Below are 41,531 nucleotides of genomic sequence, written 5' to 3'. Positions count from 1 at the left end.
AGCTCACGCACCGCCTGCTGGCGTAGCTCACGCACCGCCTGCTGGCGTAGCTCACGCACCGCCTAGCTCACGCATCGTCTGCTGACGTGCTGGCGTGCTAGCGAGGCTCAGGATGTCATTTGACCCGTTCGCACACTTCGATCGCTCCCTTCGGTCGCACTCAGTATGCAGACTGCGTAACTCCAGTAATTATTCTCCCAGCCGATTCTCCAACACCTGCTCCGCCCCAAAACCGTCCAACTGCAGGTACCACTGGGCGGCATCGAGCAAGGCCTGCTGGGGCAACATGCCGATCAACTCGCTATGGGTTACCAGAACCCCGTAGCGCGCCGCTTCGCGGCGGATCATCTCCACCACCGTGTGAATGGCAGTCCTGCGGAAATCGGTCAGGTTCATGGAAACCTGGGCCTGCCCCTCTACCAACATGCCCAGTGCCTTGACATATCTCAGTCCCCCACCGGAATGACGAATCCGTTTGGCAATCCTGTTGGCAATCTCCACATCATCGGTGTTCAGGTAGACATTGAAGGCTATCAAAAAGGGCCGGGCGCCTACCGCCGTCGCCCCGGCCGGCCCCAAACGACGGGGGCCATAGTCAGGCTCGCGGGCCGGATCGCTGCCGATCGACTCCCGGATTCCCTCGTACTCCCCCTTGCGCACATTGGCCAGGTTCCTGCGCGCCGGACGGGTGGCCGCCGCTTCGTAGAGATAGACAGGGATATCCAGTTTCTCCCCCATCCGCTGGCCAAGCCGTTTTGCCAGATCGACGCAGTCCGCCATGGAAACTCCCTGTACCGGGATGAAGGGGATCACGTCGGAGGCACCCATGCGGGGATGTTCTCCCTGGTGCTCGTCGAGATCGATCAAGCGGGCGGCCTGCCGGGCAGCCTGGAACGCGCCCTCCAACACCGCCTCCGGTCCACCGACAAAGGTCACCACCGTGCGATTGTGGTCGGCGTCGCTCTGGACATCCAGGACCGACGCGCCATCCACGTCAGCGACCGCGGCCACGATGGCGTCGATCACCTCCTGCCGGCGGCCCTCACTGAAGTTTGGAACACATTCCACGATTTTTCGCATCGCTTTTTTCTCCTGGGTTCGTCTTGGTTAGTGATGGGGAGGTAGATAAGTAGACAGGTAGATAGGTAGATAAGTAGATAAGTAGATAAGTAGACAAGTAGACAGGTAGACAGGTAGACAGGTAGACAAGTAAATAAGTAGACAGGTAGACAAGTAGGCAAGGTAACAGGTGCGGAACTATGTCAAACGTTGGAAAGAAAGCATCCGAATCCGCTGTGGAGACGACCCAGATCATCCTGCCATCCCATGCCAATCCGCTGGGCACGGTGTTTGGTGGACAGGTGGCAGCCTGGATCGATCTCTGTGCCGGCGTGGCAGCCATGCGACATGCACGCCAGGTCGCCGTGACCGCCTCCATGGACGACCTGCATTTCCTGGCGCCTGCCTATGTGGGAGAGGTGCTCGTCCTGCAGGCCCAGGTCAATCGGGCGTTCGGCTCTTCGATGGAGGTGGGCGTCAAGGTTGAATCGGAGAACCCACTTACTGGCGAACGGCGGCACACGGCGACCGCCTATCTGACCTTCGTTGCCCTGGATAAGCACGGGAACAAGGTGCCGGTGCCACCTCTGGAACCGGAAACCGACGCCCAACAACGCCGCTATCTCGAGGCGGAACAACGTCGAAAATGGCGCCTGGAGCGCCGTCAACGGCGCATCGATTGCTGCGACGACTGACTGCAAACGACAGGAGCGCTGCAACTGGGGCAGTGACGGAAACGGTTTGTTCAGTCGCTGTTCTCAACAGGCCCATCATATTTCTGCAGTGCGACGCCCGCCTGGGCCAGAAATGCCACCGAGTTCTCATCCGGGTAGTGTCCAGCGTAGACCACCCGTACCAGCCCTGCATTGATGATCATCTTGGCACAGGTGAGGCAGGGTTGGTGGGTAACGTAGAGAGTGCCGCCCCGCAGCGTGACCCCATGCTGAGCTCCCTGAATGATGGCATTTTGCTCGGCATGCAGTGTTCGTACACAGTGCCCATCCACTATCAAATGACCGATGTCGTCGCAATGGGGTAAACCGGCCGGCGATCCGTTGTAGCCCGTGGTGAGTATCCGACGGTCCTTGACGACGATCGCTCCTACCCGCGCTCGATCGCAGGTACTGCGCCTGGCGACCTGAAAGGTAATGCCCATGAAATAGTCGTTCCATGGGGGACGTTTGTGACTTATCTCAGCCATTTGACTTCTCGAAGCATCGCGCGGAGTCAATCACCCGGTCCCGAACTGCCGGTCGCCAGCATCGCCCAGGCCAGGCACGATGTAGCCGATCTCGTTAAGCCGGTCGTCGACCGCTGCCAGATGAATCGGCACATCCGGATGGGCGCCGGACAGCCTTTCAATGCCCTCGGGAGCAGCAATGATGCCCACAAACTTTATCCGCTGAGCGCCCCATTTCTTGAGGATATCGACCGTCGCGGAAGCCGATCCGCCGGTCGCCAGCATCGGGTCCAGGATCAGGCAAACCTGAACGGTGGGCGCGACCGGCAGCTTGTTGTAGTACTCGACGGGACGCAATGTGCGTTCATCGCGATAGAGTCCGATGTGCCAGACCTCCGCGGAGGGCATCATCTCCCAGATTCCCTCGACCATACCGAGACCGGCCCGCAGCACCGGTACAAGACCGATGTTTTCGGTCAGTACATGCCCATCTGCCAGGCCCATGGGAGTCTCAACGGTGGCGGAGGATACCCCCAGGTCCTGCGTAGCTTCATATGCCAGTAGAATGGCCAACTCCCGCACCAGCTCGCGAAATTTCTTCGGCTCGGTGCGTTTATCGCGCAACAAGGTGAGCTTGTGTCTGATCAATGGATGGTTGGAAACGTGAACGTCAGCCACTTTACTCTCTCCGATCCCAGGGTGTGATGTCAACGGCTGTATTGGTGGGATGAACGTTTGGCAATGCGCTCAATCTCGCGCTGGCAATCCAGGCACATGATTGCATCGGGTCGAACTTCCAACCGGGCGGGATCGATCTGTTGGCCGCATCGTTCGCAGATGCCGTAGCGGCCTTTTTCGATGGCTCGCAGGGCAGTATTGATGGACTCGAGCCGCCGTTCCATGGCCACGAGCAGCGCAAGATTTTTCTCCCGTTCCGCCAGGTCAGGATCGCCCTCGTCAACATCTGCATCCACTTCACCCTGCAACCACTCGCGAATGTGTTCAATGTCGTCGAGTACTTCCAGCTTTTCCTTTTCCAGCTGTTCACGCTCGGCACTGGTATCAATCTGTCGCATCTTGTCGCCCCGGTTCCTTTCTCAAAACGAGTGTCAGTCTCAAGCCTGAACACCCGGCTGCGCCGCACGCTCCACACAACCCAAAGCAGGCAGGAACGCCTGGCACGCGGATCAACCATTGTTTTAGATGGTGCTAATTTATACCACGAGTTGGCGGCAGAGTCAATGATCATATCATACCCACGTTGCCCGTTTTTGCGACGTAGGCTATAATCTGTCCATACACTGGCGAAATGCCATCCGGACCTGATGCAATCCATGAAACTACAAGAAAAACAATGGAACCTTCCCGACCCGGTTCCCGAAGAAGTCCTGGCCCGTTTGCCCCATGTGCCTCCTTTGATCCTGCAGCTGCTCGTCAACAGGGGGATAACCGATTCTGATAGAGTCGATGCCTTCCTGGACGGCGAGGCACGTGCGGAAAACCCCTTTCAAATGGCGGGCATGAGCCAAGCTGTGACGCGCATACGCGACGCCATTCGCCGCGGCGAACGTTGCGTTATCTATGGCGACTTCGACGCCGATGGCGTCACGGCTACCGCTCTGATGGTGCAAACGCTCAACGCGCTGGGAGCCAGGGTAGAACCCTACATTCCCCATCGGGTGGACGAGGGATACGGGCTTAACAAGGACACCCTGACCCAACTGGCCGGCGAAGGATGCGATCTTCTCATCACGGTTGACTGCGGTATCCGGGCGGTAGACGAAGTCGCCTACGCCAACAGCCTGGGCATGGATGTGATCATCACCGATCATCACTCGGTGGGTCCAGCGTTGCCACCCGCTCTGGCTGCCCTTGATCCGAAGCAACCTGTCTGCCGCTACGAGTTCAAGGGGCTGGCCGGCGTTGGCATTGCTTTCAGGCTTGCCCAGGCGCTGCTGCGCTCCCACCACCAGGTTCCGATTCGGGATGACCTGACGGTGACATTGGACGAGGGGGACCTGCTGGATCTGGTGGCTATTGGCACGGTAGCCGATCTGGCGCCCTTGCTCGACGAAAATCGTTGGCTGGTTCGTCGTGGCCTGGAACGCATCAATCAAGCGCCCCGGCCAGGCCTGCAGGCGATCATGTCGTTGGCCGGCATCGCGCCCGGCCAGGTCACCTCCGGCACGATCGGCTACGTGATAGGACCCCGTCTGAATGCGGCTGGCAGGATCGATAGCGCTATGCTTAGCTATGAGTTGCTCAGCACAGACGACGTGCTCAGGGCAACGGAACTGGCACTGCAACTGGACGGACTCAACCGGCAGCGCCAGGATTTAACCGCGGCGGCTCTGAAAGAGGCTCAAGAGCAGATCGAGGCCAGGGATTCGGACGCTTATCTTTACATGGTGGCTGAGAAGAATTTCAAGTCAGGCGTCGTCGGCCTGGTGGCGGGCCGCCTGGCAGAGGCCTACTACCGGCCAGCCCTTGTGTTGGAACTGGGCGATGAATGCAGCCGGGGCAGCGCGCGCAGCATCCCCGAATTCAATATCACCAAAGCGCTAGATCGCTGCGCCGAAGCGGGCCTGCTGGTCCGCCATGGCGGCCACGCTGCCGCGGCCGGCTTTACCGTCGAGAACTGCAACCTGGACGCTTTCCGTGCCATGTTGCAGGATATCGCGGCCGAAGAACTGGCGGACAGGGACCTGAAACCGAGTCTCGTTATCGACAAAGAGGTCCTCCTGGGCGACCTCGATTGGGCCACCTGGGGATTATTACAGCAACTGGAGCCAACGGGAATCCTCAATCCTCAGCCATTGCTGCTAAGCCGGGGGTTGCAGGTGCGCGGGGCGCGCCAGGTAGGCAGCGAAGGCGCCCACCTCAAGCTGTCGGTCAGTGATCCGGAGGCCGGGCCGCGTAGCCAAAAAATCTGGGACGCCATCGCATTTCGCCAGGGCCATTGGTTCGGACACCTGAAAAGCCGCGTGGACCTGGTCTACTCGCTGGATGAAAACATCTGGAATAACCAACGACGGCTTCAATTGGTCGTACACGATCTAAGGCCGGATTCCTGACGCCTGCAATGTACAACGGAGGCAAAAAATGCGCATACGTGTAGCGAAAGTCGGTACCCGCAACCGGATCGTCCTGCCCCCCGAGGTCATGGATGTGTTAGGTGTCAATTCCGGCGATGCTGTCTTTTTCGTGATACGTGGGCCCGGCGTGCAACTGAGTCGGAGTCCGGAGAACTACGAGGAATACCTCCTGTTGCACAGTGAGACGCTGCCTGCTCCCGAGGATTTCGACCTGGACGAGGTCGATTCTTGCCAGATCCGCTTCCCATGGGCAGAACGTGGCGACCCCGACGCCTCCATTGACAATTGACAATCGGTTATTGACTATTAGACAGGTCTTCAATGAGCACAGCAAACAGTTCGAACAGGTCATCCCTTGGGCGTTTCTCAGGCCCGGTCAAAATCGGCCTGGCCGCCGCAACGTTGGCCCTGGTCCTGGCCCTTGTGGGAATCGCGCGAGGCAATGTTCCCCTCAATCCATTGAGCATTCTTCTGGCACTGGGGATTTCCGCCGGCAGTTGGGGATTGGTAGCCTGGGCCGTAGCGACCGCTGCCTGCGACGTCGAAGCTGATCTGGCAGAGGTTCAGCAGGCCGCCGAGGCGGAAGATTCGTCCAACGCCACCTCCGATTAGCCAGGCCCTTTTTTGACTCATATCCAGTCGTTTCATCTTGCAGTACCTGAATGGCCCTGTGATGCTGCAAGCCAAACTCAAGCATTCTCGAAAGCCAGTGGAATCCATCAAAAATGACTTCTAACCTTTTGAATTCACTTGTAAACCGAGACTCTTTTTCCGCAGAAGCCTTCCTGCTGGACGGCGATGGCGTTCTATACCGCGGCGCGCAACCCTTGCCCGGCGCTCAAGAGTTTCTCACCCTCCTGGCAGATAGCAACACTCCCTATCTCCTGCTGACCAACAACGCCACTCGCACACCCCGGAACATGGCCGAAAAGCTGACCGCGCTGGGCTTTGCCATAGCGCCGGAGCATATCTTCACATCGGCGCAGGCCACTGCCCAATGGCTCGGCGACCGCTATCCGGCCGGGAGTCGAATCCTGATCGTGGGAATGGAAGGCCTGGCGGTTGCCCTGCAGGACGCTGGCTATGAAATCGTCGATGATTACCGGGAGACCGATCTGGTGGTAGCTTCGATGGACCTGGCGATCAACTATCCGAAGCTGGCAGAGGCTGCCCTGGCAATTCGGCGCGGCTGCCCCTTCATCGGTACCAATCCCGACCGTTCCTATCCCGAGGAGAGGGGAATCGTGCCGGGTGCCGGGTCGATCATCGCTCTGCTGGAAACGGCCACCGACGTCAGCCCCGTTTTCATCGGTAAACCGCAGCCGGAGATGTTCCTTCAGGCGTTGGAGCGCATCGGCCGGCATCCCGGGGAGACTGTCATGGTGGGCGATCGCTATGAGACCGACATTCTGGGAGGGCATCAAGCGGGTCTTCGCACAGCAGCGGTTTTGACTGGCATCACGACGGCGGAGGAATTCGCCGCGGCCAACCCGCCGCCAACCCATGTTTTCCCGGGATTGCCAGATCTCATGGTTGCGTGGCAAAACGCTGGTTGATCACTGGTTCTTCAAAGCTTGTCCCAGCCCGTAGGCGCGGCTATAATGAAGGCTTGCGAGGGAGGCATATTCGTGTCGCCTCCGTTTGTCTGGAATTCGGGCCTGTTTATCCTGGCAGGGAGGCCATGCCGCCGGTTGGGCCTTTTTCCAGATTGCGGGAAAACCATCTATGTCATCTGGACCAAGACTCCTTATCATCGGCCTGGACGGGGCCACCTTCGACTTGATCACTCCGTGGATATCGGAGGGCAAACTGCCAAACATCGCCCGGTTGATCGAAACCGGGTCGAGCGCGCGCCTTCGCTCGGTTCCCAATCAGAACAGCGCCCCCGCCTGGAGCAGTTTTGCCACTGGCAAAAATCCTGGAAAACACGGGATCTATTATTTCGACGAGCGGATCGAGGGCACCTACAACAAACGTTATCTCAACGGTGGCTTTCGCCAGGGGGAGAGTTGGTGGCGCCTCGCCAGCCAGGCAGGCAAGACAGTTGGCGTGGTAAATGTGCCCATGAGCTATCCCGCCGAAACGGTCCAGGGAGTAATATTGGCAGGCCTGGACGCTCCTGGCCTTGACAGCCCGAATTTCAGTTACCCACCAGAGTTGATCCAGGAACTTCAGGCCAACGTTGGCGATTATATCATAGAGCCTGGTATTCCCAGCTACATGAAAATGGGGCGACGCGATCTGGCCGAACAGGCCATCTTCGAGGCGGCTGAAAAACGCCTGGCTTACGTAAGCTACCTGATGAACAGCCGTTCCTGGGATGTCTTCCACGTCACCTTCACCGCCACCGACGCCGCTCACCACTTCTTCTGGAAGGACATGGATCCAACCCACCCGGAACACGATCCCGTCGAGGCCGTTCGCTTCGGAGACACGATCGAGCGGGTGTACCGGCGCATGGACGGAATCGTGGGAGAACTGTCATCGCTGGCGCCCGACGCTGCCATCATGCTGATGAGCGACCACGGCGGGGGGTTCAACCAACGGGGTGCAGAATACCTCAACGATTGGCTTGCCAGCATCGGCCTGTTGCACTACGTGGATGAAGCGGGACTTGAAACAGGCCTGGTGCAAAAGATCGAACAGCTCGCCATGATGCCACTCAGGTGGGGATATGATTTAGTGGACCGCAATCTTTCCCGGGATGCCAAGCTCAAGCTGGTGAAACTGTTGCCAGGCGTCCGTGAGCGGATGGAAATGGCCATGACCTTTGGCAACATCGACTGGAGCCGAACCCGGGCCTATGCCTATGGCGCCAGAGATGATCTGTGGATAAACCTGGAAGGGCGCGAGCCGGGTGGCATCGTGCCGCCATCGCAGTACCAGGCACTGCGCGACGAGATCATCGAAAAACTCCATGCCAGCCGCGACCTGCAGGATCATGAGCCGGTGTTGAAGCAGGCAATCAGAAGGGAAGCTGTTTATCACGGGCCGAACCTGCACAAATCGCCCGATATCCTTATCCGCTGGCAAGAAACGCGCGTCATCCGGGGCATCTATTTGCCACAGGCAGGTCAGGCGCCGCCACCGGTCCGGCCACTGAGCCCCAACCTTAACAACGGTGGCCATCGACTTCACGGTATTTTCGTATTGTCAGGGCCCGGCATCCACCCCGATTCCCAGTTCCAGGAGGGCATCCTGTGGGATCTGGCACCGACGATACTTCACTACCTTGGGCTGCAGGTGCCCGATGATATGGATGGTCGGGTATTGGCAGAAGCGTTCCAGGAGGACTGGCTGGCTGAGCATCCGGTACACTTTGCCCAGGGAACAGGTGAGACCGGGTCGGGCACCGACTATGACAGCGGGCAGCAACTGTTGATCGACGAGCGCCTGCGCGGCCTTGGTTACGTACAATAGCGACGAACAATGACCTCGCAAACCTCTGCCGGACAACAATCACCCAGGGCGCTACTCTGGCCGACGATTCTGCTGTTGGGCCTGGCGATCCTCGCGGTTCTGATATTTCTCAATCCCATGTGGGCGGTGCTGGTCCTGGTGGCGCTGGCCAGCCTTGTAATCACATGGCGCTACCCCTTTGGGAGTCTTGGCGCACTGGTGGTGCTACTGCCATTCCACGAGGGCATTCAGCGAATCCTCACCTGGCAATGGGGATGGGCGGCCAGCCGGATTACCCTGTTCTCCCTGTGGAAAGAGGGTCTGATCCTCTTGCTGTTCGCCGTCATGATTCTGCAGCATCTCACCAAACCGGAGCGTCGCATTCGCTACAAGGTTTACCATTTTGACCTCTGGTTAGTGGCGTTGGCGCTGCTTTCGGCGGCCTATATCGTTGTGGCTGCCACCGGTGAGATCGGTGTTTTCGGCTTCCGCAACTACTTTGAACCCATCGCTCTGCTTTTCCTGGCTCGCCTCATGCCTTATTCGAGACGGGACCTTCGACGCCTGTTGATCGTGCTGGCATTGGTGGCAGCTCTTGTGGCGGCTTACGGCATTTACCAGGCTCTGTTTATCGATTTTGCCACCATGGTACAGCTCGGCTACGTGGATGAGTTCGGCAACCTGCCGTTTGCCTTCAAAACAGCCCTGCGGGATGCCCAGCCCCGCCCCCGGGCGATCTCCACCGTTACCGGTCCTAACCAGCTGGCAATCTATCTCAATCTGTTCATCCTGCTGTGTGGCTATGCCCTGCTCTACATGGGGCAGCAGGGCCAGGTGGCGGGGGATAACCAGTCGCTGCGGTCCCGCTACCGGTTGGGCAGCACCCTGCCGTTGCTTGCCTTGATCCTGCTGTATGGCGCCTGTCTGCTCTTGACCTATAGCCGTGGCGGACTCGTGGCCCTTGGCGCCTCGATCCTGGCCGGCGCAGCCATCTATCTTTACGATCGAGGGTTGAAACGTACCTGGCGCGAGATCACCTCCAATAAGTTGGTCATGGCCGGCCTGGTGGCACTGATCATCCTCGCCCTGGTCGGTGTCGTGGTCTCAGGATTTGGGCAACGGGTCTGGCGCGGTCTCACGGGCCAGGATCCTGCCGCACTCGGACATGTGGACTCCCTGGTATATGCCGTAAATTTCGTGACAGAGAACCCCGTTGGCACCGGTATGGGCATGGCAGGGCCGCGAGCGCTGCGTTTTCAGAGAGAATCAGAGATACCGCTGGAGATCGAGCACACGGAAAGCACCTATCTGCAATTCGGTATGGAGATGGGCATCTTCGGCATGTTGCTCCTGATGCTCTTTTTTCTGTCTCTGATTGCAACACTCTGGCGCCTTCGAAAACGACAAAAGCAACGCGGCGATCTGGAAGCCCAGATGCTGACCGAGGTGGCGCTGGTTGCATGGATCGGCATGTTGGCTGTTTTCACTGTCACACCCTTGATGCAGAATTTCCTGGTTGCCAGTTACCTTTGGCTGATGGCCGGTTTCGCCTTCCACCTGGACGCCTACGCCAGACCGGCCAGCGTTGAACCGAAGAGAGCAGAAGGCTGACTCAAGCTATGATACCAGGCGAGGTGACAGAAGGTGCCGATCCCGATTTTTCGATCATCATCGTCAATTGGAACACCCGGGATCTGCTGAGAGCATGTTTGAGCTCGATTTTCTCCCAGCCAGACGTGACGATCGTCGATCCCGATGGCACCCTGTCGGATTCGAGGCCCTGCTCCGGCGGACAACCGCATGGCAGCTCTGCCAGATTGTCGGTGGAGGTCATCGTCGTCGATAATGCTTCGTCCGATGGCAGCATCGCCATGTTAGAGGACGAGTTTCCCCAGGTTCGACTGCTCGCGAACCAACGAAACCTGGGGTTCGCAGCCGCCAACAATCAGGCCATCACCCGGTCAAACGGCCACAATCTCTTTCTGCTCAATCCGGATGCCTATTTATTACCCGGCGCCCTCAACGGCCTTGCAACCTTTCTGCGGAATAAGCCGCAGGCTGCGGCTGTTGGTCCCAATGTACTGAATCCGGATGGCTCCTGGCAAGCGGCCTCGTTTCGCTTTCCCACCCTATGGGATCTTTTCTGTGAGGCGGCCTTCCTCAGCGTGATTTGGCCTCGAAGTCCCTTATTCGCGCGTCGGGAATTGGGCGGTTTCAACCGGGACACAGAGCTGGAGGTGGATTGGGTCCAGGGTTGCGCGCTGGCAATCCGTCGCGAGGTCTGGAATGAGGTAGGCTCCTTCGACGAGGCCTACTGGATGTACGTCGAGGAATTGGATTGGTGTCGGCGCGCCAGGGAACGGGGCTATCGCATCTTTTTCACGCCCGATGCCCAGGTCGTTCACCACGGCAAACAGGCCGTTGCTCAAGCCCGGGGCGACCTGTTGCCCCTGGGATTCCGTTCCCATTTTCGCTATTTTGGCAAATTCGAGGGACGAACCACCGAGCTTGCCGTGCGGGCGATTACGATTGTCGGTATGGGATTTCGTGCCTCCGTCAGTGCGGGCATGATTGTTTTGACCAGTGGCGCCCAACGGAATCGCTGGAAGGAAAACTGGCGCGCTTATACAGGAGTGATTCGGCAAGCCTTGAAGCCGCGGTCTGAGCCAACACCTCCGGTCAACCCGGTTTCCCTGCTATGATTCAAAAGAAACTCATCGGGCCTTTAGCGCCGCTGCAGCGATTCAATTTCTGAGCAGGTGCCCATCCCTAACATGCATGTCGCGATTGATGCCCACATGGTGGGCGAAAACGAAACGGGAAACGAGACCTATACGCTGAACCTGGTGCGTGGATTGCTTCGAATCACTCAGGAAGCAGGCTCGCGCGACCTGGATCCAGTACGGCTCTCCCTGCTCAGTCCCCATCCTGAACGGCTTCGCACCCGTCTGGCCAGCCTTCCTTCCCATGCCGAGATCAGAACCTTGCGTCCCGGCAATGCTCTTCTGCGTATCCCCTTGAGCCTGCCGTTGACAGCACGGCGCCACCGGTTCGATCTGCTTCATGTGACCTACAATGCCCCTCCAATCACCCCCTGCCCTACGGTGGTTACCGTTCACGATATTGCATTCGAGCGCTATCCCCAATTCTTCTCGCCGAGAGATCAGGCCATCCTGAGAACCCTGGTACCTCCCAGTATTCGCCGGGCAGCCCGCGTCATCACTGTCAGCCAACACGCCAAACGGGAGATCATGGACCGCTACGGGATACCGGCTGAGAAGATCGCCGTCACCTACGAGGCAGCCGCCGATCACTTCAAGCCGGTGGTCGACAGGTCGGCCCTGGATGCTGTCCGCGAAAGGTATGGAACAGGTCCCTCACCCTTTGTGCTGGCTCTGGGCAATCTTCAGCCCCGAAAAAATATGGCGCGATTGGTCGAGGCGTTCTCAGCCGTGGCACACCTGCCCCAGTTCGATCAGGTCAAACTGGTGGTCGCCGGCAAAGCCCAGTGGCGGGAGAGTGACATCTTCGAGGCTGTCGAGGGGCGCGGGCTAACCGACCGGGTAATCTTTCCCGGTTATGTGGACGACAACGATGTTCCGGCCCTCTACAGCGCGGCTTCACTCTTTGTGTTTCCGACGCTCTACGAGGGATTCGGCCTGCCTCCCCTGGAAGCCATGGCCTGCGGCACTCCGGTCGTCTGCTCCAACGCAGCATCGCTGCCGGAGGTGGTAGGCGACGCTGCTGTTCAGGTTGATCCTACCGACACGGACGCGCTAGCAAAAGCGATGGCCGATGTCCTGGGGGATCCCAACCAGGCAAACGAGCTTAGAGAAAGAGGCCTGGAACGAGCAGCCCGATTCTCCTGGGATCGCTGCGCAGCCGAAACCCTGGCAGTCTACCGGGAAGTGATGCAGGAGAGAGAAGCCAATGGCTAGCCTGGTGCCTCCCTCCGGCGAAACAATACAAGCCAGTCCTGATTCCAGCGCGGCCACATCGTCTGGCGCGCCCTGGCTGCGCCTGTTGCTTCAGGCACTTCCATGGCTCATGCTGCTGATCCTCACCCTGCTCAATCTGGCCTACATCAAGCGATTGGGCCTGGTCGACGATGCCTACATCACCTACCGGGTGGCCCGCAATCTGGCCAGCGGCCATGGTTTTGTCTTCAACCCGGGCGAAGCAGTCTTGAGCATCACGACCCCTGGTTATGCGCTGGTATTAGCTGCACTTTCATTTTTGAGCCAGGATTTTGTCGCTCTCGGTCTGATCCTGAGCGGCGTCGGTGTTTTTCTCGCCGGTGCCTGTCTGATCGATCTCAGCAGGGTGGATCGTTACCCCAAACTGGGCGATCGCTGGGGCCTTACAGGTCGAACTGCCCTATCTGCCCTTGGAGCGCTGATTGCCGTCTCACTGACCCTCACCTTTCCACCGCTCACCAGTGCCCTCGGCATGGAGACCCCCCTTTATGTGGCTGCGATCCTGGCTGCCTTTGCGGCCTACCGGCGCGCCCTGCAACAGGATAGGAGGGGGACCGGTGACTCGTGGTTGCTGGTAACAGCCGTTGCGGCCGCCCTCGCCTTTCTCTTTCGACCTGACGGCATCCTTGTGGGACTCAGTATCGGACTGCACTGGATCGCCACCCGCCGGCGAGTGCCATGGCGCGCCCTGGCCGTCGGTTTGATCCTGACCGTGCCCTGGGTGATCTTTTCATGGCTGTATTACGGATCTCCCATCCCCAACACCCTGGCGGCCAAGACAACCCAGGGATTGGGCGGTGGGGTTCCTCGTTGGGGAGCTCGGCTGCTCGACATGGCCTCTCTCTGGCTCGATATTCAGTCGCTGGCCGCGATCGCGGCCCTGCTCGGTTTGGCAACCGCTCTCTGGTGGCGCAGAGAGGACCGCCTGCCTCTGCTGTTATGGACGTTGCTCTATATCGTCGCGCACACCTGGCTCGACGTGCGCAGCTATTTCTGGTACTACGTGCCCCTGGCATCTGTACCAGCCCTGCTGGCGGCTGACGGCGTGGTTGCCCTGATCGCCTGGTCAGGTCAGCGCTTAGGCCGCAGCCGCTGGGCAACCGCGACTGTTTGGGTGGGCGCGCTGGTCCTGCTGGCCCTGGTTCTTCGCCCGATCCCGCTCGCCATGCGCTACTTGATCCGGGGGCCCGGGCCCGATTTACGCGTTCGGGAACATGTTTATCGACAGACGGGCGAGGCACTTCGGGCGATGTGCAACGAGGCCGGCGGCGGTCCTCTGGTGGGCATGGCCGAGATAGGCCTGATGGGCTACATCAGCGATTGCAGAATCGCCGATTTTTCAGGCCTGATGCAGCCCGATATCGCCCACCTCGAGATTGCGCCCTACAACAAGATGGTCTGGTCGATCCAGCGTTACGCGCCCGACCTGATCGTGCTCGCGGCCGATGACGACGCCGTTCCTTACAACCTGGTCGAAGCCCCCTGGTTTCGCCAACGGTATGAGCCGACAGCGATCCTGAAAGAAGACGAATTTCGTGCTTTCGTCTTCCAGCGAGGACTCGGACCCTCCCAGGCACGCGAGACGCGTGAGGCGGTTTGGTGGAAAACTGGCGATCAGCCCACAGTATTCTCCCAGCAACTCATCTTCGAGCCCGGCAGTGATCCCGAAGCTTCTCTGCACGCGTTCCTGCCTCCGGACAGCGCCCTGGACGTTCTGGTGAATGGACAACTCGTTTCCCAGTTGCAGGGCGAGCTGGCAGATTGGCAGGATATCCCTTTACAACTGACACCTGACGAGTCGGGCCTGGTACTGCTCGAACTGCAGGGAACAGCCGGCGAACAACCTGCAACCGTTGCCTGGATCATCAGCAACGCCCTGCCGGCAGTCCATTACTTTGTGCCCATGGCAGATGCCAGCACCCGTCCCCGTCCCACTGTGCGCCTGGATCCCGGCGTAGCAGAGAGGGTGCGGCTGGCACCCTCTGGTGAAGGCCCGTTAGCAATCGAGTTGTTGCACCGCGACTGGCCAGGCGTCGAACTGGCGGTATCGGTCGACGGAGAACTCGTGGATGTGGTGGGAGGATCTGACGGCTGGCAGACTGTGCAGGTGCCCCTTTCGAACGATGCCCGCTCAGGAGTGGAGATCGAACTGCTCAGCCAGGGCGAACACTTCGCCCGTCCGGCCTACCTGGCCCTGGTGCCCTGGACCGATCAGGTGGCGAGCCCGTGATGATCGAACAGGCAATCCTTCGCGCCAGCGCAACGGAAAGCCGGGAGGAGTTTGCCGCGGCCGAAACACCAGGAGAAGCCGGCTGGTTTTCCAGATACGGACCCTACCTCTTGCTCGCCGTTGCTGTCGCAGTCCATCTGCTGTTCTGGATCTCCATTTTCACAGGATCTCTCAACATCTTCTTCAACGATGCCCTGCACCGGCGAGGCCAGGGCGCTGATTTCTACGCCATTTACCTGGCAGGCACCCATGCGCTCCAGGGGACAAGTATCTACGATGCCACCGGCTGGCAGGAAGTAGTGCCCTATCTATATCCCTACCGCTACATCCCCTTCGCTGCCTACACCCTTGGCCCCGTCGTTGCCCAGTTTCGACCAACCGATGCCTACTGGCTGTGGCTTATTGTCGTCGAGGCGCTGTTGCTGTTCAACCTGTGGCTGAGCTGGCGACTGGCCGGGACTTCCCGTCAGTTCGCCATCGTGGCGGCTGGCTGGCTGGCCTTTACTCCCTTCTACATGGAACTCTTCATGGGGCAGTTCAGCATGGTTATGGTAACCCTTTTCTATATCATGGGTGCCAGCCTGTTTCGTACAGCGCAGGACCACAGATCCGATCAGGGAGACGGCACCGCGATCTATCAGAAGCAGGGCTGGGAGTCTCTGTCATTTTCAGGTGCATGGATCCTCTCGCTGGTTTGGAAGAGCAATTCGGCCCTGTTTACACCCCTCGTCGTTCGACTGAGGGCCTGGCGAACTCTGCTGATCGGGCTCATGGTGCTGTTGTTGACCACCCTGCCCTACTTTCTGCAGCGCCCTGATGATTGGCAGGTTTTCTCACGAAATTTTCAGGCACCCACCTATCTGGGTGCCCATGCAGGCAACTTCGGGTTACACGCGTTCCTGATGGCTGTGCTTCGCCGCTTCCTCCTCTTGCGAGAGCCGCTGCCAGGATTGCCGCCAACGCTTCCGGCCGGTGTATGGATCGTTCAATTGTTGGTAGGGACGATAGCGCTGATCAGTCTGCTGGTGACCTTCGCGCCGGTCGAGATCGTCATTCCCAGACTGTTTCGTCGCTCTGCTGCCGCCATCGACGGCTGGAGAGATCGCTTCGATCCGGTGGAAGGCCTGGCTCTGTGGATCGCGGCCTACTTTCTGATCTACCGGGATGTCTGGGAGCATCATTATGTCATGTTGTTGCCGGCGCTCTCCCTGCTCTGGCTCAAACGGGACTTCCCCAGAAAGCTATTGGCCGTTGTCTGGGTCCTGGTAGCCGCCCCCTCCCTGCTCTGGCTCTTCGACGTGGCCGGCCCCAAAGACCCTGAGCAATTCTGGCTCTTCTGGCAGGCGGCTCTCTACCATAGTACCAAGTCGTTGCCTGTTCTGATTCTCTGGGGCGTCCTGGTTCAACGGGCATGGCGCCGAGCCCAAACCCCTGAAATGGCAACAGCGTTTCTCTCATGGGATCGACAGCGTCTGGGGAGGGCCGTGGGCCGGCTGGCGCCCCTGCTTATTCTGCTGTTGGGCTTTGCCCTGCGATTGGATCAGCTGGGAACTGCCAGCCTCTGGCTGGACGAGATGGGCCAGGCCTCGGAGTCGATGAATGGCCTGCTGGAAGCGCTGACAGGTGCCCAGCGTCATCATGGCGCGGCGCCGCTGGATTACCTCTTTACCTGGCTAACCCTGCAAATCGGCCACAGTGAATTCCTGGTGCGCCTGCCCGCTGTCATGTTCGGCACCCTGACTCTGGCGCTCACCTACCAGTTGGCCCGCGTCCTTTTTGATGACGTGACCGGTTTATTGGCCATGCTGTTGCTGGCTATATCCCCCTTTCACCTTCATTTCTCCCAGGAAGCACGCTTCTATGCGCTGTTCGCTTGCCTGGCGGTTGGCAGTTCTCTGGCCCTGGTTGTGGCTACCCGGCGAGACAACAAACTGGGCTGGATTATCTATACGGCGACCGTGATCGCCGGGCTCTACAGCCATTATTTCATGCCTCTGGTGGTGCTGGTTCAGGGCATGGTGCTGTTGATCTATCCCACCTTTCGAGTCCCTGATAGAAATCAGCAGACAGGGCGCCGTTGGCAAATCGTTTTTCATTTTCTGCTAAGCTGTCTGATTGCGGCTGTCGCCTTTCTACCCTGGTTTTATCTGGCAGTGCTGCGGGAGACAGGCACGCCGCGGGCCACTCCCCCGATCTTGACGGCCGATCTGATCCACGCCATGCATGCCGGGCTTGTCTTCGGCGACGCGTGGCAACTGCCCGAGCTGTTTCAACCATGGCTGCTCTGGCTATACGGCATCCTGGCCCTTCTGGGCATCGCCGTTGGCCTGTTGCGGCCACCAACCAGGCCAGGAACCCTGTTGGCAACCCTGCTCCTGATTCTCTCCCCCGTGGTGATCGTCCTGGTTTTGAATCAGTTGAACTACTTTTTTACCGGGCGTCAGCTGCTCTTTTTGCTGCCCTTTTACCTGCTGATGGTTGCACAGGCAGGAGCTTCGTTGATCGGTTGGATCAGCACGGAGATTGAGAGTCCCCGCCGGCGCCGCGGGATGCAAACCGCCGCTGCTCTGCTCTTTGCCGCTATCCTGATCCTGCCATTGACCCCGATTGTCCAGGCCCGCTACAGCTCGACAGACCAGGATTGGCGCGGCGCGCTGGACTTCGTAACGTCCAATGCCCGGGATGATGAGGTTGTCCTTGTCCCCGGCATCAAAGCGGAAAACTACCTGCGATTCTACGCGCCCGAGTGGGTGGACCGACTGGGCTGGCAATATGAGACTGGTGAGATTGAGGATGCGGTTCGCAAGAGCAGCAGCGGATGGATTTTGGTAGTTTCCGGCTTCTATGAGGTAAACTCCTTTTTACAGCAAACGGATGCCCTTCGCATTCCCTTTGGTCCGAACTTGAATGTCTACCGGTGGCGGCCAACGAGGGAAAGAGCGGCACAACTTGGTGATTTCGGCATTGAAAGTTTGCCAGAAAACCCGGCAGCCCTCGCGAGCCTGGCCAGGTTCTACAGAACAAACAATGACCCGGAGATGGCCGACCAGTTGCTGGCGCAAGCTGCTTCAAACACAGCAGACGAGAACGCCAGGTCTCGTTTCGAGCTCGACCGCGGCAACCTGTGGCGACAGGATGGGAATGCTGACCGTGCCATCGAAGCCTACCGCAACGCTCTCAACCTCTCACCAGACGACGTCGAGGCCATGATCCGCCTGGGCGAACAGTTGTTGATCACCGGGCAAACGGGCGAAGGCACGGAGGTTCTCAGCGACGCTGTGATACAGGCACCTGATAGCTACTGGGCCCGGCGACTGCTGGGCGAGGCTTTGCGCCAGACCGGCCAGCCTGACGTGGCAGCACACCACCTGCAAAAGGCGGTCGATCTGGCGCCGCTGGAAGCGGAAACCTACTTGCTGCTTGGGCGAGCCCTTGAGGCATGGAGCGATTCGATTGGCGCTGTGACAGCCTACGAACGCTATCTGGAATTGGCGCCGGAGAGCACCAGGGCGGATGAACTCAGGGAACATCTGGAAACGCTGCGAGGACAGTAACAACGAAAAATACCATGAGAATTGCCATGTTGGGCACCCGAGGGGTGCCGGCCAGTTATAGCGGTTTCGAGACCTGCGTCGAAGAACTTGGCAGCCGGTTGGTGGCTCGAGGCCACCAGGTGACCGTCTATGGGCGCAGCCACCACATTGCCTATGATCAACCTTTCTACAAGGGCATGCGGCTGGTGAACCTGCCTACCATTGCCAACAAGTACTTTGACACCATCGTGCACAGCCTGCTTTCCAGCATACACGCCCTGACTCAAGGCTACGATATCTGTCTCTATTTCATCGCAGGCAACAGCCTGGTGACCTGGATTCCCCGACTGGCCGGCCAGCGAACCTTGATCAATGTGGACGGCCTCGACTGGAAGCGGGAAAAGTGGCCGCCCCTGGCGAAGCGCTATATCCAGTTCGCCGAACGAATGAGCACCATATTGCCCAATGCCGTGATCACCGACAGCAAGGTGGTTCAACAGTACTATCTGGAAACCTACGGCACTGAGTCGACCTATATCGCCTATGGCGCGGAGTTGCCCCGTCGAGAGCCGGGTAAGACCCTCTCCCGTTTTGGCCTTGAGCCAGGCGGATACGTGCTCTTCGTAGGGCGGCTCGTTCCCGAAAACTGCGCCCACCATCTGGTCCAGGCCTGGCTCCAACTCGACACCGACCTGAAATGTGTCATCGTTGGCGATTCTGCCTATGCCGATGCCTATAAGGCCCAACTGCGCCAGTTGGCCGGCGATGATCCCCGTATCATCTTCACCGGTTACCTCTTTGGTGAGGGTTATCAGGAACTGAACAGCAATGCCTATGCCTACGTATTGACCAGCGGCGTGGGGGGTACCCATCCTGCTCTGGTGGAAGCCATGGCCTTCGGCAATGCCGTCGTGGTCCACAATACGCCTGAAAACCTGGAGACCATCGACGATGCGGGGCTCTGGTACGATGGAAAGGCTGGCGCTGCCTCATTGGCGCCGGTGTTGGAGACGCTCATCTCAGCACCTGCTCTGGTCGATGCCTATCGCAGCCGCGCGGCGGAGCGGGCGGCCGCCGTCTATAGTTGGGAGGCGGTAGCCGATTCCTACGAATCCCTGTTCAAGCTGGTACTGGATCATGGAAAGCTTCTTTCGCAAGAGTAGCCGGCTCCTATTGCTCATCCTGGTCGTCGCGGCATTTCTTGTCACCCGGGATCCGGACAACGACTACGCCTTTGGCGACTCCCGTTATCTGCTGGTCACTTCCCAGGCCCTGCTCTCCAGCGGGACGATCAGGTTGGATGATTACCTGGATGATCCCGACGACTCAAGGCTGGTCGAGTCGGGTGGACATCTTTACGACTACTTCCCCCTCGGCACCTCCCTGTTGGCCTCCCCTGCAGTCTGGCTGGCAAATCTGCAGGGGCAGGATATGACCGACATCGAACAAAACAAGACGCTGCAACACACCCTGTCGGCCCTATCCGCGGCTCTGATCGTTCTGCTCATCTACCTGTTAAGCCGGTGCTTTGCAGGTTACGCCCTCAGTATCCTTTTCACTGCTGTGTTCTTCTTCGGAAGCTCCATCGTCGCAACACTGGGTACGGCGCTTTGGACCCATAACTTTGCTCTGATCATCACGCTCTTCGTACTGCTGATGTTAGTCTATGATGACCGGGGAAAGCGCCCTGCCAATCCCTACCTGCTTGGTTTACTCTTGTTTGCAGCCTACCTGATTCGACCAATCCTGGTCATGTTTGATCTGGCAGTGCTGCTCTACGTACTGATTTGGCGCCGGGAGCTTTTCCTCAAGCTTTCCCTGACCCTGCTTGTTTGTCTGGCGGGCTTCATTCTCTATTCCTGGCGCGAATTTGGCCAGCTGTTACCGCCGTATTACCAGCCCAAACGGGTGAGCGGCGCGGGCAGTTTCTGGACAGCTTTGCTGGGAAACCTGGTTAGTCCAGGGCGCGGGCTGCTGATCTACAATCCATTTCTGCTATTGCCCCTTCTGGTCCTGCCGTTCGTGATCAAGGCGTCGATCCGCCAGCCGCTGTTCTGGCTGGCGGTGGGCTGGCTGGCCCTGCATCTCGTTATAATCAGTAGGTTTGGACACTGGTGGGGCGGCTGGTCGTTTGGTAGTCGCCTCACCGTGGATGTTATCCCGGCGCTGCTTTTGCTGACCTTGCTGCTGACCAGGGCAGCTATCGAACGAACGTCGGTCCCGTGGCAGCGGGCAGGCCTGGGCACCTTTGCTGCCCTATCTGTCGTAGCCATCTTTTTCAACAGCTATCAAGGACTATACAATTTTGACACCTTTCTGTGGCACGAGTGGCACGGACCTGAACCTGTCAGACAGATTGAAAGGGAAGCCTACATCCTGGATTGGAAATACCCGCAGTTTCTGGCCAGCAGCGAGATGCTGGTCAGACGCAGCGAGCAGTACCATCGCGCCGATGGCATTCAGCCCTTCCCCTTGGGGCAGACGATCCTGCCCGACAACACCCAGGTTACCTTCGAGCGATGGTACGATCCCGAAGAAGATGGCAACGGGCAGTGGCGCTGGTCGCAGGGGGACTGGGCCAGCATCCACTTCAAGGTTTCGAGAGAAAACATGCCCAGGCAGGGCCAGATGGTCCTGGAAATCGATGCCAGCCCCTTTCAACCCCAGGAAGTCACCGTGATCCTGAATGGCCAGACTATTGGATCCATCGATCAGACGCAACCTTCGGTTTTCCGTTTTCCCTTCCAAGCCTCCCTGCTCAGAAAGAATCCCCCTCGACGGCACTTCAATACGCTGACCTTCGAAACGCCGGGCGCCGTCAGCCCGATATCGATCGACCCGACTTCGACCGATGATCGGATAGTAGGTCTGGCGTTGCATCGCCTTCAGTTGATTGTACCCTGACCTATCCGATTCAAATCGACATCAGTTGCTCCTGCGCCTCGATTATGCTACAATTATCGGCAACAACTGACCTGTTACTCAACATCTGCCGAACTGACTATGACTATCGAAATTCGCCTGGGAGACGTGGTTCGCCTCCGGAAACCCCACCCCTGTGGTGGCTATGAATGGGAAATCGTTCGCCTGGGTGCCGACATCGGTCTGCTTTGCACGACCTGTGGTCGTCGTGTCCTTCTGACGCGACGGGAGTTTGAGAAACGGGTAAAAACATTCGTGCGGCGCGGTGACCCTGCCAGCGGCGCGGCGCCAAATAGTGGAGTATCAGTACCCCCTCCCTCGCCAGGCTAGACTCCAGGTGTCATGCGGGCCGGGAGAATTGTTTTGCTTAGCGGATTTTGCCAGGTGAGAAAAAACGTCGCTGATTAACGTTTGAAAACAGCACAACCGGCATGTCGATTCCACGCCCACTGCCGTACGTCATGGAGAAAGAAGGAGTTTTTACGCTTTCTACCAGGGCGGTGCTATAATGGATGGACGATCCGTTCATTGTCGTGGTCTGACGTGCTGGTGACGCTGTACGTGCGTCCGGTCGTCACCATCGAAATCATTATGTCCGTACCAAAGACGCAGCAGGGCTTTCGGCCCGTTTTAGAAAACAAAGCATTTCGCAGATTATGGGGCTCTCAGGCCCTGGCCCAAACCGCGCAGAACGCGATCCACTTTGTCCTGATCGTGCTCATCGAGCGGCTGACCGGCGCCAGCGTCCACCTCGGCCTCATGATTCTTGCCTTCACCTTGCCCGCTATCATCTTCGCCCCGATCAGCGGCGTCTTGATCGACCGCTACCCTAAAAAGTGGATACTGGTAGGCTCCAACGCCCTGAGGGTGATAACTGTTCTTATCTACCTGGTGGTTCTATCGAGCTATTCTGGCGAAACAACCGGCTTGTTGCTGATTACCCTGTACGCCCTGACCTTCACCATGTCGGCCATCGGGCAATTCTTCAACCCGGCGGAAACCGCAACCATTCCGATGTTGGTTGGCCAGGACCAGCTGATGGCAGCAAACTCCCTGTTCAACCTGACCCTGGCCCTCTCCCAGGTCATCGGCTTGATTATCCTCGGCCCGCTGGCCGTCAAACTGATCGGGGTGGACCGGGCCTTCGTTCTCATTGCGGGCATGTACCTGGTAGCAGCCATCCTGGTTAGCCGTCTGCCCAAGGATGAGCCAGCTACGACTCCCAAGTCGGCCAGATCCGGCTGGGAAAGTGCCTGGGCGGAACTGAAAGAGGGGTGGGAATTCGTCCTCAAGCACCCCAGAGTCAAGTTGGCCATGACGAATCTGACCTTGATCGCCAGTTTAGTCATGGTTCTGGCCATGTTGGCCCCTGGAATAGCCTCCCGCGTGCTACATCTTGCCCCGGAGGATGCCATCGTCGTTTTCGCTCCGGCAGGCCTGGGAATGTTGGTTGCAGCAATCCTGCTGGGCCGGTGGGGATACCGGATGTCCAAGCGCCGTCTGACCCAGTTCGGATTGGCGGCTATGGTGCTGGGTTTTGCCGGTTTTGGCTGGGTGTCGTGGCGCTTCCAGGAAACCAATATGCGCCTGCCCCTGGATGAGACAATGCTGAAATTGCCGCCCGCCGGGGCTGCGCTCATCCTGGCAACGATTTTCATCAGCTTCTTCCTCGGTCTGGCCATGTCTGGCGTGAATATCGTTTCTCAAACCTCGTTGCACGAGAATACGACGGAGCGAGTGCGTGGCAGGGTCTTTGCGGTCCAGTTCATGCTGAACAACCTGGCAGGCATCCCGCCCATGCTGGCCATCGGAGCATTAGCAGATGTGATCGGTATCCCTCAAATCCTGTTGGGAATTAGCCTGGTCGTACTCGCAGTGTTGATCGGCACCACCTACTACCAGTCCAGCATCATCCGGCAGATCCGTCGACCGGCTGGTGCAAGCGCGCGCAAAGCAGAATTCGTTGCAGACAGAGATCGGGAATCCGGGGGTAACACGGTTGTGGCAACGTCGCCCAGCACCGAAAAAGGCGGTGGATCAGCAGCAACGCCGCCATCTGCCGAGAGCCCCCAAATGTGAGGCATAAGCCATGAACAGAAACGAATTGACAGACTATCTGGACAGGTATCTTCGCATCAACGAGATCGAGGACTATGGCCCCCAGGGCTTGCAGGTTGAGGGCGCTGATGAGGTAAGCCGCATCGCGTTTACCGTGGACGCCGGCCTGCCCTGCATCGATGCAGCAGTGAAAGTCGGTGCCCAGATGCAGATCGTTCACCATGGGGTGTTCTGGGGTCAAGCGGAACCGCTTCGAGGAGGATTCGGACGCAGGATTCACCGCCTTTTTGAGACCCAGCTAAATCTGTATGCAGCGCACCTGCCCCTGGATGCTCATCCGGAAGTGGGCAACAATGCTGAATTGGCCCGCATTCTTTCCCTGGTTGTAGATAGCTGGTTTTGCAACGTCAAGGGTACCGATCTTGGCGTGGTATGCAGCACGCCGGAAGGTGGCATAGCGCTGGAGTCGCTCGTGGACACATTGACAGCTCGCCTGGGAGTAGAACCAAGAGTTCTGGCGCATGGGCCCACGACCACCCAACGAATCGCTATTCTTTCTGGCGCCGGCGCTTCCCACGCGGGAGAAGCGGCCAATCTGGGTGCCGACACACTCATTACTGGCGAGACATCCCACTCTCAATTCTACAGTGCCCATGACCATCAGATCAACTTGATTTTCGCGGGCCATTACGCCACGGAGACGGTGGGTCTCAAGGCGTTGGGGCGGCACCTCAACGGCAAGTTCGGTCTGGAAACCGTATTCATCGACTTGCCCACAGGCATGTAGTGGTTTGATTGCCCGGATCGAAAGAAGGCACCCCTGGTTGGGAGTGCCTTCGAAATAAACGGTCGCAAATGAGTGCTCGTACCGGCAGCTGAACGCGGCTTACTACCGCGCTTTCCCCTCCAATACGAGGCCTGATCGCAGATCAGACCCGGACACGCGGAGTTCGATGTCGATAAACAATGCGTCCTCGAGTGAGGTCGTATGGCGAAAGTTCAACGCGCACATTGTCACCGAGAAGAACCCGGATGTAGTGCTTTCGCATCTTGCCAGACAAATAGGCCAGGACCTTGTGCCCATTTTCCAACTCCACGCGGAACGTTGTGTTGGGCAAAGCTTCGATAACTTTACCTTCCAAAACAAGTTTTTCTTCTTTAGAATTTGCTGCCACTCGCCATCACCTCCTTTCCGGACGCAGACTTTTTTGAATAACGGTTAATATCTTCGCTCTCTTTTGCGCTGTGCCTGACGCGCCTTGCGAATTGCCTTTTGCTTCTTGATCCTGCGCACCTCGCTCGGAGGTGTAAACCAACGCTTCTTGCGTGCGGTGGACAGGATACGGGACTTGGTGACTTCCTTGCGGAAACGCCTCAAGAGTTGTTCCTGAGATTCACCGGAACGCAATTCGACATTTGCCATCTCTGATTGTGCCTCCTTCGTTTGTTTATGCCCGACGACTATGCTGACCTGAAATCCTTGCCAAACACATTTCAATCGCAAAAAAGAGCCTCACTGCCAGTGCAAGTGAGGCCGACTGTTCCTGCAATCATGACCGGTTTTCGCTAGAAAAGCTCGTCTAGAGTCGTTTCTCTCCTCTATGACACACGGTGGCTGTCAGGCTTTCAGCGGCCGCTTGGCTACTTGTTGACAATTATAGCCCAGTCCACTACGACTGTCAAACCACGGTTACCTCTAGCCACAATCGCCCGCGCCTCAATCGGAGCGAGGTAACATGACCTCAAACGTCGAACCTTTGCCAAGTTGGCTTTTCACCGTCAGTTGCCCGCCGTGCGCTTCCGCGATCCAGCGCGCAATGCTCAATCCCAGCCCCGTGCCGCCGGCACTGCGGTTGCGCGCCCTGTCGACTCGCCAGAATCGATCGAAGATGTTCGACAGATCCTCCTCGGCGATTCCGATTCCGGTATCACTGATGACCACCCGAACCCAGCCGTCGGGCCGGCAGTGCAGACTGAGGGTTACCAAGCCACCGTCAGGCGTGTACTTGATTGCGTTGCTCATCAAGTTGAGAAAGAGCTGCTTAAGACGATCGGCGTCCCCATCTACCATGGCCTGATCCTCATGGCCCAGGCGGACCTTGACCCGTCCATGAGCAATCAGCAACGCCTCCCGATACACCTCCAACAGCAACGTATCCAGTTCCACCGGCTTGAGATCCAGCCCTACCCCCGCATCTGCTTCAGCCAGCAGCAGCAGATCGCGAATCAATCGGCTCATCCGGGCCGTCTCCGAGCCGATCGCATCCAGTCCCTCCTGCAACATTTCGGGGTCCTGCGCCGCGCCGCGCCGGAGAAGATCGAGATTGCCGCGAATGGTCGCCAGAGGTGTCCGCAGCTCATGGGAAACGTCGGCGACCAGTCGTTCCTGTGTGCGGAAGAGACGTTGCAGGCGCTCCAGCATCGCGTTGAAGGCCTCGGCCAGGCGCCCCACCTCGTCATCCGGTTGTGTAACCTCAAGACGCTGCTCGAGATCCCGGGTGCGAGCAATCTGGCTGGCTGTCTCCGCGATTTCATTCAACGGCCGCAGAGCTGCCTCGGAAATGAGATAACCGCCGGCCGCTGCCAGGATCAATGCAATGACCCCTGCAATCAACAGGCCGAGACGCGCTAACTGCAACATATCCTCGATCGGCTCGAGAGATTGTCCGACCTGGACCGTCGCGACCACCTGACCTCCGGGGGTCTGCACCGGGGCGCTATAGATTCTGAGATGACTTGCTTCATCTTGCCAGGTAAAAAACTCAGCCTCTCCCTGGATATTGAGCTCCAGCAAATGGACAGGGAGAGGCAAAGTCTGATCCATCAAATTATCGGAGGTATCGATGATTCGACCATCGGGAGTAGCTGCCTGAGCAAAGAACTGAGGCGCCAAAACGATGGCAGTGGGAATCTGGGCCTTGGTTGGATCGAAGTCTGCCTCAAAGATAGAGACGACCTGCTCTGCCTGGCTTCGCAACGCTGTATCCACGTGGTTGAACAAGGTACGCGAAAGAACCGTGTGGTACAGAAATGCGAAGGCCAGCAGAACCAGGGCCAGTAACAGAGTAAACCAGAGGGTCAGGCGAACACGCAGTGTCATGGAGGCCTGGCTAGCAGTTGGGTGCAACATGTACAAACATACTGTGCACCAAGAACATTAAACACAGCTTATTCGTTGATAAGAGCAGTGTGAAAAGTGGCGAGCTTAGGGTTCTCTCAAAACGTAGCCCACACTGCGGACGGTATGGAGAAGGCGAGGTTCACCGTCCGCCTCCAGTTTGGTGCGCAAGTAACGCATGTAGACTTCGATGATATTGCTTTCACCGCCAAAGTCGTAATCCCAGATGCGGTCGTACAGAATATCCCGGGTAAGCACCTGTCTTGGATGACGCATAAAGACTTCCAGGACATCGAACTCCTTGGCAGTCAGGTTTAGACGGCGTTCGCCGCGCAGGGATTCCCGGCTGGCCGGGTGAAGGGCAAGATCGGCGAAACGCAGCACTTCCTGGGAAGGGGGCGCTTGTCGACGTCTCAACAGGGCGCGGACCCGAGCAAGAAGCTCCTCGAACTGAAAGTCGGCCTTGACCAGGTAATCGTCAGCACCGCTGTCGAGTCCAGTGACTTTGTCACTGAGGGCACCCTTGGCGGTCAGCATGAGAATGGGTACATCGCCGGCGGACCGCAACCGGCGGCAGACTTCCAGACCATCCAGATCGCCGGGCAGCATCAGGTCGAGAATCACGAGATCAGGAAGTTTGTCCCGCGCTGCGATCAGCCCGGACTCACCATCCTCGGCCATTTCAACCTGATACCCTTCGAAGATCAGACCCCGGCGAAGCAGATCCGCCATTCGCGGGTCATCCTCGACCACCAAGATGCGTTCAGCCATGTCGCAGATTATAACATAGGACAGGAGGCTGGCAAATCGGTTCTGACAGCAACTGAACCCTGGATACGCTCAGCTTGTGTTGTAGTGAGCCTGCAGTTTTCCCATCGCTGCTATCGCTGGTATAATCGAAGCGCACCCAGCGAAGAAGTCCGAGCGTGTTCGTGACGCCAAACCCTGCCCTGAGTCGCGGCCCGATACCCAAGACGCTGCTGATACGCCTGCAGCAACCTGGATAAAAGGCCTCCTGGAGGACCGTTCTAAATGTCTGATGTTTCAACCGTCAAGTCTTTCGCCGATCGCATCTGTGACAACGTGGAAAACGTCATCATTGGTAAGCGGCCGGAGATCAAGACGACGATCATGGCCTTGCTTTGTGAGGGACACCTCTTGATCGAGGATGTGCCCGGCGTGGGAAAAACGATGTTGGCGCGCGCCATCGCCAAATCGATCGGGTGCGATTTCCGACGCATCCAGTTCACACCCGACATGTTGCCCTCTGATGTGACCGGCGTATCCGTGTTCAACCAGAAAACCAGCGAGTTTGAGTTCCGGCCCGGGCCCATCATGACCCAGATCGTGTTGACCGATGAGATCAATCGAGCCACGCCCAAGACTCAGTCTGCCCTGTTGGAAGCCATGGAAGAGCGACAGGTCACGGTGGACGGTACTACCTACCCCATGGCCAGGCCATTCCTGGTTCTGGCCACCCAGAACCCGATTGAGTACGAAGGCACCTTTCCTTTGCCAGAGGCTCAACTGGATCGTTTCATGATGCGAATCACCCTCGGCTATCCCGAACCCGAGGATGAGATACACATTCTGGACTCCCAACAGAAGATCCATCCTATCGGGCAGCTGACGCAAGTGGTGGGAGCTGATGATCTGATCGATGCCCAGCGTGCTGTGACCGATGTCTATGTGGACTCTTTGATCAAGGAATACATCGTCGCCATTACCGGTGCGACCCGCAAACATCCAGACATCTACCTGGGCGCCAGCCCCCGTGGTTCATTGGCTCTTTACAAGACCACGCGCGCCCGGGCTGCGGTAGATGCACGGGAGTTCGTGATTCCTGATGACGTCAAGGCCATGGCTGAGCCGACCCTGGCTCACAGGCTAATCGTCAGCCCTTCAGCCCGCATCAAAAACGTGGATCCTCGCTCCGTGCTGAGTGAAATCCTGGACTCCGTGCCGGTACCTGGCACGCGGGTTCGGGCCAGTTAAGCGCAGCTGCCATGCGACGTTCCTGGTGGATCATCGCGCTCTGGCTGCTCTCTATCCTGTTTGCCCTCTTTGTGGCGGAGCGCAACCGAAGTATCGCGTTCACCATCGCCTACCTCCTGACAGCAATTGTCGTGCTGTCCTATCTTTGGGCCTGGACCAATCTTAAATGGGTGCGTATCGGGCGCTATACCCGAGCCCGCCGCTCGCAGGTGGGACGAATCGCGGAAGAACAATTCGAGGTGGTCAACGACAGCCGGTTGCCCAAGCTGTGGTTGGAGGTGCGGGACCACTCCGAATTGCCCCGGCATTACGCAAGCAGAGTACTTAACTCCCTCGGTCCACACCGTCGCCGCCGCTGGATCGTTCGAACTCTCTGCCTGCAACGGGGTCGTTTTCGGCTCGGCCCGCTGACCTTGAAGAGCAGCGATCCGCTGGGGCTTTTCCCCATGAAACGGGAACTGCCGGACACGTCGGCGATGATCGTCTATCCCGCTACTCTTGATATCCCGGGCTTCACCCCTCCCGTAGGATTTCTTCCCGGTGGCGACGCCATGCGACGCCGCACCCATTATGTCACAACCAACGTTTCCGGGGTCCGCGAATATGTTCCTGGAGACAGCTTCAACCGTATTCACTGGCCCTCTACAGCTCGCACTGGTCGCCTGATCGTCAAGGAATTCGAACTGGATCCCACCGCCGACATCTGGATCGTGCTCGATCTGGATCAGACGGTCCATTACCAACTGCCATGGGTCCCGCCGGAGACCGACCAGGGCCCCGCCGTGTTGCGCCAGGAACGAGTAGGAGTGCAATTGCCGCCCAGCACTCTGGAGTACGCCGTCACGATCGCGGCAAGTTTGAGTCGCCATTTCCTGATCAAGGACCGGTCGATCGGCATGATCGCCCATGGTACCCGGCGGGAGTTGATTCAGGCCGATCGCGGTGAACGACAACTCACCAAGATTCTCGAAACCCTGGCCGTTGTCGGCGCCAGCGGCCAGATTCCCTTTGCCCAGGTTCTGACAGCCGAGATGGAACATTTGCCCCGTCACACGACCGTGTTGGCGATAACCCCGTCTGCCCACTCATCCTGGATTGCGGCAATGAGGGATATTCGCCGGCGTGGGGTCCACAGCATGGCGATTTTTTTGGCAGCCAGTACCTTTGGCCAGGGTGCCCCTGACTACAAACAGGCCCTGGCAGAACTCCTGGCCAGCGGCATTTCAACCCGCGTCGTCGCCAACGGCGACGACATTCCAGCCGCGCTTGCCAGTCCGATAACTTCCCTAGACGATGACCTTGATTCAAGACCAGCGGAGGTGCTGTCATGAAGCAGAAGACTGTGTTACAGGCCAAGCGTCTTGGCATCGAAGGTTGCTCCGCCGATGACCGGTTGGGGCCTATCGCCCGGCGGATGGCGGACGATGATATCAGTGCGCTCGTTGTCGTTGACGACGAGGGTTTTCTTCGTGGTATCATCACCCGCAGTGATCTGCTGCGCGCTTATGCGAACGACCGGCAATGGAAGGCGAAACCGGTCGGTGACTATATGACCAGCGATGTCATCACGGTTGGGCCGGAAACCTCTCTCTCGGATGTTGTGGCAACTCTGACCGCTAGAAACGTCCACCGGCTGGTAGTGGTTCGCCAGGAGATGGGCAAAGAGCGCCCCATTGCCGTGATTTCGGATTCTGATCTCGTTTGTGATATGGCCGACGACCTGTAGCCGGGGAGTCCCCAACACCGCTCGCCTGCGCAGAAAAAACGGCCAGGATGGCTGAATCTGCCATTTTCGACCACATTTTTGCCAATATTCGCCCCCAAATATGATTTAACGCATAGTTAGAATGGGAAATATCGGGTAAACTGTTTTTGAAGGGACAGTTTTTCGAAGCGCCCGGGTTGCCCTTCTATCCCAATGGCGTCCAAATGTATTGAGGCAAATCGTGGCAAGCACCATTGCAGAAATCATGACCACCAGGCTGGTGACAATAGAGCCTCAGAACAGTGTGGCGACGGCTATCCGACTGATGCGTCAAGGCGAGCTGCGTCGCCTGCCCGTGGTCGAGAACGGCAAATTGGTCGGCATGGTGACCAGCGGTGATTTACGCCGGATCACCGGATTGAGTTCGATCTTATACGACCAGAGCCAGGACAATTTCCTCTGGCGCCACATTCCAATCGGCAATGTAATGAGCCGTGATCCGATCATTCTCACTCCGGAGACACCCATCTCTGATGCCGCAAGCCTGCTCATCAAACGAAAGATCAGCGGATTTCCGGTGGTCCAAAAGGGTGTGTTGGTGGGAATCATAACCACCAGCGATCTCTTGGAAACATTGATCGATTGTGAGCGTCAGTTTGCCCAGGTCGACCGGAAAGCCCAGTCGCCGTTGCTCTAAGTGTACCCATCGCCCGCTCGCAATTTCCTCGCCATGCTGCCCGCTCGGGTATCCAGGGACCGCCGCTCATGCGCGTCCTGATTACCGGCATCACCGGCTTTATCGGGGGACACCTGGCAGAACGTCTGCTATCGGATGGTTTTGAGCTACGCGGCCTGGTGCGTGAGCCCGCGTCCGCTGGCTGGCTGGCGCAGCAGGGAGCCGATCTGTGTCAGGGCGATCTCCGCCAGCTGTCCTCCCTGAAAAAAGCTGTACAGGATTGCGATATTGTCCTTCATGCAGCGGCCTGGACAGGTGAACCAGGATTGAGCGGGACGCAGGCCTGGCTGATCAACGTGGTAGCGACACGGCATCTGCTCGAGGCTGCACGCCAGTCAGGTGTGCAGCAGTTCATCTACTTCAGCAGCGTCGCAGTCTACGGCATCAACCGGTCTGCGGTGATCGACGAAGGCGCTTCGATCTTTCCGGTCGGTCAACTCTACCCTGACAGCAAAATCGCGGCTGAAACGTTAGTGCGATACGCACAGACCCAGGGATTGCAGACGACGATCATCCGCCCCGCCTCAACTTATGGCCCGCGGGGGGTAGCATGGTCGGTGCGTCCGATAGAATCGATCAAATCGGGGCGATTAGTGCTGCTGGGAAAAGATGCTGGCCTGGTCAATACCGGCTATATCGACAACGTGGTTGACGGCGTCAGCCTTGCCATGAACAATCCCTCAGCCTTTGGAGAGACCTTCAACCTTTGCGACGGTACGGTCGTCACTTATCGGGAGTTTTACCTGCGCTACGCCCGGATGTTGGGAAAGCAGGGCCTGCCAACGATGCCCGCCTGGCTTGCCCGCGGTGCCGCGACGGCCCCGGGGCGATTTCTGCGGGGACTGTTGGGGAGACAAGTGCCCGGCCCCTGGAGCGTCCATTTCCGCTTTAACCCGAGCCGCTTCAGTGTAGAGAAGGCACAGCGGGTTCTCGGATACCAGCCGATGATCGATTTCGAAACGGGTATGCGCCATACTGAAGAGTGGCTGCGCGAGGCAGGTTATCTTAAGATGACCGGTTCATGACACAGGAGAGGATGCCAGGTTTTTGCCCCTGCTCAGGCACGGTAGTATAATGCCGCGGGACCGGCAGCCCATTTTCCCTTTGACCGGCTGGCAAGCCGGTATTATTGGCCCCTTGCCTCATTGCGAACAATGATTCAAACGCAACTATGAAGGAGCACATCAGTGGATTTTCTTGGACGCCTTTCGATTTTCCCCCGAACTCCTGAAGCTCTCAACCGTCTTCCCGAACTCGCCAACAACCTCTGGTGGAGTTGGAACAGCGATGCTCAGGACCTGTTTTGTGATATCGACCCCGAACTGTGGGAAAAAGTTGCCCACAACCCTGTAAAGTTCCAGCGCGAGGTGAGTCAGGAAAAACTGGATGCCGTTGCCAAAGACGAAGACTACCTGGAACGCTATAACAAGGTACTTGCCCGCTTTGATGCCTACATGAACCCGGAGGAGACCTGGTTCAGCCGAAGGTTTCCCAATCACACCGGTGAAGTGATTGCCTACTATTCCGCGGAATTCGGCATGCACGAAGCATTGCCCATTTATTCCGGCGGCCTGGGAATCCTCTCCGGTGACCACTGCAAGACCGCAAGCGACCTGGGGTTACCCTTCGTCGCCGTAGGTTTCCTCTATCCCCAGGGCTATTTTACGCAGTACATCGACCCCGATGGTTGGCAACAGGCTCGCTACAGCAAGTTGAGTTTTTCCGAGGTGCCCGCCACACCAGCCCTCGACAAGAACGGCAAGGAAGTTCTGATAAAATGTGAACTGCCTGGTCGCGATGTCTTCGCCAAGGTGTGGAAGATCCAGGTGGGACGGATTCCCCTCTTTCTAATGGATACCGATGTTCCCCTGAACCAGCCCGGCGATCGCGAACTCAGCGCCCGGCTTTACGGTGGCGATCACAATCTTCGCATCAGCCAGGAGTTCGTTCTTGGAATCGGTGGCGTGCGAGCCATCCGGGCCCTGGGTGTCAAGCCCATGGTCTGGCACATGAACGAAGGCCACTCCGCATTTCTTGGCCTCGAGCGGCTGCGGGAATACGTTGAGCACGGGGGGCTTTCTGTGGCAGAGGCGTTGGAGGTAGTGCGCAGCAGTACCATCTTTACAACCCACACGCCGGTGCCCGCGGGCCATGATGTATTCAGCTGGGACCTGATCGATCAGTTCTTCGGCAAATTCTGGGGGCGGCTGGGATTGAGCCGGGAGCAATTTCTCGAACTGGCCCGCCACGATCAAAGCTGGGGCCCCGGCTACAGCATGACTGTGCTGGCGATGCGCATGGCAGGCCGCATCAACGCCGTCGCCAGGCTGCACGGCGAGGTCTCCCGTGCCATGTGGCACTGGCTCTGGCCCGACACGCCGGTGGATGAAGTTCCCATCAGCTATGTCACCAATGGCGTTCACCTGGAAACCTGGCTTGGGCCGGAGATGGTGGCCCTTCTCGATAACTACCTGCCAGAAGATTGGAAGGATAGGCTGGATGATCCCGCTGTCCTGGATCTTATCGATGATATTCCCGATGAAGACTTCTGGGCTGCCCAACAGAGCGCCAAGGGCCGGCTGATCGAGTTTGTGCGCGAGCGAGCCCGGGCGCGCAGCATTCGTCAAGGCGAGTCTCCGGCAGTTCTGGAACAGATCGATGATATTCTCGATCCAAATGCGTTGACCATCGGTTTTGCCCGTCGATTTGCCACCTACAAGAGAGCCACCCTGATCTTCCGCGATATGGATCGCTTCAGTCGCCTCTTCAAGGATCCGGAAAAACCGGTGCAAATCCTCTTTTCTGGCAAGGCCCACCCCGCCGATGATCTCGGAAAGTCCTTGATTCAAGACATCGTTCGAGTGGCTCAATCGCCCGAGTATTGGGCGAAGGTCATCTTTATCGAGGACTACGAGATGAACGTAGCCCGTTACCTGGTGCAGGGAACCGATATGTGGCTAAACACACCCCGTCGTCCCCGGGAGGCCAGCGGTACCAGCGGTCAGAAGGCCGCCATGAACGGCAATCCCAACTTCAGCGTGCTGGATGGCTGGTGGGCTGAAGGTTATCATGGCAACAACGGATGGGCAATAGGCGAAAACTGGGAATACCGGGATCAGGAGACACAGGATGAGGCCGATGCCCGCTCCCTCTACTGGACCCTGGAACACGATATCATCCCACTCTACTTTGATCGCGACAAAAACGGCGTTCCCCACGGCTGGGTGAAAGTTGCCAAGGAGGCGATGCGCAGCAGCCTTTGGGACTTCAATTTCCGCCGCATGCTGGGAGAATATACCGACCAGCTCTATGTGCCGACTGCCATCTCGAGCCAGGCCTACCGGGCGGACGATTTCGCCGTGGCCCGTGATTTAGCCCAGTGGCGAAGCACGATCCGGCAAAACTGGTCGGAGGTAGCAGTGAATGCCAAAGGTCCCAACGAAACCCAGTTCACCATCGGCGAGACTGCACCAGTCAGCGCGTTGGTGGCCCTTGGCGTCCTGACGCCGGACCAGGTGACGGTCGAGATCGTTTTCGGCGAAGACTCCGGCGGACGCCTGGCGTCGCCGCAGACAGCGCCCATGAACCTGGTCGGCGAGCAGACGAACGGCATCTATCTCTACAAGTATGAGGGCGGTTTTGTGCCCAACAAGACCGGTGCCCTGCTTTACGGTGTGCGCGTGTTGCCCAGACACGATCACATGCTGAACCAGCACGAAATGGCGCTGGTCACCTGGGCATGATCAGAGGGGCTGCCCAGCCAGCCCCAGGGGGCGCGGGGGTCCTCCTCCGATCGCCCCACCGATCACCACCTGCATGAAAGGAACTGCACAGCAAAACCATGGGATTCGTCAGGCGCACGAGACAACATCACGCCATCGAGCACGCTACCGTCACCATGCTCACCAGACGGAACCAGGTCGCCAGCCTGGTAGGCGGTCGCAGCGATCACCGGGGATTCTACATCTTCGGCGATGTCGACACAGAAGTGCTGCAGAGGGCCGTTGACGAAGCGATCACCCGCCTGCGAGCAGGTGAAGCAAGGTTGGCGATACATCCCAACTGTGGCACAAACCTGGTCACCACCGGAGCGCTCGCCGGACTGGCGACTTTCGCAGCCACCATGCTGACCAGGAGGAACAACGCCAGGATCGTCGACCAGATCCCTGTGGCCATCATGGCAGGTATCGGGGGAATGATGCTCGGCCGGCCGGCCGGCACGCGCCTCCAGCGACAGGTAACGACCCTGGCCGACATCGGTGGACTCAAGCTGGGTAGCATTACCCGAGGTAAGCTGTGGCGCTGGAATTATCACTTCGTCACCATCGATGAGAGCATCTGAGACTACCCGTGATCACGCTGCTACACGGCCCCGATGACCTGATTCAGGCAGAACATCTTGCCACCATCCGCCAATCGATGGGCTCGGCCGACCTGTTGGAAGCCAACAGCACCTGGCTCGATGGCCGTAAGACCCGCGTCACGGAGGTCCGCTACCACTGCGACGTGGTACCCTTCCTCGCCGAGCGGCGTCTGGTCGTCGTGGAGGGATTGATTGCCCAGCTATCAAAGAAGTCAGGGGGCAAAAAGCCAGGACAGGCTGAAAAGGACTCAAGCATCCCCGCCAGCGATTCCCAATTGCAATCCCTGCTGGATTACCTGCCCTCGTTGCCCGACACCACGGAATTGGTCCTGATAGAGCCCCGTGGAATCGATGAGCGTCGCAAGCCTTACAAACTGTTGCTTCAGTTGCAAAAACAGGGGCAGGCAACGATCGTTTCCTGCAAAGCCCCGAAACCACAGGAGTTGCCTGCCTGGATCAACAAGCGAGTGAAAGCTAAGGGCGCCACAATTGACAGGGATGCAGCCCAGGATATGGCGGCCTTCGTAGGACCCAACCTGCGTCTCCTGGATAGCGAACTGGAGAAGTTGGTAGCATACCGCGGAGGCGATGGAGAAATCACACGTCAGGATGTGCGCCTGCTTGTGCCCTACGCCCAGGAAGCCAATGTCTTCGATATGGTTGACGCCATTGGCCAACGAAACAGCGCGAAGGCGCTGCGACTGCTGCGCGAACTCGAGCGCGATGGCGCAGCCCCGCTCTATCTGCTATCCATGATCGTTCGCCAGTTTCGCATTCTGGTTCAGGTCTCTGACCAAATGAGCCGGGGACTGGGCCAGTATGACATTGCAAAGGCCATTGGCCTGCATCCCTACCCCACGGAAAAGGCTATGAGACAGGTCCAGCAATGGCGTTTGGCCGATCTAAAGGCTGTTTACGATCGTCTTCTGGAGACCGATCTGTCAATAAAAACGGGAAAGCTGGCGGACGACCTGGCCCTGGACCTGCTGGTACTGGAACTTAGCAGGCGGTCCCTTCCGCTGCTTCAGGGGGCACCCCGCACCGGCGTCTGACCCGATACATCTTTCTTTTCACCTGCCATCTCAGTTCGGAGGGAACAATGTTTTTTCGCATCCGTGTTATTCTCATTGGGCTCGGTCTGAGCCTTGCTCTGGTGAGTTGTGTCCAGGCACCACCACCTGTTGCCACCACTACTGCCGTCGCTGCGAGCAGCCCGACCGTCCAGGAAGCAGCTGCTCCCCCACCAGCCGGTACAGCGGTACCATCGACTCCTGCGCCCGCGGCAGCGCCGACGGATACGCCGCTGCCTTCCCCCGCCGTTTCCGAAGCGCCAGTGGACCCGGTTGATCCAGCAGGTGCTTCGTACGAAAACAGCGATCTTGGCGTGACCTGGCAAGCTCACGATCCGGAGTGGATCTTCATTGATGCGACCATTCTGGAAGGCGTTTTTTCTCCCTTGATTCCGTTGGTAGGCTACTCGCCAGCCGCCATCGATGCCGAGGAATACCTGACCCTGTTCACCATCGACATGCCACCCATGGTCAGTCAGGCAACAGCCATGTTGTTTGAGACCGATCCTGACCTTGCCGTGAAGAGCCTGTCGGCCGGATTGGGCCTCATAGGTGTCGAGCCGAGCCTGGTCGAACTGTCCGCCAAGAAAGCGGCGCTGGTTTCCGTGGATGGACCGGAGGGTGAGCTGGTATTCATGTGGCTTGTTCCACAGCCCACTGGAATCCTGTACATTCTGGCCGAGGGATTTGCCGAACCGGCTGACGCCCAGGCCGCCCTGGCAGGGCTGGCTCTATCCGACGTAGCGGTTGAGGTCGCCGAGCCCATATCGTTGGAGGACCAGATGAAGCAACTGATCCATCAGACCGAAAGCATCCGCGGCCTCGATACAATTGAAGCGGTTGACTTTGAGTTCATGAATCGAGACGACCTGCGAGCCGAGTTGGAGGAGTCCCTGGCCGCAGATCTGCAGCCTGAGAGTTTAGCCGCCCTGGACCAAATGCTGAAGCTCCTCCAGCTGATTCCGAACGATACAAACCTGAACGACCTGATGCTTGATCTCTATGAGTCGCAGATTCTGGGTTTCTACGATGACGAAGAGGACGCCTTTTTTCTGATCGCCGACGAGGAACGGCAGGGCCAACCGTTGAGCGTGGAGGATCAGATCACCTTTGTTCACGAGTATACCCATGCCTTGCAGGACCAACACTTTGACCTGAGCCTGTTCGTCGGCGACGAGGCGGGGCTTGCGGAAGACGAACAGGGGGCCGTGGATGCCCTGGTGGAAGGGGAAGCAACTCTGGTCATGCTCCACTGGATGATCGAGAACCCCTCGCTCGAAATGCTGGGCACGTTGGCCAGCGCGGCGGCCGCCGAACTAAACAATGCAGTACTGCAAAACACCCCTCGTTATCTGCAAGAGGCACTGCTATTTCCCTACGAGGCAGGTCTTCAGTTTGTAGATACTGTCTTCGCAACGGGCGGCTGGCAGGCGGTCGATGCGCTGTGGGATGATCTGCCGGCCTCAACTGAACAGATCCTGCATCCGGAAAAATACCGGTTGGATCAGCCAACCGAGGTGTCCCTTCCTGCCGATCTGGCCGAAGCGATGGGCAGTGGTTGGCAGGAAATTCTCAGAGATGTCTGGGGGGAGATCGACCTGCGCTTGCTGCTGGGCGACCTCGATAGCGACCAGGCCAGCAGTGGAGCCGACGGATGGGATGGCAGCGAGTACGTCTTTTTGACCGATGACGCGGGGAATGGTCTCTTTGCCATTGAAATTGCCTGGGACAGTCCCGACGAGGCCGCCGAAGGCACATCGATTCTGGCGGAGTGGCTTGCGGCCACAGGCTATAGCACCGGCGAAGAGAGCCGGTTCACTGCCGGCGACCGGGTAGCATTCCTTCGACAGGCTGGCGACCGCAGCACACTGGCCATCGCGGACGAGGAAAAAGCCTTGACTGCTGTCCTGACAGCACTTGGTTGGGCCGATTGAGCTGGCTGGCACCGGTGCAGACAAAACACCGAACCTGATGTGAACACAAAACACCGGGCTTCCAAAGCAATCTTTATGGTTCAGCGGAAGCCCGGTGTTCCTTTTTTTCCGACCGTCAGTCGAGCGCTTTCTGCGACTCGCTATCGATCCATTCCTGCGCCTCAGCCATGGTTGCCTCCAGACTGGCGCCATAAAGCGCTTCGCCCGGGAAGACACTCTCCTCACCGATCAGATCGACGATTCCCGTTCTCTCCAATTGCGACAATACCTGGTCATTCATGCCCGCCAACATCAGCTTGTTGCCTTGAGCCAGCAGTTCTTCGGCGTAACGCTTCAGGACACGCACAAAGGTGCTGCCGATCTCATCGCGGTCTCGCAGGGTAATGATAACAACCGAGCGGTGGGCGTCGCCCACATCGGGAAGCTCCTCCTCGAATTCGGCAGCACCGGCGAAGAAAAGGCTGCCGATGGGCATCAGCGTCATGATTTCCTCGCTGCTTAGCTCGTCGGGCACCTCAGTCTCGTAAAACGAACCATCCTCATCCATCATGATTCTTTCGATGCGCACCCTTTCAGCCGATTGGAAGGCATGCACCACGATCGTCAGGATCACACCAAGACCGACGGCATACTGCAGGGGCAGGAAAAGAGTCGCGACGAAGGTAATCGCCGTAACGACCGCGGGCACCGGTCCGGTGTTCCAGACAGTTTCGATGCGGCCGACCTTGATCATACCGAAGCCGACCACCACCAGGAGTCCTGCCAGCGCTGACAGCGGCAGGATCTCGATGACCTGTCCAAAGAGCATCAGGATGACCAACGAAAAGAGGCCGGTAAAGATATTGGCCCAACGGGACAGACCGCCGACACTCTGAATGAGGGCCGTGCCTGAGAGAGAGCCACCAACTGGAATGCCGCCGAAGAAACCAGTAGCCACGTTGCCGGCACCCTGTCCCCGGAAATCACCGGAAGGATCGGGATATTCCCCATCGGGGTTGGGAACACTGCCGCTGACGCCGGCCGCCTGAACCAGAGCAATGATAGCAAGAGTCAGCGCGGGCAGGATCATGGCTGGCACCAAAGACAGATTTGGGAAGTGGGGTCTGGGCAGGCCCCGGGGAATCTCCGTGGTATCGCCCACCAGGACCAACGAGTCGAAAATGGGAACCAACAGAACCAGGAGGGTCGTTATTCCCAGCGCGATGGCGAAGCCGTAACGCTCCAGTTTCGTGCGCGACAGCAGGACAATGAGAACAATAGTCAACAGGCCAGCAGCCAACGTGGCGAAGTTGATCTCTTGCCAGTGAATTATGGTATCGATGAATTGAAAGACTCTGTTGGGTGCATCGCTGGAATAACCGGTTATATCTGCCGTCTGCCCAAGGATAGTCAGTACACCCAGGCCGCTGAGAAAGCCGGTCATGACCGCATTGGAGATGAAGCGAACCAAAAAGCCCAGTTTGAGGATACCAAAGAGCAACATGAAGAGGCCCACCAGAATCCCCAAAACCACCAGATAACCAAGCTGTTCACCGGAGGAATAGGCGCCCAGAAAATCGCCTGTACCGATGGCTGTGGCGCTGGTAGAGTCCACATTCATGATCACCGAACTGGTGAATACCGCGGCCATCGTGGTACCGGCGATCACCGAATAAACACCAAAAACCGGGTTGACACCGGCCAGCAGGCCGTTGGCCAGTGCGCCCGGCACGGTGATGATTGCCATGACCAGGCCGGAGACCAGGTCGTTGGTGAGTATCTTACGCGGGACCCGAAGGCCCATGGGAGGTCTGTCTGTTGTCATAGGTTCGTCTCCAGGTGAGTTGGTAAACCGTTGCTGGAACGTGCGCGATGCAATTATACCCGATCCTTGCATTTTTGCAGATCGATGGCATGCCATGTTCCTGATTCCAGTTGGCGATTCCAAGGCGACCGCGTATAATCGTCGGGGCAGGAATGGCACCCTTACCGTTCTTGCGCAGCATCGAGAGGCCCTTGCGCCATTCCTGCCCCGACAGAGGAAGCCCTGATCATGACTCCTCCCCTAACCCTGCTCTCCTGGAACGTCAACGGCATCCGTGCTGTAGCAAAAAAGGGCTTTCCTGACTGGTTGGCCGAAGCCGCGCCGGACATCCTGTGTCTGCAGGAGACCCGCGCCGAAGCGCACCAGGTACCCGCCGATATCCGCGAGTACGCTGGCTATCACACCTACTGGAACCCGTCGAAAACCCGCAAGGGCTACAGCGGCACCGGCCTGATGACACGGCAGAAGCCGTTGAGTGTGACATTTGGCCTGGGTATCAATGAATTCGACCAGGAAGGTCGCACGATCATCGCCGAATACCCCACCTTCACCTTGCTGAATTGTTACTTCCCCAATGGCAGTCGCGACCACAGCCGCGTGCCCTTCAAACTGGCTTTCTACGATGCCTTTCTCAACAAATGCGAGGATATACGGGGAGAGGACAAGGCTGTCATCTTCTGCGGCGACGTCAACACGGCGCACCGCGAGATCGACCTGGCCAACCCCAGGTCCAACCGTAAGACCACCGGCTTCCTGCCCGAGGAACGCATCTGGATCGATCAGGTAACAGCTGCGGGTTACGTCGATACCTTTCGCCACTTCTATGCAGATGTGGCCGGCCAGTACACCTGGTGGTCCATGCCAACCCGTGCCAGAGCGCGCAACGTCGGTTGGCGGCTCGATTACTTTTTTATCGTGGAAGAGGCAATGGACCGGGTTGTCGACGCCTTCATTCTACCCGATGTCCTGGGCAGCGATCACTGTCCCGTCGGGATGACACTGAAGATTCCCTGATTTAAGTTTGAGGGTGCGAAGCGCTGACAGAGGATCAGAATGTCAGAGGGACAGAGAGTCAGAAAAGACCGAACACGGCGCCTCCGGGACTCCGACGCTCCGACACTCTGAAACTCCGCCCTGTCTGCCATTAACAATTGACCACTGACAATTGACAATTAGCAAGGTGCTCAGTCCGTCTGGATCGAGGGCAGGAAGGTCCTGAGCGGCCGGCAACTCTGCACCGCCACATCGTCGATGTCCCAGCCTGGACGACCGACACTGGTATCGGTGGCCAGGCGCCAGCGGAAGCGAACAGTCTCGCCGGCAAAGGCGTCCAGGTCCACGACCGAGTTCAAC

At 58.2% G+C, this 41,531-nt stretch carries 35 protein-coding genes; 26 read left to right on the top strand and 9 right to left on the bottom strand.

What is annotated here, in order from left to right; all coding sequences use genetic code 11:
• Window positions 1-189: 189 nt before the first annotated feature.
• Window positions 190-1,080 (bottom strand): glutamate formimidoyltransferase, encoded by an 891-nt coding sequence (gene ftcD, locus U9R25_08895; GenBank protein ID MEA3336010.1) that lies wholly within the window; start codon window positions 1,078-1,080, stop codon window positions 190-192.
• Window positions 1,081-1,259: 179 nt separating this feature from the next.
• Here ftcD and U9R25_08890 point away from each other — a divergent pair, with 179 nt between their 5' ends.
• Window positions 1,260-1,754, top strand: coding sequence for an acyl-CoA thioesterase (locus U9R25_08890; GenBank protein ID MEA3336009.1), 495 nt, complete (start codon window positions 1,260-1,262; stop codon window positions 1,752-1,754).
• A gap of 50 nt (window positions 1,755-1,804) precedes the next feature.
• On the opposite strand, the gene U9R25_08885 is transcribed toward U9R25_08890, so the two are convergent.
• Genes U9R25_08885 through U9R25_08875 form a run of 3 tightly spaced genes read right to left on the bottom strand, consistent with a single transcriptional unit; the run spans window position 1,805 to window position 3,315 of the window.
• A complete protein-coding gene (locus U9R25_08885; protein MEA3336008.1) occupies window positions 1,805-2,260 on the bottom strand; it encodes a cytidine/deoxycytidylate deaminase family protein in 456 nt (151 codons plus the stop codon).
• Between the two features lie 30 nt (window positions 2,261-2,290).
• Window positions 2,291-2,917, bottom strand: coding sequence for a uracil phosphoribosyltransferase (upp, locus tag U9R25_08880; protein MEA3336007.1), 627 nt, complete (start codon window positions 2,915-2,917; stop codon window positions 2,291-2,293).
• Between the two features lie 29 nt (window positions 2,918-2,946).
• The gene (locus tag U9R25_08875; GenBank protein ID MEA3336006.1) at window positions 2,947-3,315 is read right to left on the bottom strand and encodes a TraR/DksA C4-type zinc finger protein; all 369 of its coding nucleotides are present in this window, start codon (window positions 3,313-3,315) and stop codon (window positions 2,947-2,949) included.
• A 258-nt stretch (window positions 3,316-3,573) separates the two neighbouring features.
• Here U9R25_08875 and recJ point away from each other — a divergent pair, with 258 nt between their 5' ends.
• From recJ to U9R25_08800, 15 genes are all read left to right on the top strand, one after another.
• Window positions 3,574-5,313, top strand: coding sequence for a single-stranded-DNA-specific exonuclease RecJ (gene recJ, locus U9R25_08870; protein ID MEA3336005.1), 1,740 nt, complete (start codon window positions 3,574-3,576; stop codon window positions 5,311-5,313).
• Window positions 5,314-5,341: 28 nt separating this feature from the next.
• Entirely contained in the window at window positions 5,342-5,623 is a 282-nt protein-coding gene (locus U9R25_08865) for an AbrB/MazE/SpoVT family DNA-binding domain-containing protein (protein ID MEA3336004.1), read from the top strand.
• Window positions 5,624-5,655: 32 nt separating this feature from the next.
• On the top strand, window positions 5,656-5,946 hold the full coding sequence (locus U9R25_08860) for a hypothetical protein (protein ID MEA3336003.1): 291 nt from the start codon (window positions 5,656-5,658) through the stop codon (window positions 5,944-5,946).
• Between the two features lie 113 nt (window positions 5,947-6,059).
• Window positions 6,060-6,890 (top strand): HAD-IIA family hydrolase, encoded by an 831-nt coding sequence (locus tag U9R25_08855; protein ID MEA3336002.1) that lies wholly within the window; start codon window positions 6,060-6,062, stop codon window positions 6,888-6,890.
• A 169-nt stretch (window positions 6,891-7,059) separates the two neighbouring features.
• The gene (locus U9R25_08850; GenBank protein MEA3336001.1) at window positions 7,060-8,754 is read left to right on the top strand and encodes an alkaline phosphatase family protein; all 1,695 of its coding nucleotides are present in this window, start codon (window positions 7,060-7,062) and stop codon (window positions 8,752-8,754) included.
• Between the two features lie 9 nt (window positions 8,755-8,763).
• A complete protein-coding gene (locus U9R25_08845) occupies window positions 8,764-10,344 on the top strand; it encodes an O-antigen ligase family protein (GenBank protein ID MEA3336000.1) in 1,581 nt (526 codons plus the stop codon).
• Window positions 10,345-10,352: 8 nt separating this feature from the next.
• A complete protein-coding gene (locus tag U9R25_08840) occupies window positions 10,353-11,435 on the top strand; it encodes a glycosyltransferase family 2 protein (GenBank protein ID MEA3335999.1) in 1,083 nt (360 codons plus the stop codon).
• A gap of 72 nt (window positions 11,436-11,507) precedes the next feature.
• Window positions 11,508-12,671, top strand: coding sequence for a glycosyltransferase family 1 protein (locus tag U9R25_08835; protein ID MEA3335998.1), 1,164 nt, complete (start codon window positions 11,508-11,510; stop codon window positions 12,669-12,671).
• Window positions 12,664-14,940 (top strand): hypothetical protein, encoded by a 2,277-nt coding sequence (locus tag U9R25_08830; protein ID MEA3335997.1) that lies wholly within the window; start codon window positions 12,664-12,666, stop codon window positions 14,938-14,940. Before U9R25_08835 ends, U9R25_08830 begins: the two co-directional genes overlap by 8 nt.
• On the top strand, window positions 14,940-18,494 hold the full coding sequence (locus U9R25_08825) for a glycosyltransferase family 39 protein (protein MEA3335996.1): 3,555 nt from the start codon (window positions 14,940-14,942) through the stop codon (window positions 18,492-18,494). The genes U9R25_08830 and U9R25_08825 overlap by 1 nt, the downstream gene beginning before the upstream one ends.
• 26 nt (window positions 18,495-18,520) lie before the next feature.
• Window positions 18,521-19,636 carry a DUF1972 domain-containing protein gene (locus U9R25_08820; protein ID MEA3335995.1) on the top strand — a complete coding sequence of 372 codons (1,116 nt, stop codon included), beginning with the start codon at window positions 18,521-18,523 and terminating at the stop codon, window positions 19,634-19,636.
• Window positions 19,611-21,377 (top strand): hypothetical protein, encoded by a 1,767-nt coding sequence (locus tag U9R25_08815; GenBank protein ID MEA3335994.1) that lies wholly within the window; start codon window positions 19,611-19,613, stop codon window positions 21,375-21,377. Before U9R25_08820 ends, U9R25_08815 begins: the two co-directional genes overlap by 26 nt.
• Window positions 21,378-21,476: 99 nt before the next feature.
• Window positions 21,477-21,725, top strand: a complete 249-nt coding sequence (locus U9R25_08810; GenBank protein MEA3335993.1) for a DUF951 domain-containing protein — start codon at window positions 21,477-21,479, stop codon at window positions 21,723-21,725.
• Between the two features lie 198 nt (window positions 21,726-21,923).
• Window positions 21,924-23,474, top strand: a complete 1,551-nt coding sequence (locus U9R25_08805; protein MEA3335992.1) for an MFS transporter — start codon at window positions 21,924-21,926, stop codon at window positions 23,472-23,474.
• A gap of 10 nt (window positions 23,475-23,484) precedes the next feature.
• Complete coding sequence (locus U9R25_08800; GenBank protein MEA3335991.1) at window positions 23,485-24,240, top strand: Nif3-like dinuclear metal center hexameric protein; 756 nt, start codon at window positions 23,485-23,487, stop codon at window positions 24,238-24,240.
• A 142-nt stretch (window positions 24,241-24,382) separates the two neighbouring features.
• Here the strand turns inward: U9R25_08800 and infA are convergent, their stop codons facing one another.
• The 4 genes from infA to U9R25_08780 all read right to left on the bottom strand — a co-directional run bounded on the left by infA (window position 24,383) and on the right by U9R25_08780 (window position 27,342).
• Window positions 24,383-24,628 (bottom strand): translation initiation factor IF-1, encoded by a 246-nt coding sequence (gene infA, locus U9R25_08795; GenBank protein MEA3335990.1) that lies wholly within the window; start codon window positions 24,626-24,628, stop codon window positions 24,383-24,385.
• Between the two features lie 44 nt (window positions 24,629-24,672).
• Window positions 24,673-24,876 carry a 30S ribosomal protein S21 gene (gene rpsU / locus U9R25_08790; protein ID MEA3335989.1) on the bottom strand — a complete coding sequence of 68 codons (204 nt, stop codon included), beginning with the start codon at window positions 24,874-24,876 and terminating at the stop codon, window positions 24,673-24,675.
• 294 nt (window positions 24,877-25,170) lie between these two features.
• Window positions 25,171-26,553, bottom strand: coding sequence for an ATP-binding protein (locus U9R25_08785; protein MEA3335988.1), 1,383 nt, complete (start codon window positions 26,551-26,553; stop codon window positions 25,171-25,173).
• 105 nt (window positions 26,554-26,658) lie between these two features.
• On the bottom strand, window positions 26,659-27,342 hold the full coding sequence (locus U9R25_08780; GenBank protein MEA3335987.1) for a response regulator transcription factor: 684 nt from the start codon (window positions 27,340-27,342) through the stop codon (window positions 26,659-26,661).
• A gap of 261 nt (window positions 27,343-27,603) precedes the next feature.
• Between U9R25_08780 and U9R25_08775 the strand changes: the two genes are divergently transcribed.
• The 9 genes from U9R25_08775 (at window position 27,604) to U9R25_08735 (ending at window position 38,374) form a co-directional block, all read left to right on the top strand.
• Window positions 27,604-28,566, top strand: coding sequence for a MoxR family ATPase (locus U9R25_08775; protein MEA3335986.1), 963 nt, complete (start codon window positions 27,604-27,606; stop codon window positions 28,564-28,566).
• An 11-nt stretch (window positions 28,567-28,577) separates the two neighbouring features.
• On the top strand, window positions 28,578-29,897 hold the full coding sequence (locus U9R25_08770; GenBank protein ID MEA3335985.1) for a DUF58 domain-containing protein: 1,320 nt from the start codon (window positions 28,578-28,580) through the stop codon (window positions 29,895-29,897).
• Window positions 29,894-30,292: a CBS domain-containing protein gene (locus U9R25_08765; GenBank protein ID MEA3335984.1), complete on the top strand. Its 399-nt coding sequence runs from the start codon at window positions 29,894-29,896 to the stop codon at window positions 30,290-30,292. The genes U9R25_08770 and U9R25_08765 overlap by 4 nt, the downstream gene beginning before the upstream one ends.
• Window positions 30,293-30,512: 220 nt before the next feature.
• Entirely contained in the window at window positions 30,513-30,968 is a 456-nt protein-coding gene (locus tag U9R25_08760) for a CBS domain-containing protein (protein ID MEA3335983.1), read from the top strand.
• Between the two features lie 68 nt (window positions 30,969-31,036).
• Window positions 31,037-32,032 carry an NAD(P)-dependent oxidoreductase gene (locus U9R25_08755; GenBank protein MEA3335982.1) on the top strand — a complete coding sequence of 332 codons (996 nt, stop codon included), beginning with the start codon at window positions 31,037-31,039 and terminating at the stop codon, window positions 32,030-32,032.
• 162 nt (window positions 32,033-32,194) lie between these two features.
• A complete protein-coding gene (glgP, locus tag U9R25_08750) occupies window positions 32,195-34,750 on the top strand; it encodes an alpha-glucan family phosphorylase (GenBank protein MEA3335981.1) in 2,556 nt (851 codons plus the stop codon).
• A 98-nt stretch (window positions 34,751-34,848) separates the two neighbouring features.
• The gene (locus U9R25_08745; protein ID MEA3335980.1) at window positions 34,849-35,349 is read left to right on the top strand and encodes a DUF6391 domain-containing protein; all 501 of its coding nucleotides are present in this window, start codon (window positions 34,849-34,851) and stop codon (window positions 35,347-35,349) included.
• Window positions 35,350-35,357: 8 nt separating this feature from the next.
• Window positions 35,358-36,422, top strand: a complete 1,065-nt coding sequence (gene holA / locus U9R25_08740) for a DNA polymerase III subunit delta (GenBank protein ID MEA3335979.1) — start codon at window positions 35,358-35,360, stop codon at window positions 36,420-36,422.
• Window positions 36,423-36,469: 47 nt separating this feature from the next.
• Window positions 36,470-38,374 (top strand): hypothetical protein, encoded by a 1,905-nt coding sequence (locus tag U9R25_08735; protein MEA3335978.1) that lies wholly within the window; start codon window positions 36,470-36,472, stop codon window positions 38,372-38,374.
• Between the two features lie 115 nt (window positions 38,375-38,489).
• On the opposite strand, the gene U9R25_08730 is transcribed toward U9R25_08735, so the two are convergent.
• Complete coding sequence (locus U9R25_08730; GenBank protein MEA3335977.1) at window positions 38,490-40,178, bottom strand: SulP family inorganic anion transporter; 1,689 nt, start codon at window positions 40,176-40,178, stop codon at window positions 38,490-38,492.
• A gap of 228 nt (window positions 40,179-40,406) precedes the next feature.
• On the opposite strand from U9R25_08730, the gene U9R25_08725 reads away from it, so the two are divergent.
• Window positions 40,407-41,192, top strand: coding sequence for an exodeoxyribonuclease III (locus tag U9R25_08725; GenBank protein MEA3335976.1), 786 nt, complete (start codon window positions 40,407-40,409; stop codon window positions 41,190-41,192).
• Window positions 41,193-41,531: the final 339 nt, after the last annotated feature.

The sequence above is a fragment of the Chloroflexota bacterium genome (assembly GCA_034717495.1).
Lineage (GTDB): Bacteria > Chloroflexota > Anaerolineae > JAAEKA01 > JAAEKA01 > JAYELL01.
The sequence above is the reverse complement of the archived record's forward strand: the minus strand, read 5'-3'. Positions and strand labels throughout refer to the sequence as shown.

Coding starts and splice junctions, on each gene's coding strand:
- rpsU (MEA3335989.1), bottom strand. CDS start 24,876: ATGGCAAATGTCGAATTGCGTTCCGGTGAATCTCAGGAACAACTCTTG.
- U9R25_08835 (MEA3335998.1), top strand. CDS start 11,508: ATGCATGTCGCGATTGATGCCCACATGGTGGGCGAAAACGAAACGGGA.
- U9R25_08810 (MEA3335993.1), top strand. CDS start 21,477: ATGACTATCGAAATTCGCCTGGGAGACGTGGTTCGCCTCCGGAAACCC.
- U9R25_08785 (MEA3335988.1), bottom strand. CDS start 26,553: ATGACACTGCGTGTTCGCCTGACCCTCTGGTTTACTCTGTTACTGGCC.
- ftcD (MEA3336010.1), bottom strand. CDS start 1,080: ATGCGAAAAATCGTGGAATGTGTTCCAAACTTCAGTGAGGGCCGCCGG.
- U9R25_08885 (MEA3336008.1), bottom strand. CDS start 2,260: ATGGCTGAGATAAGTCACAAACGTCCCCCATGGAACGACTATTTCATG.
- U9R25_08730 (MEA3335977.1), bottom strand. CDS start 40,178: ATGACAACAGACAGACCTCCCATGGGCCTTCGGGTCCCGCGTAAGATA.
- U9R25_08725 (MEA3335976.1), top strand. CDS start 40,407: ATGACTCCTCCCCTAACCCTGCTCTCCTGGAACGTCAACGGCATCCGT.
- U9R25_08735 (MEA3335978.1), top strand. CDS start 36,470: ATGTTTTTTCGCATCCGTGTTATTCTCATTGGGCTCGGTCTGAGCCTT.
- U9R25_08800 (MEA3335991.1), top strand. CDS start 23,485: ATGAACAGAAACGAATTGACAGACTATCTGGACAGGTATCTTCGCATC.
- U9R25_08825 (MEA3335996.1), top strand. CDS start 14,940: ATGATCGAACAGGCAATCCTTCGCGCCAGCGCAACGGAAAGCCGGGAG.
- U9R25_08865 (MEA3336004.1), top strand. CDS start 5,342: ATGCGCATACGTGTAGCGAAAGTCGGTACCCGCAACCGGATCGTCCTG.
- U9R25_08745 (MEA3335980.1), top strand. CDS start 34,849: ATGGGATTCGTCAGGCGCACGAGACAACATCACGCCATCGAGCACGCT.
- U9R25_08850 (MEA3336001.1), top strand. CDS start 7,060: ATGTCATCTGGACCAAGACTCCTTATCATCGGCCTGGACGGGGCCACC.
- recJ (MEA3336005.1), top strand. CDS start 3,574: ATGAAACTACAAGAAAAACAATGGAACCTTCCCGACCCGGTTCCCGAA.
- U9R25_08770 (MEA3335985.1), top strand. CDS start 28,578: ATGCGACGTTCCTGGTGGATCATCGCGCTCTGGCTGCTCTCTATCCTG.
- U9R25_08820 (MEA3335995.1), top strand. CDS start 18,521: ATGTTGGGCACCCGAGGGGTGCCGGCCAGTTATAGCGGTTTCGAGACC.
- U9R25_08780 (MEA3335987.1), bottom strand. CDS start 27,342: ATGGCTGAACGCATCTTGGTGGTCGAGGATGACCCGCGAATGGCGGAT.
- U9R25_08775 (MEA3335986.1), top strand. CDS start 27,604: ATGTCTGATGTTTCAACCGTCAAGTCTTTCGCCGATCGCATCTGTGAC.
- U9R25_08830 (MEA3335997.1), top strand. CDS start 12,664: ATGGCTAGCCTGGTGCCTCCCTCCGGCGAAACAATACAAGCCAGTCCT.
- U9R25_08815 (MEA3335994.1), top strand. CDS start 19,611: ATGGAAAGCTTCTTTCGCAAGAGTAGCCGGCTCCTATTGCTCATCCTG.
- U9R25_08855 (MEA3336002.1), top strand. CDS start 6,060: ATGACTTCTAACCTTTTGAATTCACTTGTAAACCGAGACTCTTTTTCC.
- U9R25_08890 (MEA3336009.1), top strand. CDS start 1,260: ATGTCAAACGTTGGAAAGAAAGCATCCGAATCCGCTGTGGAGACGACC.
- U9R25_08860 (MEA3336003.1), top strand. CDS start 5,656: ATGAGCACAGCAAACAGTTCGAACAGGTCATCCCTTGGGCGTTTCTCA.
- U9R25_08845 (MEA3336000.1), top strand. CDS start 8,764: ATGACCTCGCAAACCTCTGCCGGACAACAATCACCCAGGGCGCTACTC.
- U9R25_08755 (MEA3335982.1), top strand. CDS start 31,037: ATGCGCGTCCTGATTACCGGCATCACCGGCTTTATCGGGGGACACCTG.
- U9R25_08875 (MEA3336006.1), bottom strand. CDS start 3,315: ATGCGACAGATTGATACCAGTGCCGAGCGTGAACAGCTGGAAAAGGAA.
- U9R25_08765 (MEA3335984.1), top strand. CDS start 29,894: ATGAAGCAGAAGACTGTGTTACAGGCCAAGCGTCTTGGCATCGAAGGT.
- U9R25_08840 (MEA3335999.1), top strand. CDS start 10,353: ATGATACCAGGCGAGGTGACAGAAGGTGCCGATCCCGATTTTTCGATC.